This window comes from Bradyrhizobium sp. LA6.8, from assembly GCF_040547935.1.
In the GTDB taxonomy this organism is placed as follows: domain Bacteria; phylum Pseudomonadota; class Alphaproteobacteria; order Rhizobiales; family Xanthobacteraceae; genus Bradyrhizobium; species Bradyrhizobium barranii.
This window is the reverse complement of the sequence record NZ_JBEPQQ010000012.1, coordinates 164,828-216,957: the sequence shown is the minus strand read 5'-3', so window position 1 is coordinate 216,957 and position 52,130 is coordinate 164,828. Positions and strand designations below refer to the sequence as shown.

65 protein-coding genes and 3 pseudogenes (2 of these 68 running past the window's edge) are annotated in these 52,130 nt (G+C 64.0%); 30 read left to right on the top strand and 38 right to left on the bottom strand.

From position 1 onward, the window contains the following. The 3 genes from ABIA90_RS40325 to ABIA90_RS40315 form a co-directional block, all read right to left on the bottom strand. Positions 1-311 carry the 5' portion of a helix-turn-helix domain-containing protein gene (locus ABIA90_RS40325; RefSeq protein WP_354121568.1) on the bottom strand. It extends 73 nt beyond the left edge of the window, so only the first 311 of its 384 coding nucleotides appear in the window; its start codon is at positions 309-311; its stop codon lies beyond the left edge, outside the window. A gap of 253 nt (positions 312-564) precedes the next feature. Continuing rightward, the gene (locus tag ABIA90_RS40320; protein WP_354121569.1) at positions 565-1,005 is read right to left on the bottom strand and encodes a helix-turn-helix domain-containing protein; all 441 of its coding nucleotides are present in this window, start codon (positions 1,003-1,005) and stop codon (positions 565-567) included. 440 nt (positions 1,006-1,445) lie between these two features. Next, positions 1,446-2,852, bottom strand: coding sequence for a tyrosine-type recombinase/integrase (locus tag ABIA90_RS40315; protein WP_354121570.1), 1,407 nt, complete (start codon positions 2,850-2,852; stop codon positions 1,446-1,448). A 306-nt stretch (positions 2,853-3,158) separates the two neighbouring features. Here ABIA90_RS40315 and ABIA90_RS40310 point away from each other — a divergent pair, with 306 nt between their 5' ends. The 3 genes from ABIA90_RS40310 to ABIA90_RS40300 all read left to right on the top strand — a co-directional run bounded on the left by ABIA90_RS40310 (position 3,159) and on the right by ABIA90_RS40300 (position 5,741). Further along, positions 3,159-4,142, top strand: coding sequence for a DUF2778 domain-containing protein (locus ABIA90_RS40310; RefSeq protein WP_354142369.1), 984 nt, complete (start codon positions 3,159-3,161; stop codon positions 4,140-4,142). A 71-nt stretch (positions 4,143-4,213) separates the two neighbouring features. Further along, the gene (locus ABIA90_RS40305) at positions 4,214-4,471 is read left to right on the top strand and encodes a hypothetical protein (protein WP_014495671.1); all 258 of its coding nucleotides are present in this window, start codon (positions 4,214-4,216) and stop codon (positions 4,469-4,471) included. 178 nt (positions 4,472-4,649) lie between these two features. After that, positions 4,650-5,741, top strand: coding sequence for a TRAP transporter substrate-binding protein (locus ABIA90_RS40300; RefSeq protein ID WP_166096343.1), 1,092 nt, complete (start codon positions 4,650-4,652; stop codon positions 5,739-5,741). A 129-nt stretch (positions 5,742-5,870) separates the two neighbouring features. Here the strand turns inward: ABIA90_RS40300 and ABIA90_RS40295 are convergent, their stop codons facing one another. The 6 genes from ABIA90_RS40295 to ABIA90_RS40270 all read right to left on the bottom strand — a co-directional run bounded on the left by ABIA90_RS40295 (position 5,871) and on the right by ABIA90_RS40270 (position 11,067). Next, a complete protein-coding gene (locus tag ABIA90_RS40295; protein WP_354121572.1) occupies positions 5,871-6,653 on the bottom strand; it encodes an ABC transporter ATP-binding protein in 783 nt (260 codons plus the stop codon). Next, positions 6,641-7,696, bottom strand: coding sequence for a dihydrodipicolinate synthase family protein (locus ABIA90_RS40290; protein ID WP_354121573.1), 1,056 nt, complete (start codon positions 7,694-7,696; stop codon positions 6,641-6,643). The genes ABIA90_RS40295 and ABIA90_RS40290 overlap by 13 nt, the downstream gene beginning before the upstream one ends. Before the next feature lie 6 nt (positions 7,697-7,702). Next, positions 7,703-8,524, bottom strand: a complete 822-nt coding sequence (locus tag ABIA90_RS40285) for a GNAT family N-acetyltransferase (RefSeq protein ID WP_354121574.1) — start codon at positions 8,522-8,524, stop codon at positions 7,703-7,705. Continuing rightward, entirely contained in the window at positions 8,511-9,548 is a 1,038-nt protein-coding gene (locus tag ABIA90_RS40280) for an NAD-dependent epimerase/dehydratase family protein (protein WP_354121575.1), read from the bottom strand. Before ABIA90_RS40280 ends, ABIA90_RS40285 begins: the two co-directional genes overlap by 14 nt. Before the next feature lie 16 nt (positions 9,549-9,564). Further along, on the bottom strand, positions 9,565-10,335 hold the full coding sequence (locus tag ABIA90_RS40275; protein WP_283018704.1) for an ABC transporter permease: 771 nt from the start codon (positions 10,333-10,335) through the stop codon (positions 9,565-9,567). 84 nt (positions 10,336-10,419) lie between these two features. Further along, entirely contained in the window at positions 10,420-11,067 is a 648-nt protein-coding gene (locus tag ABIA90_RS40270; protein ID WP_354121688.1) for a TetR family transcriptional regulator, read from the bottom strand. A gap of 99 nt (positions 11,068-11,166) precedes the next feature. Here ABIA90_RS40270 and ABIA90_RS40265 point away from each other — a divergent pair, with 99 nt between their 5' ends. Then, positions 11,167-12,183 (top strand): ABC transporter substrate-binding protein, encoded by a 1,017-nt coding sequence (locus ABIA90_RS40265; protein ID WP_354121576.1) that lies wholly within the window; start codon positions 11,167-11,169, stop codon positions 12,181-12,183. Between the two features lie 30 nt (positions 12,184-12,213). Here ABIA90_RS40265 and ABIA90_RS40260 read toward each other — a convergent pair whose 3' ends face one another. The 5 genes and pseudogenes from ABIA90_RS40260 to panB form a co-directional block, all read right to left on the bottom strand. Continuing rightward, positions 12,214-14,361, bottom strand: coding sequence for an adenylate/guanylate cyclase domain-containing protein (locus ABIA90_RS40260; protein ID WP_071914467.1), 2,148 nt, complete (start codon positions 14,359-14,361; stop codon positions 12,214-12,216). A gap of 20 nt (positions 14,362-14,381) precedes the next feature. Then, entirely contained in the window at positions 14,382-14,768 is a 387-nt protein-coding gene (locus ABIA90_RS40255; RefSeq protein ID WP_166353015.1) for a Crp/Fnr family transcriptional regulator, read from the bottom strand. Between the two features lie 79 nt (positions 14,769-14,847). Continuing rightward, positions 14,848-16,554 (bottom strand): arylsulfatase, encoded by a 1,707-nt coding sequence (locus tag ABIA90_RS40250; RefSeq protein WP_354121577.1) that lies wholly within the window; start codon positions 16,552-16,554, stop codon positions 14,848-14,850. After that, positions 16,554-17,445 (bottom strand): annotated as a pseudogene (locus ABIA90_RS40245) (formylglycine-generating enzyme family protein). The gene ABIA90_RS40250 and the pseudogene ABIA90_RS40245 overlap by 1 nt, the downstream one beginning before the upstream one ends. Before the next feature lie 498 nt (positions 17,446-17,943). After that, positions 17,944-18,765, bottom strand: coding sequence for a 3-methyl-2-oxobutanoate hydroxymethyltransferase (gene panB, locus ABIA90_RS40240; RefSeq protein ID WP_354121689.1), 822 nt, complete (start codon positions 18,763-18,765; stop codon positions 17,944-17,946). A gap of 370 nt (positions 18,766-19,135) precedes the next feature. Here panB and minC point away from each other — a divergent pair, with 370 nt between their 5' ends. The 4 genes from minC to ABIA90_RS40220 all read left to right on the top strand — a co-directional run bounded on the left by minC (position 19,136) and on the right by ABIA90_RS40220 (position 21,347). Next, a complete protein-coding gene (gene minC, locus ABIA90_RS40235; protein WP_063983592.1) occupies positions 19,136-19,834 on the top strand; it encodes a septum site-determining protein MinC in 699 nt (232 codons plus the stop codon). A gap of 21 nt (positions 19,835-19,855) precedes the next feature. Next, positions 19,856-20,671: a septum site-determining protein MinD gene (gene minD, locus ABIA90_RS40230; RefSeq protein WP_063983591.1), complete on the top strand. Its 816-nt coding sequence runs from the start codon at positions 19,856-19,858 to the stop codon at positions 20,669-20,671. After that, positions 20,668-20,949 (top strand): cell division topological specificity factor MinE, encoded by a 282-nt coding sequence (minE, locus tag ABIA90_RS40225; RefSeq protein WP_063983590.1) that lies wholly within the window; start codon positions 20,668-20,670, stop codon positions 20,947-20,949. The genes minD and minE overlap by 4 nt, the downstream gene beginning before the upstream one ends. Positions 20,950-21,161: 212 nt before the next feature. Further along, positions 21,162-21,347, top strand: a complete 186-nt coding sequence (locus ABIA90_RS40220) for a hypothetical protein (protein WP_028161169.1) — start codon at positions 21,162-21,164, stop codon at positions 21,345-21,347. Positions 21,348-21,363: 16 nt separating this feature from the next. On the opposite strand, the gene ABIA90_RS40215 is transcribed toward ABIA90_RS40220, so the two are convergent. Both ABIA90_RS40215 and ABIA90_RS40210 read right to left on the bottom strand, forming a co-directional pair. Continuing rightward, positions 21,364-21,612: a hypothetical protein gene (locus ABIA90_RS40215; RefSeq protein WP_354121578.1), complete on the bottom strand. Its 249-nt coding sequence runs from the start codon at positions 21,610-21,612 to the stop codon at positions 21,364-21,366. Between the two features lie 110 nt (positions 21,613-21,722). Beyond that, positions 21,723-22,112, bottom strand: a complete 390-nt coding sequence (locus ABIA90_RS40210) for a hypothetical protein (RefSeq protein WP_283018709.1) — start codon at positions 22,110-22,112, stop codon at positions 21,723-21,725. 129 nt (positions 22,113-22,241) lie between these two features. Here ABIA90_RS40210 and ABIA90_RS40205 point away from each other — a divergent pair, with 129 nt between their 5' ends. Then, positions 22,242-23,024: an SDR family NAD(P)-dependent oxidoreductase gene (locus ABIA90_RS40205; protein WP_354121579.1), complete on the top strand. Its 783-nt coding sequence runs from the start codon at positions 22,242-22,244 to the stop codon at positions 23,022-23,024. Positions 23,025-23,119: 95 nt separating this feature from the next. Here the strand turns inward: ABIA90_RS40205 and ABIA90_RS40200 are convergent, their stop codons facing one another. After that, positions 23,120-23,350 (bottom strand): DUF6894 family protein, encoded by a 231-nt coding sequence (locus ABIA90_RS40200; RefSeq protein WP_027530842.1) that lies wholly within the window; start codon positions 23,348-23,350, stop codon positions 23,120-23,122. Between the two features lie 377 nt (positions 23,351-23,727). Further along, the gene (locus ABIA90_RS40195; protein ID WP_354121580.1) at positions 23,728-24,759 is read right to left on the bottom strand and encodes a hypothetical protein; all 1,032 of its coding nucleotides are present in this window, start codon (positions 24,757-24,759) and stop codon (positions 23,728-23,730) included. Between the two features lie 335 nt (positions 24,760-25,094). On the opposite strand from ABIA90_RS40195, the gene ABIA90_RS40190 reads away from it, so the two are divergent. Continuing rightward, on the top strand, positions 25,095-25,712 hold the full coding sequence (locus ABIA90_RS40190) for a L,D-transpeptidase (protein ID WP_166105773.1): 618 nt from the start codon (positions 25,095-25,097) through the stop codon (positions 25,710-25,712). A 67-nt stretch (positions 25,713-25,779) separates the two neighbouring features. Here ABIA90_RS40190 and ABIA90_RS40185 read toward each other — a convergent pair whose 3' ends face one another. Together ABIA90_RS40185 and ABIA90_RS40180 are read right to left on the bottom strand one after the other, a co-directional pair. After that, positions 25,780-26,187 carry a COG4315 family predicted lipoprotein gene (locus tag ABIA90_RS40185; RefSeq protein WP_354121581.1) on the bottom strand — a complete coding sequence of 136 codons (408 nt, stop codon included), beginning with the start codon at positions 26,185-26,187 and terminating at the stop codon, positions 25,780-25,782. A gap of 121 nt (positions 26,188-26,308) precedes the next feature. Then, positions 26,309-26,773, bottom strand: a complete 465-nt coding sequence (locus tag ABIA90_RS40180) for a MarR family winged helix-turn-helix transcriptional regulator (protein ID WP_071917490.1) — start codon at positions 26,771-26,773, stop codon at positions 26,309-26,311. 102 nt (positions 26,774-26,875) lie between these two features. Between ABIA90_RS40180 and ABIA90_RS40175 the strand changes: the two genes are divergently transcribed. Beyond that, positions 26,876-28,798, top strand: coding sequence for an FAD-binding monooxygenase (locus ABIA90_RS40175; protein WP_354121582.1), 1,923 nt, complete (start codon positions 26,876-26,878; stop codon positions 28,796-28,798). 239 nt (positions 28,799-29,037) lie between these two features. Beyond that, positions 29,038-29,265: a hypothetical protein gene (locus tag ABIA90_RS40170; protein ID WP_224580733.1), complete on the top strand. Its 228-nt coding sequence runs from the start codon at positions 29,038-29,040 to the stop codon at positions 29,263-29,265. Between the two features lie 15 nt (positions 29,266-29,280). On the opposite strand, the gene ABIA90_RS40165 is transcribed toward ABIA90_RS40170, so the two are convergent. Beyond that, on the bottom strand, positions 29,281-29,559 hold the full coding sequence (locus ABIA90_RS40165; RefSeq protein ID WP_176400468.1) for a DUF3551 domain-containing protein: 279 nt from the start codon (positions 29,557-29,559) through the stop codon (positions 29,281-29,283). Between the two features lie 112 nt (positions 29,560-29,671). On the opposite strand from ABIA90_RS40165, the gene ABIA90_RS40160 reads away from it, so the two are divergent. Together ABIA90_RS40160 and ABIA90_RS40155 are read left to right on the top strand one after the other, a co-directional pair. After that, entirely contained in the window at positions 29,672-29,878 is a 207-nt protein-coding gene (locus tag ABIA90_RS40160; protein ID WP_071914443.1) for a hypothetical protein, read from the top strand. Positions 29,879-29,966: 88 nt separating this feature from the next. Next, positions 29,967-30,329: a hypothetical protein gene (locus ABIA90_RS40155; protein ID WP_354121583.1), complete on the top strand. Its 363-nt coding sequence runs from the start codon at positions 29,967-29,969 to the stop codon at positions 30,327-30,329. A gap of 12 nt (positions 30,330-30,341) precedes the next feature. Here the strand turns inward: ABIA90_RS40155 and ABIA90_RS40150 are convergent, their stop codons facing one another. The 3 genes from ABIA90_RS40150 to ABIA90_RS40140 all read right to left on the bottom strand — a co-directional run bounded on the left by ABIA90_RS40150 (position 30,342) and on the right by ABIA90_RS40140 (position 32,144). Beyond that, the gene (locus ABIA90_RS40150; RefSeq protein WP_071914440.1) at positions 30,342-30,911 is read right to left on the bottom strand and encodes a TetR/AcrR family transcriptional regulator; all 570 of its coding nucleotides are present in this window, start codon (positions 30,909-30,911) and stop codon (positions 30,342-30,344) included. After that, positions 30,911-31,255, bottom strand: coding sequence for a DMT family transporter (locus ABIA90_RS40145; RefSeq protein ID WP_014495640.1), 345 nt, complete (start codon positions 31,253-31,255; stop codon positions 30,911-30,913). Before ABIA90_RS40145 ends, ABIA90_RS40150 begins: the two co-directional genes overlap by 1 nt. A gap of 223 nt (positions 31,256-31,478) precedes the next feature. After that, entirely contained in the window at positions 31,479-32,144 is a 666-nt protein-coding gene (locus ABIA90_RS40140) for an O-methyltransferase (RefSeq protein ID WP_071914437.1), read from the bottom strand. A 97-nt stretch (positions 32,145-32,241) separates the two neighbouring features. Here ABIA90_RS40140 and ABIA90_RS40135 point away from each other — a divergent pair, with 97 nt between their 5' ends. The 3 genes from ABIA90_RS40135 to pdxY all read left to right on the top strand — a co-directional run bounded on the left by ABIA90_RS40135 (position 32,242) and on the right by pdxY (position 34,586). Beyond that, positions 32,242-32,874 (top strand): TetR/AcrR family transcriptional regulator, encoded by a 633-nt coding sequence (locus ABIA90_RS40135; RefSeq protein WP_354121584.1) that lies wholly within the window; start codon positions 32,242-32,244, stop codon positions 32,872-32,874. 107 nt (positions 32,875-32,981) lie between these two features. Continuing rightward, complete coding sequence (locus ABIA90_RS40130) at positions 32,982-33,623, top strand: FMN-binding negative transcriptional regulator (protein ID WP_354121585.1); 642 nt, start codon at positions 32,982-32,984, stop codon at positions 33,621-33,623. A 144-nt stretch (positions 33,624-33,767) separates the two neighbouring features. Continuing rightward, a complete protein-coding gene (gene pdxY, locus ABIA90_RS40125) occupies positions 33,768-34,586 on the top strand; it encodes a pyridoxal kinase (RefSeq protein ID WP_063983580.1) in 819 nt (272 codons plus the stop codon). Positions 34,587-34,591: 5 nt separating this feature from the next. On the opposite strand, the gene ABIA90_RS40120 is transcribed toward pdxY, so the two are convergent. After that, complete coding sequence (locus tag ABIA90_RS40120) at positions 34,592-35,914, bottom strand: hypothetical protein (protein ID WP_071914431.1); 1,323 nt, start codon at positions 35,912-35,914, stop codon at positions 34,592-34,594. A 306-nt stretch (positions 35,915-36,220) separates the two neighbouring features. Between ABIA90_RS40120 and ABIA90_RS40115 the strand changes: the two genes are divergently transcribed. The 3 genes from ABIA90_RS40115 to ABIA90_RS40105 all read left to right on the top strand — a co-directional run bounded on the left by ABIA90_RS40115 (position 36,221) and on the right by ABIA90_RS40105 (position 37,277). Beyond that, a complete protein-coding gene (locus ABIA90_RS40115) occupies positions 36,221-36,385 on the top strand; it encodes a Flp family type IVb pilin (protein WP_028169565.1) in 165 nt (54 codons plus the stop codon). Positions 36,386-36,593: 208 nt separating this feature from the next. Then, complete coding sequence (locus tag ABIA90_RS40110; protein WP_028161188.1) at positions 36,594-36,848, top strand: hypothetical protein; 255 nt, start codon at positions 36,594-36,596, stop codon at positions 36,846-36,848. Between the two features lie 282 nt (positions 36,849-37,130). Next, positions 37,131-37,277, top strand: coding sequence for a hypothetical protein (locus tag ABIA90_RS40105; RefSeq protein ID WP_223153578.1), 147 nt, complete (start codon positions 37,131-37,133; stop codon positions 37,275-37,277). Between the two features lie 25 nt (positions 37,278-37,302). Here ABIA90_RS40105 and ABIA90_RS40100 read toward each other — a convergent pair whose 3' ends face one another. Then, positions 37,303-37,884: a bifunctional transcriptional activator/DNA repair enzyme AdaA gene (locus ABIA90_RS40100; protein WP_354121586.1), complete on the bottom strand. Its 582-nt coding sequence runs from the start codon at positions 37,882-37,884 to the stop codon at positions 37,303-37,305. A gap of 122 nt (positions 37,885-38,006) precedes the next feature. Between ABIA90_RS40100 and ABIA90_RS40095 the strand changes: the two genes are divergently transcribed. From ABIA90_RS40095 to ABIA90_RS40085, 3 genes are all read left to right on the top strand, one after another. Next, the gene (locus ABIA90_RS40095; RefSeq protein WP_038931758.1) at positions 38,007-38,423 is read left to right on the top strand and encodes a nuclear transport factor 2 family protein; all 417 of its coding nucleotides are present in this window, start codon (positions 38,007-38,009) and stop codon (positions 38,421-38,423) included. Between the two features lie 76 nt (positions 38,424-38,499). Beyond that, positions 38,500-39,420, top strand: coding sequence for a DMT family transporter (locus ABIA90_RS40090; RefSeq protein WP_354121587.1), 921 nt, complete (start codon positions 38,500-38,502; stop codon positions 39,418-39,420). A 73-nt stretch (positions 39,421-39,493) separates the two neighbouring features. Then, positions 39,494-39,895: a VOC family protein gene (locus ABIA90_RS40085; protein ID WP_081369454.1), complete on the top strand. Its 402-nt coding sequence runs from the start codon at positions 39,494-39,496 to the stop codon at positions 39,893-39,895. A 20-nt stretch (positions 39,896-39,915) separates the two neighbouring features. On the opposite strand, the gene ABIA90_RS40080 is transcribed toward ABIA90_RS40085, so the two are convergent. Further along, complete coding sequence (locus tag ABIA90_RS40080; RefSeq protein ID WP_354121588.1) at positions 39,916-40,266, bottom strand: zinc ribbon domain-containing protein YjdM; 351 nt, start codon at positions 40,264-40,266, stop codon at positions 39,916-39,918. 287 nt (positions 40,267-40,553) lie between these two features. Here ABIA90_RS40080 and ABIA90_RS40075 point away from each other — a divergent pair, with 287 nt between their 5' ends. The 4 genes from ABIA90_RS40075 (at position 40,554) to ABIA90_RS40060 (ending at position 42,822) form a co-directional block, all read left to right on the top strand. After that, positions 40,554-41,087, top strand: coding sequence for a helix-turn-helix domain-containing protein (locus ABIA90_RS40075; protein WP_354121589.1), 534 nt, complete (start codon positions 40,554-40,556; stop codon positions 41,085-41,087). 254 nt (positions 41,088-41,341) lie between these two features. Then, on the top strand, positions 41,342-42,031 hold the full coding sequence (locus ABIA90_RS40070) for a cell envelope biogenesis protein TolA (RefSeq protein ID WP_354121590.1): 690 nt from the start codon (positions 41,342-41,344) through the stop codon (positions 42,029-42,031). Between the two features lie 66 nt (positions 42,032-42,097). After that, positions 42,098-42,379: a hypothetical protein gene (locus ABIA90_RS40065; protein WP_071914421.1), complete on the top strand. Its 282-nt coding sequence runs from the start codon at positions 42,098-42,100 to the stop codon at positions 42,377-42,379. 230 nt (positions 42,380-42,609) lie between these two features. Further along, positions 42,610-42,822: a hypothetical protein gene (locus tag ABIA90_RS40060; protein ID WP_354121591.1), complete on the top strand. Its 213-nt coding sequence runs from the start codon at positions 42,610-42,612 to the stop codon at positions 42,820-42,822. 260 nt (positions 42,823-43,082) lie between these two features. Here the strand turns inward: ABIA90_RS40060 and ABIA90_RS40055 are convergent, their stop codons facing one another. Then, on the bottom strand, positions 43,083-43,877 hold the full coding sequence (locus ABIA90_RS40055; protein WP_354121592.1) for a transglycosylase SLT domain-containing protein: 795 nt from the start codon (positions 43,875-43,877) through the stop codon (positions 43,083-43,085). A 346-nt stretch (positions 43,878-44,223) separates the two neighbouring features. Between ABIA90_RS40055 and ABIA90_RS40050 the strand changes: the two genes are divergently transcribed. Next, positions 44,224-44,730, top strand: coding sequence for a hypothetical protein (locus ABIA90_RS40050; RefSeq protein WP_063983570.1), 507 nt, complete (start codon positions 44,224-44,226; stop codon positions 44,728-44,730). Between the two features lie 68 nt (positions 44,731-44,798). Here the strand turns inward: ABIA90_RS40050 and ABIA90_RS45650 are convergent, their stop codons facing one another. The 3 genes and pseudogenes from ABIA90_RS45650 to ABIA90_RS40040 form a co-directional block, all read right to left on the bottom strand. After that, a complete protein-coding gene (locus tag ABIA90_RS45650) occupies positions 44,799-45,023 on the bottom strand; it encodes a GCG_CRPN prefix-to-repeats domain-containing protein (protein WP_371498184.1) in 225 nt (74 codons plus the stop codon). A 160-nt stretch (positions 45,024-45,183) separates the two neighbouring features. Continuing rightward, positions 45,184-45,276 (bottom strand): annotated as a pseudogene (locus ABIA90_RS40045) (hypothetical protein); the annotation flags it as partial. Next, the gene (locus ABIA90_RS40040) at positions 45,269-46,315 is read right to left on the bottom strand and encodes a hypothetical protein (RefSeq protein WP_354121690.1); all 1,047 of its coding nucleotides are present in this window, start codon (positions 46,313-46,315) and stop codon (positions 45,269-45,271) included. The gene ABIA90_RS40040 and the pseudogene ABIA90_RS40045, both read right to left, overlap by 8 nt. A gap of 488 nt (positions 46,316-46,803) precedes the next feature. Here ABIA90_RS40040 and ABIA90_RS40035 point away from each other — a divergent pair, with 488 nt between their 5' ends. Both ABIA90_RS40035 and ABIA90_RS40030 read left to right on the top strand, forming a co-directional pair. Then, positions 46,804-47,100 carry a hypothetical protein gene (locus ABIA90_RS40035; protein WP_063983569.1) on the top strand — a complete coding sequence of 99 codons (297 nt, stop codon included), beginning with the start codon at positions 46,804-46,806 and terminating at the stop codon, positions 47,098-47,100. Positions 47,101-47,200: 100 nt separating this feature from the next. Then, complete coding sequence (locus tag ABIA90_RS40030) at positions 47,201-47,398, top strand: hypothetical protein (RefSeq protein ID WP_014495617.1); 198 nt, start codon at positions 47,201-47,203, stop codon at positions 47,396-47,398. Positions 47,399-47,584: 186 nt separating this feature from the next. Here ABIA90_RS40030 and ABIA90_RS40025 read toward each other — a convergent pair whose 3' ends face one another. From ABIA90_RS40025 to ABIA90_RS39995, 7 genes and pseudogenes are all read right to left on the bottom strand, one after another. After that, entirely contained in the window at positions 47,585-48,289 is a 705-nt protein-coding gene (locus tag ABIA90_RS40025; RefSeq protein ID WP_354121593.1) for a phasin family protein, read from the bottom strand. 143 nt (positions 48,290-48,432) lie between these two features. After that, a complete protein-coding gene (locus ABIA90_RS40020; RefSeq protein WP_166096372.1) occupies positions 48,433-48,606 on the bottom strand; it encodes a hypothetical protein in 174 nt (57 codons plus the stop codon). A gap of 38 nt (positions 48,607-48,644) precedes the next feature. Continuing rightward, positions 48,645-48,833, bottom strand: coding sequence for a hypothetical protein (locus ABIA90_RS40015; protein WP_354121594.1), 189 nt, complete (start codon positions 48,831-48,833; stop codon positions 48,645-48,647). Positions 48,834-49,296: 463 nt separating this feature from the next. Then, positions 49,297-50,099, bottom strand: a pseudogene (locus tag ABIA90_RS40010) (lytic transglycosylase domain-containing protein). Positions 50,100-50,176: 77 nt separating this feature from the next. Continuing rightward, positions 50,177-50,692: a ParB N-terminal domain-containing protein gene (locus ABIA90_RS40005; protein WP_354121595.1), complete on the bottom strand. Its 516-nt coding sequence runs from the start codon at positions 50,690-50,692 to the stop codon at positions 50,177-50,179. Between the two features lie 195 nt (positions 50,693-50,887). After that, entirely contained in the window at positions 50,888-51,106 is a 219-nt protein-coding gene (locus ABIA90_RS40000) for a hypothetical protein (RefSeq protein WP_354121596.1), read from the bottom strand. Between the two features lie 391 nt (positions 51,107-51,497). Next, positions 51,498-52,130: the final stretch of a vitamin B12-dependent ribonucleotide reductase gene (locus ABIA90_RS39995; protein ID WP_354121597.1), read on the bottom strand. 3,135 nt of this gene lie beyond the right edge of the window; the window shows 633 of its 3,768 coding nt (coding positions 3,136-3,768); its start codon lies beyond the right edge, outside the window — the gene reads right to left on this strand; the stop codon is at positions 51,498-51,500.

Sequence of the window (52,130 nt, the reverse complement as noted above, 5' to 3'; positions counted from 1 at the left end):
AACACCTGCGCCATCCTGTACACCTCGGCGTCGATGATCGCCGCACTCTCGGTCTTGTCCCAGCCCAGCAGCTGGTGCGGCGTGGTGTCGAGCGCCTTGCTGAACTGGATCAGGCGGGAGCCGGACATGCGGTTGGTGCCCTTCTCGTACTTCTGGATCTGCTGGAAGGAGAGGCCGAACTGAGTAGCCAGTTGCTCCTGGCTCATGTTCTTCGCGAGCCGCGCCAGTCGCAGACGCGTGCCGAACTCGCGTTCGGTGTCGGCGTTCACTTTTGTCGGGCCCAGCTTTGCCACCCGCTTCTTCTTCGCCACCGTCCCCGTCCTCCTGTAGGTGTCGTACATTACGCGACACAATCGCCTTCTCAGTTTTCAACCGGGGCGCGATTGTTAATCAATCGTCGAATCCCCCCGGAGTCAACAGGGCGTACATAGTACGACAGAAATGAGGCAGGCGTTACAGGTCGCATCATCTACGAATTATCGCATAAGGTGCGAAGAAAGAATTGCGGAGAACGTTCCCCGCAGAAATGCGAAGGCGCGGAAAGACTTTTCTGCATCGCAAAAATCAACTGTCCATTTCGGACAGGAGCGGCGCGATCTCCTTGAAGCCCTTTGCCAGGATCAGCGTGAATTTGTCCCGGTGTGGCACCTGCGCCGCGCGATGTGGCTCAAGATAATATCTGCCCTTGATCCGCTGCAGCAGACCTTGCTCCCGCAACACGTCGAGCCGTCGCATGACAGACGTGCGCGGCATGTTGAGGCGGATGGCGATCTCGCTGGCGTTCATCGCGCGCCCTTCGGCGTGACCCAGCATCGCGGCGACAGCGACCAAGGCGCGGTTGGCATCGGTCTCGCCCGGCTCCTGATCCAGCGGCACCGTGGTGGCGTGAAACGCCAAGCAGAGATCGATGAACATTTCCGCCAGCGCGCGACGGGCGTTCGACAGTTTCAGCGGGATGGGTGTCTCTGCTTGCACAGCGGGGAGGTAGCTGTTCTGCGCGCGCAATCCAGTGACAAATGTTGGGAGTGGCACAAACTGCATAGTGGATGCTGGGGCACAGTTATGCACAGTGTTGTGCGTACACCGGACGCAGGCGGCGGGTGTTCCCGGCCTCCGCGCCGGGCTTTTTCAAAAGGACCCCAGCCCACGTTAGGGCATGAGCCGGGGCTTGAGTTTGCCCTCACGAGCTTGAGGGCGTCGGGAAAACTTGACCAAGGCCGCGATGTTCCTCGATTCGAAATTTGCCGCGTCGAGATGCGATTCGCATTAAAAGAAGTCAGCAAACGCCGCGCGATTGCTGCTCAAGCAGGCGCCATCGAGCTGGATGGCGAGATCGCGACTTCATCGTGTCGTTCCGCGATTGTATGGATTGTGAGCATACAATTCTCAAAAGAAAAACCCCGCCGTGGCGGGGTCTGGCTGGTGAGCGATTGTTGCCGAACGCTTCAGGCGGCCTCGACCAATTGCGGCGTTGACGACAGGCCGAGTATTTCGCGCAGCGCGGCATCGAGGTCGTCGAGTGCCTTGACGCGCGGGTCAACGATCTGACGCTCGATGATCTTGACCGGCACGAGATAGTGCCTGCGGGTGACCGGGGCGGCGTTCTTGTCGGGGGCCTTGTGCGTCATCACCTTGCCGATCTCGGCGTCGCTGTACCCCAACTGCTCAAGGATGCAGGCCCCGGTGCGGCGCAGATCGTGCGGCGACAAGCCTTCGGGCAGGCCGAGATACTGGTTGATGCCGATCTGGCTGCGCTCCTTGTCGCGGCATCCGCGACGGCGTGTCATGATTTGGAGTGAACACTGCGCCATGTAGCGCTTGTTGGCGGTGGCGGCCTTGCTGGACTTGCGGCCGCCGCGCGCTTTCGGGAATGCATACTCCCGCATCGGGTCGCCAATCGAAAAGACCTGACCGAGTATCTCGCGCGCCAGACTGTTGAGCGGCTGCACGAGGTCGCGCGCCTTGGGCGAGCGACGCCCCTTGGTGACGGCGAGCGGGATCGTCACCGTGTCGGGCCCGATCCCTGCGCGCGGGATCGCGCAGCATTCCCCGGTGCGCAGCAGTGTCACCAGCGACAGCTTCAGCGCCAGCTTGGTGAGCGGCGAGCCGGGGCAGTGCGGGTCGTCGAGACCGAACCAGAATTTGCGCAGCTGGTCGGCGGTGAGGACGAGACCATCCTCGATGTCGCCGACCTCGGTCGCGCGGTCGTCCCCCCTCAGCGTCGGGACCGGGTTGATGGTCACGAAGGCGCGGTCGGGATGCTTGCCCCATGTGAACATGGTGCCAAGCTGTTGCAGGACGTTGTTGGCTTGGGCCGGGTGCTTCTCCGTGACGTAGCTGCGGTACAGCTCCATGATCTCTTGGCTGGTGATCTCGCTGGCGACCCGGTCGCCCCACCATGCCAGCGGGCGGCTCAGCGCCGAACGGATGCCGTCGTGGCTCTCCTTGCGGGGCACGGTGCCCCAGCGGCGCAGCACCGGTTCCTCGCAATAGGCCATGTAGGCGTCTTGCATCTGCCGGAAGGTGCGGCCGGTGGCGCGGGACAGGACGAGGTCACGGGCGCGCTCAGCGGTGATGCTCTTGCCGCTGGCGACCAGCCCGGCGAGGGCGGTGGCTTCGGCGCGGGCGCGGGCAATCGTCCACACCGGGTGTTCGCCGATCAGGTGCCACTCGCGCACCGGCTTGCCGGTCTCGGGATGCAGCCGTTTCTTGTTCAGGTACTGGTAGTAGAAGCTGAACACCCCGTTGGGGGTGGTGCGCAGCACGAACCCCTTCTGGCCCTTCACGGGGCAGTCGCTGATGCTCTGGCGGGTGTCGGAGGCCTTGAGATGGAGGTCGGTGATGTACGGCATTTGCCCCTCAAACTTGATAGGTTGGAGCGTAGCCCCGGCTAACCGACTCACCGGAAACGTGGGGCCAACGCGTGAAAACGTGGCCCGGAGTGTTTGCCAAAAACCCTTATTTTGTAAGGGCTTCCAACTTTTCTTTACCGAGCCACAATTCCATCATAGAGCTGGCTCCCAATGCGATGGCTGGTATAGAGTCTCCGGACGGGGGTTGGGCCCTCCGGGGGTCGATTTGGGGATCTAATGGTTTCCGACCGCGCAAGCGCCGAAAGGCTGTTGTCGCGCCGCCGTATTGGGCGAGCGGAGACGATACTGCTGTCTTTGGCAGCGGTCGCGCTGGCACTGGGAGCCGCCGCCTGGGTCGCGGACATGGGCGATTCGACGCCGCTGGTCACCGCCTCACTGCCTCCGGCCACCGCACTGCCTCCGGCCAATGGCCCTTCGTTTGACGACCGTTTCGCTTCGGCAGCCAGCAGCCCGCCCGCCCGTGACCTCGGCCTGCGGTCGCTGGAGCGCTCCGCGGTGAGCGCGGTCCAGCTCAAGCTGCGCGACGCCAAAGCGATGCTGGCCCAAAAACTCCAGGGCGACGACTGGCGCTCGACCCTGACCGGCTCGACCCTGACCGATGACGACCGGCACGTGGTTGACGAGACCAGGCCGTCGCAGCGCGCCGACGCCATCCCGATGCCGCGCTCGCGCCCGACCCAGGCAGACCTCGCGTCCCAGATCGCCTCGAGCCAAGCCTATGCCGAGACCAATCCCCGGGTCGACAACCGCAACTTCTTCGAGAAGTTCACCGACAAGATCAAGCTGGCCTCGCTGACGCCCGGCGACGGCCTGCTCGTTAGGGCGCCTGATCTCGCCGCGCTCGGCTACGATTCACGCACGGCGGTCTATGACATCAAGGCCAAGGCGCTTTACCTGCCGAGCGGCGTCGCGCTGGAAGCCCATTCGGGCATGGGCGCGTTGATGGACGACCCCAATCATGTCGACCAGCGCATGGTCGGCGCGACCCCGCCCGCGACCTACGATCTGAAGCCGCGTGAAAAGCTGTTCCACGGCATCCGCGCGCTGCGCCTGACGCCGACCGAGGGTACCAGCGCGCTTGGCCGCGTCGGGCTGCTCACCCACAGCTACATGCTCGGACCGCGCGGCGACTCCAACGGCTGCGTCTCGATCAAGGACTATGATCGCTTCCTCAAGGCCTGGGACAATGGCGAGTTCAACCGCCTGGTCGTGGTGCCGAGCCTGAGTGGATCGGCGATAGCCGCGCAGCGCGCGAGCACCGACTCCTGATATTTGATATTTGCTGGACGGCGGGGGTGCCGTTTCCCCTTCGTTAAGCCCACCTCGTCCAGAAGCAGCCCATGAGTGATCCCCAGAGTTCCGAGACCCCGCTGCGTACGACGTTCAAGATCAAGCTGAACGGCGACACGCTGGCGATTGCGACCGTCGGCCAAGCCTATCAATTCCTCACCAACTTCAAATCGGTCGAGTGGATGGAATTCCGCTCGCTCCATGAAGAGGCGGTCGCGGCGCTCGAAGGCGCCGCCGACAACGCCATGCTCGCGGTGCAGGCGACCAACGCCGTGCGCGCGCTGTTCGTGAGCGCGAAGCTGCTCTGAGCGGGCCTTTCAACGCGCTCTCGTCGCCCGGATTGCGCTGCGCTCCATCCGGGCTACGGACGCCGGCAGGCCTTCCGCTCCCAGCTTGAACTCCGCTATAGGAACGGGCAAACGGTCCGCGAAGACCGTGGCCAGACGCCGATATGTTTGAAACTTACTTCCAGGGAGAGACCCCAACATGAAACGCCGTACATTCCTCAAGGGCGGCGCGGTCGCCGGCGCGACGACGCTGGTTGCTGCACCTGCGATTGCGCAAGGCGCGCCCGAGATCAAATGGCGCCTGACCTCGAGCTTCCCCAAGTCGCTCGACACCATCTACGGCACGGCGCAGACCTTTGCGAAATACGTCGCGGAAGCCACCGACAACAAATTCCAGATCCAGACCTTTGCGGCCGGCGAGCTCGTCCCCGGCCTCCAGGCGCTCGATGCCGTCAGCGTCGCGTCCGTCGAGATGGCGCAGACGCCGCTGTATTTCTACATCGGCAAGGAGCCGGCGCTGGCCTACGCCACCGGCGCGCCGTTCGGCATGAACCATCGCCACCAGGAATCCTGGTGGTATTTCGGCGGCGGCGCCGAACTCACCAACGAGGCGCTGAAGCCGTTCAAGACGCACGCCATCCTCTGCGGCAATTCCGGCACCCAGATGGGCGGCTGGTTCCGCAAGGAGATCAAGACCGTCGACGATCTCAAGGGCCTCAAATTCCGCATCGCCGGCATGGGCGGCCATGTGCTGGCCAGACTCGGCATCGTGCCGCAGCAGCTCGCCGGCGGCGACGTCTATGCGGCGCTGGAGAAGGGCTCAATCGACGCCGCTGAATTCGTCGGTCCCTATGACGACGAGAAGCTCGGTTTCCAGAAGGTCGCCAAGTACTATTACTTCCCCGGCTGGTGGGAAGGCGGCGCGATGCTGCACATGATCGTCAATGACGAGAAGTGGGCGAGCTTGCCGAAGCAGTACCAGGCGATCGTCAATCAGGCCGCCTCGGCGGCCGGCGCCTGGATGCTGGAGAAATACGACAGCGTGAATCCGGCGGCGCTGAAGCGCCTGATAGCCAACGGCGCGGAGCTGAAGGCGTTCCCGCAGCCGGTGCTGGAAGCCTGCTACAACGCGACCCAGGAGCACCTGAACGAGCTCGCCGGCAAGAGCGACCTGTTCAAGCGCACCAAGGAGAGCCACGACGCCTATATGAAGGAGCTGCTGTTCTACACGCAGATCGCGGAAAACTTCTACGACAACTATTTGCTCAGCAAGATGCGCAACAAGACCTGATGACGAGCGGGGCGCGGTGACTACGCCGCGCCCCGCTTCCGTAGCCCGGATGGAGCGCCGCGAAATCCGGGATCTCGCACGTCAACGGCACCGCCCCGGATTACGCTTCGCTCCATCCGGGTGACTGACTCAAGCCGCGCCCAGCCCCAGCTTCGCATAGATGCGCCGCGCATAGGCGCCGAACGCGTCGGTCGTCTTGAGCGGAAGGTCGCGCGGGAAGGGCAGGTCAATCGGAAAGTAGTCGGCCATCTTCGCCGGGCCCGCCGTCAGCACGGCGCAATGCGAGGACAGGAACACGGCTTCCTGGATCGAGTGCGTCACGAAGATGATGGTCTTGCCGCTCTCGCGCCAGATCCGCAGCATCTCCAGATTCATCTGCTCGCGTGTCAAGGCGTCCAGCGCCCCGAACGGCTCGTCCATCAGGATCAGTTTTGGATCGTGAATGAAGGCCCGCGCGATCGCGGTGCGCTGCTGCATGCCGCCCGAGAGCTCTCGCGGATATTTCTGCTCGTAGCCGGCAAGCCCGACCAGGTTGAGCAGATCGCGCGCCTGCTCGCGCGCGGCCTTGATCGGCAGGCCAACGATCTCGGCCGGCAACAGCACGTTGTCCAGGATGGTACGCCACTTCAGCAGCAGCGCCTGCTGGAACACCATGCCGATGTCGCGGGTCGGATCGAACGGGCTTTTGGCATTGCCAATTCTGACGGTGCCGCCGTCGGCGCCGTGCAGGCCGGCCAAGATCTTCATCACCGTGGTCTTGCCGCAGCCGGAGGGGCCGACCAGCGAGACGAGCTCACCTTCCTGCACGTCCATCGTGACGTCGGACACCGCCAGGAAGTCGGCGCCGCCGCTGCGATAGACCTTTCGGACGCCGCTCAGGCTGATGAAGGGCTCGGCGCTCATGCCAGCCATTTGCTCAGATTGGAGGCGACGAAAGCATCGTCGCCGAGGTCGGCGTGCTCGCGATAGACGCGGTCGATCTCCTCCTTCTGGCCGGGGCTGAGGCCCTCGTTCGGGTCGAGGCACCACAGGCCCTGCATCAGGCCCTGACGCCGCAGCACCTCGTGGCAACCGGCAATACAGCCGTGAAAATTGTTGGCGACGTCGAAGAAGGCGCTGTTGCAGTCGGTGACGCGGGCATCGAGCGCGAGCAGATCGGCCGGCACGGCCTCCTTGTGCCGCGCCGCCTTGCAGCGCTCGAACTGTTTGATGGCGCTCGCGGTCCATACCGACCAATGGCCGAGCAGACCGCCTTTGAAATAGGTGCGTGTGGTGATGCCGTTGTCGCGCAGGTCGAACGGCAGCATCAGGTCGAGCAGGATGTGGTCGTCATTGCCGGTGTAGAGCGCGACGCGGTCGAGCGCACCGGCCGCCGCGACGCCGCGCAGCACGTCGAGCGTGCGATAGCGGTTGAACGGCGCGATCTTGATCGCGATCACATTGTCGATCGCGGCGAAGCGCTGCCAGAACCGGCTCGACAGGATGACGCCGCCGACGGCCGGCTGGAGATAGAAGCCGACCAGCGGGATCTCGGCGGCGACCGCCGTGCAATGCGCAATGATCTCATCCTCGGAGGCGCTCTTCATCGCGGCGAGGCTGAGGAGCCCCGCGTGATAGCCGATATCGCGCGCGGTGCGGGCCTCAGCCGCTGCCTGCCGGGTCGGGCCGGCGAGGCCCGCGACCATCGCCAGCGGACGCTTGGTCCAGTTCGCAGCGGTCTCGGCGGCGAGCTCGAGCACGGGACGGTAGAGGCCGACGTCCCGGATCGCAAATTGCGTGGTGTGGACGCCGACCGCAAGGCCGCCCGAGCCGGCGTCGATGTAGTAGCGCGTCAGCGCGCGCTGATGCTTCTTGTCGAGCTGGCGCTCCGCCGTGAGCGCGAGGGGGTGAGCCGGCAGCACGGTGCCGTCGGCGATCAGCTTGCGGACGTCGCTGTTGATCTGGCTGTGGTGCATGATGTCCTATCCGAATTCAGGGCCGGCGACGGCGAATGGCGTATCCTTGGCAGCGGTGGTGGCGGGGCCGAACCGCATGCGCTGGAACGGCCGCTCGATGGTCCAGCCCGAGGCGGTCAATCCGTCCAGGAATGCGGCTTGCGACGCAACGGCATCGATCAGAATCGGGCCGGTCTCGGAGCGCGTGATCGCATGAACCAGGGCCAGCGCCGGCGCGGCATTGTTGGCAAACAACGGCCCGATATGGCGCGCGGTTCGGCCGTCGCGAACCAGCGCTATGGCGCCATGCGCTGCGACGATACGCGAGCCGGAGCGCAGGGCGATGGCGGAGAGGAGCGCGGTGCGGTCGAAACCGGTGGCGCGCCGGTCCCGCGCCCGCAGCGCATCGATGGTCGCCGATGAAGGCGGTGGGGCTTCGGCTCGCCCGGATCTCACCAGCTTCAGCCGGCGCAATTGCAGAGTCGGCGTGAATCCGAGCGGGCCGTAGACGGCGGCGCCGTCGGGCGTCGCGTCGAGCCAGCTCGTCAGGCCGTTCTTGCGCGCGGTTTCCAGGCAGGCATCGACGAGACGGGTGGCAAGGCCGCGGCGGCGATGCGTGCCTGATACCAGCACCATGCTGATCCAGGCGTTGTTGCCGGAATAGGGCAGCAGCGCCGCGGTAGCGACCAGCCGTAGGCCGTCGCGAATACCGAACACCACGCCCTCGTGCAGGAAGATTCGCCAGTCCTCCTCGGTCTGGTTCCAGTGCGCTTCCGTCGACAGCACCAGCCCGGCGATCGCGTCGTCGACGCCGAGCTTGAGGATGGGCGAACCGTCAGTAGCGTCCATCGCGCACCTCGTATTTGGTGGGCTTGCCGAGGCTTGGCATGGAACGCGAGACCCAGTCCGCGGTCCAGGCGATCAACTGCTCGGTGTCGACCACAGGCAGGCCGAACAGCTCGACCGCCCTGGACGTGTCGGTGAGCCATGCCGTCGGCTCTTCCTTGCCTGTCAGCACCGGCGCGCGGCCGAAGCGCGCGCCGAATTTTGCCGCGAGATCTCGCACCGCCAAAATCTCGTGGCCGCTGACGTTGATCGGCGAGGTCGGCGCGGTGCAATGCGCAAGGCAGCGCAGCGCCTGCGCGGACGCATCGCCCTGCCAGATGAAATTGACGTGGCCGAGACTGACGTCGATCGGGGTGCCCGTGAGCACCTTTGTCGCGATGTCGTGCAGCACGCCATAGCGCATGTCGATCGCGTAATTGAGCCGGAACAGTCGGCCCGGCGTCGAAAACTTGCGCGAAAAATACTCGAACATGCGCTCGCGGCCGACGCAGGACTGGGCGTATTCGCCGGGCGGGTTCGGTGCCATGTCCTCGGTCGCGCCTTTGCCGTCGACGGGGACGAAGGGATAGATGCAGCCAGTCGAGAACGCCACGATGCGCGACGTCGGGAAGGCCTGCGCGACGAGGGCCGGCACATGCGCGTTCATCGCCCAGGTCAGCGACAGGTCACCCTCGGCGCCGAACTTGCGGCCGGCCATGAAGACGATGTTGGGTGCCTTCGGCAGGGCCTGAATCGCGCTCTCGTCCATCAGGTCGCAACTGGTCGTCTCGACGCCGCGCGCGTGCAGCCAGTCCTTGACGCTCGCATCGCTGAAGCGGGCGACGCCGATGACGCGGCGATCGGGTGCGGCGGCTTTCGCGAGCCCCGCCAGCGTCGGTCCCATCTTGCCGGCGACGCCTAGGATCATGATGTCGCCCTCGACCTTCTTGAGGTCGTCGATCAGCGCCTGGGTCGGCCGGCACAGGAGATCGTCGAGGGCTGCGATATCCGGGATCGTCTTCGGCAGCGTCTGGCGGGTGAGCAGCATGGATCGGTCCTTGTCGTTAGTTCTGCCTGGCATCGCCGACCACGAACATGCGTTCGAGGGCGAGGACCAGGCCGTAGAGAGCGACGCCGAGCAGGGTTAGCAGCACGACGGCCATCACCATCGCGGGCGTGTCGAGCGACGACTGAACCTGGATCATGAGATAGCCGAGCCCGCGCTCGGAGGCGATGAACTCGCCGACGATGGCGCCGGCCACCGCGAGGATGGCGCCGACCTTCATGCCGGAGAACACGTAAGGCAGCGATCCCGGCAACTGGATCTTGCGGAACAGCGTCCAGCGCGAGCCGCGCAGCGATTTGACGAGGTCGAGCAGGTCCGGCTCGACCTCGCGCAGGCCGCGCGCGGTGGTCAGCAGGATCGGGAAGAAGCAGATGCTGAAGGCGATCAAAATGTTCGGCACGATGCCGTAGGAGAACCAGACGATGAAGAGCGGGCCGAGCGCGACCTTCGGGATCATGTTCATCGTCACGAACAGCGGCAGCAGCACGAGGCTCAGCAGCGGTGCCCAGCTGAAGATCACGGCCAGCGCGACGCCGACGAACGCGCCGAGGGCGAAGCCGCCGAGGATCTCGATCGCCGTGACCAGCGTGTTGGCGCCCCAGGCATAGTTCGCGGTGCCCAGCGTCTGCACCGTCGCGAGCGGGGAGGGCAGGATGAATTTCGGCACGTGGAAGGCATCGACCGCGACCTGCCAGAGCACGAGCACGGCGAGATGCACGATCAGGATGATCGCAAAGCTGCGCGAGGTGCGTGCGCCGTCTCCGGTCACCGGTTGCTCCCTGTTGCCAGCGGCCACCTTGCCGCTGTCCGTCAGCCTAACCGGCCTTGCAGAAAGTTTCAACCAGTTGGTTGATTAGGGCCGGAGCGAATGCAGCAAGAGGTCGACGACATGCCGGCGGCGGGCGCGCCTTGCCGCCCGGCTCGACAGGTCCTTGCCGAAGATCGCCGACAGCGTCGGCGTGTTGGAGAGATAGAAATAGCTGAGGCCCGCGATCGAGATATAGAGCTGGATCGGGTCGACCCCCTTGCGGAAGACGCCGGTGCGGACGCCCTCGTGGAGGATGTGGGAGACGCTCTTCACCAGCGGCGAATGCATCGCCTCCAGCCGGGTCGAGCCGCGGACGTGGCGGGCGCCACCGCGGTTTTCGTCGTTCAGAAGCACGATGAAATCGGGGTTTGTTGCGAGGTAATCGAACGAGGCCTCGATCAGCTTCCGGATCGCCTTTTCCGGCGGCAGGCCTTCGAGGTTGAGCTGGCGCTCCTGCTCGCGGATGTCGGCATAGACCCATTCGAGTACGGCGAGATAGAGCGCGTCCTTGTCGCCGAAGTAGTGGTAGACGAGCTGCTTGTTGACGCCGGCGCGCTCGGCGATCTCGTCGACGCGGGCGCCGGCAAAGCCGTGCCGGGCGAACTCCAGGCGCGCCGCGGTGAGCAGCTTCTTGCGGGTGGCGACGGGATCGCGCCGCTGCGGCACGGTGTCGCCTGAACGTTTTGCGGGCATTTCCAACCAGACAGTTGACAAGTCGAGGGCGGCTTGTTGCATTGGTATCCTCACACGGGGAGAGCGACAAGCCGGGTCGCGGCAATGAGGAGGGATGCGATGAAGCGTTTGCAGGCTGCGGGCTCGGCTTTGGCTTTGGCCCTGATGCTCGGTGTGCCGGCGGTGCCGGCGAGCGCGGGCGAGGCGGTCAACCTGATCCTGAACTGGACGCCGACGGCCGACCATTCGCCGTTCTATTACGCCAAGGCGCAGGGCTGGTACGAGAAGGCCGGCATCGACCTGACCATCGAGGTCGGCAAGGGCTCCGGCGTCTCCGCCGCCAAGGTCGGCTCCGGCGGCTCGCCGTTCGGCATCGCCGATCTCGCCACCATGCTGGTCGCCAAGAGCAAGGGCGCCGATGATGTCGCGCTGATGAGCATCTACGCCAACACCGGCCAGACGTTTTATTGGCTGAAGAGCTACGGCGTGAATGGCGTGAAGGATTTTCCGAGCCACAAGATCGGCAACCCGCCCGGCGACGCCTCGCGCGTGATGTGGCCGGCTTTTGCCAAGGCCGCAGGCATCGCGCCTGATGCCGTCAGCTTCGTCAATATCGGCCCGACCGCGAAGATCGCCGCGCTGAAGAGCCATACCGTCGACATCATCAGTGACTTCTACAACGAGCATGATCTCAAGGTGATCGAGTTCGGGCCCGATCTCGGCTTCATCAACTGGAAGGACATCGGGCTCAACCCCTACGGTAATTCGCTGATCGTCAACGGCGCCTATCTCCAGAAGAATCCCAAGCTGGTCGAGGAGTTCGTGCGCATCTCGCAGAAGGCCTTTGCGGCCTGCGTCGCCGACGTCACGCCGTGCCTGAAGGCGCTGCTCGACCAGGTCTCGGGTCTCGACAAGGAGAACCAGGAACGCCAGTGGGAGCGCATCAAGTATTTGATGACCGACGAGTTCACGACCACCAAGGGTCTCGGCTGGATCGACGGCGAGCGGATGAAAAAGGACTATGAGCTGGTCCAGACCTATCTCGGCATGGAGAAGCCGTTCGACGTCTCTACGGCCTTCACGACCAAGATGCTGGATCCGGCCGTCAAGATGGATGCGAGCAAGGTGAAGAAGTAGGGGGGCGGTAGCGCGGCTGGAGCGAACCCTTCATTTCGCGTCGAAACGAATGATTCCGCTCCAATCTTCGGGGGGAGGCTCCAGCACGAATCCGATCACCCGTGAAAGATAGATACCGGCCACAACATCGTCGGGGTGGTTCACGGCAAATTCCTGCAGGGCATCCAGCATGCCGAGCCAGTCCCTGTTGGCGTACACCTCATAGACGCGGTTCCAGTCTTCGACGAGCCGCACCATCTCGGTCGTAACCCGGTACGATTCGGGGCCTTCGAACATGCCAAGGAGCTCGAAGACATCAAGCGGCTTGCTCGCGCCCTTCGGCTGGCTGCGATCGATCCGGCGGAACAGGAACGCATCTGAGCAAACGTTGACAATCTCACCACTGGCGAGAATGCCGCTACCATAATACTTGTTGAGTGCCTCCAGGCGGGAGGCGATGTTCACGGTGTCACCGATCGCGGTGTAGTCGATGCGGTCGGATGATCCGACATTGCCGAGCACCGCATCGCCGACGTGAATTCCGAAACGCGTATGCCACGGCGCCAGACCTTGCTCGACCCGGCGGCCGTTCAGGCGCTGGAGGGCGAAACGGCACTTGAGCGCCGTAGCGCAAGCCAGGTGCTGATGACGCTCCAGGGGAAGGGGAGCGTTCCAGAACGCGAAAATCGCGTCGCCGATATATTTGTCGACCGTTCCGCCCTCCTTGATGATCAGGGATGCGAGCTCCTCAAAATATTCGGAAAGATCCCTCAGCAGCGATTCAGGCGCCATGCTCGCGGCGATCTGCGTGAAGTCCCTGATATCGCTGAACAGGATGCTGACGCGGCGCATCGTGCCGCCGACCTCAACGGAGCCTTCGCTCTGCAATAGCTCCCTGACCAGCGCCTTGGGCACGTATTTCGAGACTTCCCGGATCGCTCCTTTCATGCCGGACATCGATCTGATCAGCGTGTGGACCTCCCGAATGTGCGACTTCATCTTGATCGGAGCCGCAAGCTGGAATTCCTGGATCAATTCCGCTTCTTCGGAGAGCCTGCTGAGCGGCCGGGAGATCGAGTGAGCGAAGTAGATGATGGCGGGCAGGGCCAGCAGGAATACCACCAGCGCGGCCAGGATGTTTCGCGCGGCGGCATCGGCCAGAGGTCCCATGAAGTCGGATACCGGGGCAGCGTAGAGCACGAAGAAGATGCCTCCTTCCCGGCCGACCTGGCGCACGACCGTCGCGAGATACTCGGCGTCGGCGACTTCGAACAATGCAGAGGCGTACGGACCGTCTCGTGCAAAGACCTCCAGCGCCTGGCGGACCACGGGGTCGGTGAGATCAGCGGTCGATGCGAGCTCGGCCGATTTGATGCCGCCGACCGTCGTCGGCTTGAACATCTGGTCGGGATCGAAATGGGCGAGCAGGCGGCTGTGGTCGTCGAACGCGACGAAGCGCTGGTTTTCGTTCGATCTGACCGAGCGGACGTAGGTCATCAGCCGATCGAGCGTGATGTCAACGCCGACTGCACCGCCCTCGAAGGCTCGCGCCAGTGTCATTCCGACCTGAGAGGTGGTTGCGAAGACATACGCGTCGTTGCGGACGACCTTTTGCGGCTGCGTGCGCGCGTCGCGATACCAATCGCGGCTGCGGGGGTCATAGCTGGCGACTTGATCGTCCAGCGCCCCGATCTGAGCGCCGCCGGCATCGAGGAACTTCCAGGCTTCCCTGCGAGCGCCATTGTCGGACCGGATGTCCTGAACAGCGAAACGGGTGGCCTGCGGCGCACCGAGCCGGTCGATGAAGAACTTCTCGGCATCGGAGATCGACAGGACCTGGAAGTAGTTTCCGTTTTCGTAACCGGCGTAGACGGCTGAAATATGCGGGTTCATCCGCAGGCCGGACAGGATCGATTTCAGGATAGCGTCCTTGGATCCGGCCGATTGGAGCAGCACGGGGTCATCGTGGAGCTGCTCCACGATCAGGAACGGCGAGGCAAAGAACGCCAGGCGCCGCTCGTTGATTCGGCCGATCTTTTCCTTGAACGTGTCGGCGGCCACGCGGATTGCGGTCCTCCTGTTCTGGACGTAGTCGGAAACCGTGACGCCCGCGCCGACCAGAAGCGCGGCGGACAGGAACAGGGTCAGGATCGTCACGAAGAGGCTGAAGCGCGCTTTGCGGTCTGGATGTGGGTCCATCGCCGGGCTCCACGAGCACGTTACGGCGCAGAGAGGTCGATAATGCGCTTCGACAGATAATCGACCCAGTAGCGAATGAACGGGTCGGCCTCTTCCAATTTCTCCTTGAGCTTGTCTTCGCTGACCGACATCACCTCGCATCCTCGTTCGGTGAAGGCGGTTGCGCCGCGCCGGGCCCCGGCCATGAGCGCGTGCACGCCGAACATCTGGCCTGGTTTCAGCCTGGTCAATGCACGCTGTCGGCCGGCTTCCAGTCCAGCGAGAAGCGTGACGTCGCCGCGAAGCAGGATGAAGGCGACCGTTCCAATCTCGCCCTCGGAGAAGATGGTCGCTCCGGGCGAAAACGCCTTGCGATCGAAGCCCTGCCATACGGCTTTAATTGATCGAGCGTCCTCCTTGGGTATCATATGATGGCCTCAGCTCTCATGTATCTTGGCAACAGAAAGCGGAACGGCCCGGAATCGGGGGCCGTTCCTTCTGCAACATTCAGTTGCCGGTAGGCATGCCGATCTGGAATCCGCTCTTGGCAAGTTGATCCCTGAACATCTGGAACCGCTCGTACTGTTGAATCGTGATCGGTCCCGCGTAGGTCTCGCTCTGGATCTTCCGTGGCGGAAATTTCACGTAGGTCTTCATCAGATCCTTGATCGAGTCGTTGATCGTGACCATGATCCAGGTGCGTTCCGTGTAATTGTTCATGAAGATGTCGTAGCGCTCCTGCGGATCCTGCCAGAGGTCAAAGACCTGGGGCACGGTCGCCACATAGGACTCCGGTCCCTTCCAGCCGAGGTTGCTGTCAACCGAGAGGCCGCCGGTCTTGACGCCGTCATCGCCGCGCAGGTTGAACACCGCCTTGTAATTGCCGACGCGCGCTGCGCCCGGCGTGAGCTCGGACTCGGTGAAAAAGAACCAGCTCTTGCGATCGGACTTACCGGTCCCGAACAGGACCGGGGACATGTCGATGCTGTCGAAAATGATCGGCTTACCCTCGCGATCGTTCTCCGGCAGCTTCACGCTGGCGAGCTTCGCGAACGTCGCCATGTAGTCGAGGCCGCCGACGATGTCGGAATTCTTCGTACCAGCCTTGATCCCCGGCCCCCATGCGATGGAGGGGACGCGGTTGCCGCCTTCGCGGACCGTGCCCTTGGTGCCGCGGAACGGCGTATAGCCGGCATCCGGATAGACGTCCTGCCAGGCGCCGTTGTCGGTGGTCCAGAACACATAGGTGTTCTTGTCGAGCCCGAGCGACCGCACCTTGTCCATGATACGGCCGATGCGCGTGTCGTTCTCCACCACCGAGTCGGCAAACTTGCTCTTCGACATCGACTTGCCCTGGAATTCGGGGGCCGGCATGTTGGGCTGGTGCACCTTCATGAAGTTGATGCTCATGAAGAAGGGGCCCGAGGACTTGTTGCGATCGAGATATTCGAGCGAGGCCTTCTCGACATAATCGTCGAAGAAGGGAATGCCGACGACGCCCTTGTCCGGCGTGTTGACATATTGTCCGTTGATCTTGAAATCCTCCTTCGCCGGCTGCCCGGCATTTCCAGACAGCGCGCCCTTGGTGACCTTCGTGAACATCGCCCTGAGTTCGGGGTCCATGTCGGGAAACCACGTCGGGTCGGCATAGGTGTAGGCGTTGAGATGATAGAGTCCGCAATACTTCATCTCGTCGTAGCCCTGGGCGTTCGGTATCGCGTAGTCGTCCTCGCCGAGATGCCATTTGCCGGTGAAGAACGTCTTGTAGCCCCCGGTCTTCAGAGCGGAAGCTAGCGTCCATTCTGCAGCGGGAAGTCCGCCGCCCTGGCCCTGGAATGCCACGGTGGTCATGCCGCTGCGGTTTGGAATTCGGCCGGTCTGCACCGCCGCACGTCCGGGCGTACAGCTCGGCTGCGCGTAGAAGGACATGAATTGCAGTCCTTCATTCGCGAGACGATCGATGTTCGGCGTCGGCATGCCACGATTTTCGCCACCGCCGTAGACCCCGGAGTCGCCATAGCCAAAGTCATCCGACAGGATCAGGATGATGTTCGGCTTCGCGCCGCCGGCGGAAGACGAGGGCTGTGTGGTCCCCTGTGCTTGCGCGATTTGGACCGGTACCATAGCCGAGAAAGCGGCAATGGTGGCGAGCGAGCTGGAGGCCGCGAGCAATTTGCGGCGGCTGAAGTCTTCCGTCGTCTTCTTGTCGGTCATCACTCTCTCCCTGGACGTGTCACGCAGCGAAACCCGAGATGGCTGGTCGACGTGTCGATCGGCTCGGCATGGCGTGCGGCCGGTCGATAGCGGCGGCAATAATTTGGCGCACAGAGATGCGAGCCGCCCTTGATCACCTTGCGCGGAATCCGGCTGAGCGGCAGGCTGGGGTCGTGGCTGTCTTGTTCGGGGCCGCCCCGCGGGTTTTGCGGGATGCAACAGGCCTTTTTGGCGTCGGCCTGGTGCTTCGGAGCCCACCAATCGCTGGTCCACTCCCAGACATTCCCGATCATGTCGAAGACGCCGTAACCGTTCGGCGGATAGGTCATCACCGGCGAGGTCCGCTCGTAGCCGTCCTCGCGCCGGTTCTCGAACGGGAAGTGTCCCTGCCAAATGTTGGCCTGATGGACGCCGCGCCGGAACGAGCTCGTCACCCCAGGCATACTCGGCCCCCTCGAGTCCGCCGCGCGCGGCAAACTCCCACTCGGCTTCCGTGGGCAAATCCTTGCCGGCCCATCGGGCATAGGCGAGCGCGTCGGAATAGGCGACGTGGACCACGGGATGATCGTCGAGCGACTTGATGTTGCTCTTCCGGCCATAGGGACGCCGCCAGTTTGCGCCCTTGAGCAGCGTCCACCATTGGCTGTAGTCACGAAGATCGACAGGATGATCCGGCGGCGCGAAGACCAGCGATCCCGCGAAGATCATGTGGGGCAGGGCATCCGGATAGTTCTTTGGATCCGGAGCGACTTCGGCAAACGTGACGTGCCCGGTGGCTCGCACGAATTCCTTGAATTGGCGGTTCGTCACCGGCGTGCGGTCGATCCAGAATCCGTCGACGCTCGCCATGTGGGACGGGGCCTCTTCCGGATAGTGCCGATCCGATCCCATGCGGAAGGTACCGCCCGGAATAAAGATCGCACTCGTTGCGCTGCCTTCGCAAACGTCTGCGGCCGGTGCTTGGTACGTCGCGATACCCACGTGCGGACTCTCGTGCTGGTGAAAGCGCTCAACTGCGGTTCGTTCAACTGCCTCGCATCTTCAAGGCGTCGAGAATCTCTCGCATCGCAGGGCGCGGGTCCGTCGTTGCTCTGGCAAAAGACGGTGAGGAGGCGAGATTGCACGAGCTGCGCGCATCTTCGGCATTGTTTCTCTCCGCATAGCCGGCCTATTTGCGCGTTGTGCGACGGTGCCGACAGCGCGCAGCGAGAAGAGCTTGATGGCGGTAGAGAGTAGACACGCGCAGATACGTTTGGCTATGCAGTTTGTGCCACAAGCGAGCTAAGCCATTGCGTCGCAATCTTTCGATGAGTTCCGGCGACGGCACAAAGTGCACAGCGATGGCGAATTGACATGAGGGAATGTGCCCGTCGGGCAGGACAGCTGACGTCAGCTTTTCTTCATCTCGTAGACGTGTTCGGGCCCGGGAAAGGCGCGTGACCGCACGTCGGCGGCATAGCCTTCGATCGCCGCTTCGATGGCCGGACCAAGATTGCCGTAGCGCCGGACGAATTTCGGGGTGCGTGGCGACAGCCCGAGCATATCCTCGAGCACGAGCACCTGACCGTCGCAGGCAGCGCTCGCACCGATGCCGATGGTAGGGATCGCAATCGTCTCCGTAATCCTGCGCGCCAACTGTTCGGCCACGGCTTCGACGACGACCGAGAATGCACCGGCATCGGCGACGGCCTTCGCATCGTCCTCGATCGGGCCCCAGTCCACCTCGTTGCGCCCCTGGGCACGAAACGAACCGAGCGTGTTGATGGATTGCGGTGTCAGACCAATGTGGCCCATCACCGGGATGCCGCGCCCGGACAGGAATGCAATCGTCTCCGCCATGCGAACGCCGCCTTCAAGCTTCACCGCGCCGCATTGCGTTTCCTTCATGATCCGCACTGCGGAGTTGAACGCCTGCTCCCTGGAAGCTTCATACGAGCCGAACGGCATGTCGACGACGACCAGCGCCTGCTTCGAGCCGCGCATTACCGCGGCGCCCTGAAGGATCATCATGTCGAGCGTAACAGGCACCGTCGTCTCGAAGCCATGCATGACGTTGCCAAGGGAATCGCCGACCAGGATGACGTCGCAATGCCGATCCACCAGTGCGGCCGTATGCGCGTGATAGGACGTCAACATCACGATCGGCTCGCCCCGCTTGCGTGCATGGATGTCCGGCGCGGTCTTGCGCCTGATGGAAGACTGAATTGACATGATCGGCTCCGTCCACGGGGGAGGCGGATCGAAACCAGATGCCACCATCGTGTCAATCCGGATGATCGGGCCTGCGATCACAATGGACGGCGTGAGGGCCCACTGTCTCGACATTCTCAGTGTCATCGCCCGCGTGGGCGGGCGATCCAGTATTCCAGAGGCCGTGCCATGATGCGGATAAGCCGCGGCGTACTGGATGCCCCGGTCAAGCCGGGGCATGACAGCGGTGTGTTGCGCGGAAGCGCTCGCCCAAGCCCTTCCGCAGGCCCAGCCCGTCCACACCCCCACGTGCCCTAGGATAAATTAACCAGCCATTAACCAAATTCGCCGCATCGTTAACCATTCAATAACAGGGATCGAGTCGGCCGCTATGGAGGCTGCAGCAAAAGTCCAACGCCAAATGGTTCGCCTGCGCGGGCGCTCCTACGTGGCCTTCGTGTTCGTGCCGACGGTTCCGATCCAGGACTGGCTGCAGGAGATCGACGCCACGATTGCGCGCTCGCCGGGTTTCTTCGCCGGCCGGCCCGTGGTGATCGATCTGTCCTCGGTCGATCTCAGCCAGTCCGGCATCGCCCATCTGCTCACGAGCCTCCAGGATCGCAACATCCGGGTGCTCGGGATCGAGGGGGTGGAGGAGGGCCGGCTGACGCCGACCATGCCGCCGCTGCTCTCGGGAGGGCGCAGCTGCGTGGTTGAGCCGAGCGCGCCGAAGAAGGCCGAGGCGAAGGCCGTAACCAAGCCGACCTCGCTCCTGCTCGATAGCCCGGTGCGCTCGGGCCAGACCGTGATCTTCCCGGAGGGCGACGTCACCATTCTGGGCTCGGTCGGCTCCGGCGCCGAAGTCGTCGCCGGCGGTTCCATCCACATCTACGGCGCGCTCCGCGGCCGTGCCATGGCGGGGGTCAATGGGCACACGAGCGCCCGCATCTATTGTCAGAAGATCGAGGCTGAACTGCTTGCAATTGATGGATTTTACCAGACTGCGGACGACATCGACGCCGCTTTGCGCGGCAAGCCGGCGCAGGCCTGGCTGCAGGGGAATACCATGCGAATTACAGCACTGAACTGACCAGCAAAGGAGACATTTCAGATGAGTAAGGTACTGGTCGTGACATCAGGCAAGGGCGGGGTCGGCAAGACCACGACGACCGCCGCGTTGGGGGCTGCGCTGGCGCAACGCGGCGACAAGGTCGTCGTCGTCGATTTCGACGTCGGCCTGCGCAACCTCGATCTCGTCATGGGCGCCGAACGCCGCGTCGTGTTCGACCTCATCAACGTGGTGCAGGGCGTCGCAAAGCTCCCGCAGGCGCTGATCCGCGACAAGCGGCTGGAGAATCTCTGGCTGCTGCCGGCCTCGCAAACCCGCGACAAGGACGCGCTGACGGAAGAGGGCGTCGGCAAGGTCATCGACGATTTGCGCGACCGCTTCGACTGGGTGATCTGCGACAGCCCGGCCGGCATCGAGCGCGGCGCCTCCATGGCGATGCGCTTTGCGGACGAGGCCGTGATCGTCACCAATCCGGAAGTCTCCTCGGTGCGCGATTCCGACCGCATCATCGGCATGCTCGATTCCAAGACGGTGCGGGCCGAGAAGGGCGAGCACGTCCAGAAGCACATTCTCATCACCCGCTACGATGCCTCGCGCGCCGCGCGCGGCGAGATGCTGACCATCGACGACATCCTCGAAATCCTCGCAACGCCCTTGCTCGGCATCATCCCCGAGAGCCAGGACGTGTTGAAGGCCTCCAATGTCGGCACGCCGGTGACGCTGTCGAACGTGGACGGTGCACCCGCGCGGGCCTATATCGACGCGGCGCGGCGGCTGTGCGGCGACACCGTGGCGATGCAGGTTCCGGCCGAGCGCAGGCGCTTCATGGATCGTCTGCTGCGACGGAGGGCTGCATGAGCATGGGTCTGCTTCGGCTTCTCCGCGGCAAGAAGGCCTCGGCACCCGTCGCACGCGAACGGCTGCAGATCCTGCTTGCCCATGAACGCGGATTGCGCGGCCAGCCCGATCTGCTCGGCGTGCTGCGCGAGGAAATTCTTGCTGTCGTGTCCAGGCACGTCACGCTGGACCCGACCAAGGTCATCGTCCGGCTCGAGCGCGGCGACGAGGTATCGACCCTGGAGGTCGATATCGAGGTGCCGAACGATTTGGAGCGCAAGCGCGCGGCGGTCGGGTAGGGGATCCGGCCGGTACACTGCAAATTTGGGGTGGGTGAGAAGGCGGTCCGCTGGGCATAGCGGACCGCCTTTGTCTTGCTTGCTCGTCACGTCAAATTCCAGGCCTGCCGATGTGATCGGTCGTGGGCGGAACGGGACCTGCGGCGAAATCGTTGTCAGAGGCCGCGGAGCGCCAAGCCAGGCGCTGCGGTTTCCTGAACAGGAGAGCGCCCATGATATCCGAGATCCAGGTCCACACCATCGCGCGCCAGATGCTGGAAAAACATGGTTTCGCTGCGATTGCGAAGGCCGCCGAGCAGGCCCAGGCCTGTGAGGGCCGCGGCGAGGCCGATGAGGCCAAGGAGTGGCGTCACATCGAGGACGCCATGAAGATCATCCGCGGCCCGCACCAGAGCTGATCCGCGGCCAGCGCGCTCAGCGCTCCCCGCGGTCGGCGCCCGGCTGCGTAGTGCGATTTTGTGTCTGCGGCTGGGGACGCTCGCCTGTCTCTTTGCAAGGGAGCGGTTCCCACGAGCCGTCGGGTGCCTGCTGGTAGGCACTACAGGATGACGAGGTGGATCTTTCCTCGCCTTTCTGGGCATCGGAATTCTTCGCCAGGGCGGGCGCGGTCAGCACAGCGGCGGCCGCAAATGCGCCGGCGAAAACGAAATGGATACTCCGCATGTGGGCTCTCCTGTTCGAATTCGAAGAGGCCGCATGGTGTCGAGGATTATGACGATAGTTAGCCGCCGCGACGGTTCCGCCGCGGCGTGCTTAACGCCGCGCGAGCGCGCCTAGCCGCCCTTGCTGCGGATCAGGCCGGCGAGGTTGGTTTTCTGGGCCTCGCACCAGCCGGGCATGCCGAGGCGGCGCTGGTCCATGTCGGTCGCCTGGGTCGCGACCGCGACCTCGGCCATCAAATCGTCGTCCTGCTTCTCGCCCATCTTGCCGCCGGTGTGCATCCAGGCGATCGCCTTGCGCACCTTCTCGGTGGTGCCGTCCGGCAGCTGCATCTGCTGCGCCTTCTGCACGAGGTCCTGATAGACGAGATCGGTGTTCGGACATTCCACCTTGGCGGCGAAGGCCTGCAAGACCATCGTCACATAGGTCGAGCGTGCACGGTCCGCCGCTTGGGCCGGCGCGGTGAGCAGTAACAGACCTGCGATCAGGAAACCGGTGCGCATCCTTGGTATCTCCTCCGTTTTTTTGGGAGGCTAGCGTCCGGCAAGCCACTCCGCAATGGTGCCGGGACGTATTTGTCGCTCCCCGGTGCGGTGCGCTATCGTCACCCCGTCCTGGCCACGGAGAGCGACATGAGCCTGTTGAGCACGCCGTTCGACCCCGCACGCGACACCGCGCTCGTCACCGGTGCAGGCAACGGCATCGGCCGCGCGATTGCGCAGGCGCTGGTCGGCGAGGGCGTTCGGACCGTGTTCGCCGATATGAGCCTGGAACGGGTGAATGCGGCGATCAGCGCGAGCGGCAGGCCTGAACTGGCGGTGCCGTGGGTCGGCGATCTCGCCAGGTCAGACGCTTGCGATGCCCTGCTGGCCGCCGCAGAGGCGCTCGGTGAGGTCTCGCATTTCGTGCACAGCGCATCGCCGCCGCGGCGGGAGGCCGATCATGCGCTCGCGGTCGACCGCAAGACCTGGCAGGAGATGCATGCCGTCAATCTCGATGCAGGATTCCATCTGGCGCGCGGGCTGGCAAAACGGCTGATCGCTGCGAAACGGCCGGGCTCGTTCCTGTTTCTCACCTCGCTGCACGCGGGCACGCCGCGCAACCTGCCGCATTATTCGACGGCGAAGGCGGGGATGGCGATGCTGGTGAAGGAGCTCGCGAAGACGCTCGGGCGTCACGACATCCGCGTCAACGCGCTGGTGCCCGGCGCGATCGCGGCGGGCGGGTTCGTTGCCGATGCCTCGCTGGCGAAGCACATTCCGCTCGGGCGTCTCGGCGAGGCCAAGGACCTCGCGCCGATGGCGCTTGCAGTGCTGTCGAACAAGCTCTCGGGTTACGTCACCGGCGCAGCCTTCGTCGTCGACGGCGGATTGTCGCTGACGAACTGGTTCGAGCCGCCGGTGCTGGACGACTAAAGTCCCGTTCCGATGACCCGGAACGGTACTTTTGATTCCCGGATCGACGCGCCTTTACGCGAACCGGTTTCCAAATCGCTCGAAGACGCTGTGGCCTAGCGCCGCCAGGCCGGCACGGGATCGAGCGGCGTGCGATAGACCTCGTTGTGATCGCGATCGGTGACGCGCACCGCGCAACCCTTCCGTTGCAGCTCCGGCTTCACCTGCGACAGCTCGGTAGCCAATTGAACGGCGCGATCGGAAGCGACCTCGATGTCTTCGAGGATGATTCCACCCTGGTTCTTGAACTCTTCACCAACCACGAGATCGAAGGAATAGTAGGGCATTCGATTTCCCCGGTGTGACGACGTGAGCTTCAGTGGAAGTCTCAACACATCCCGGATGATACCACTGAGTCGATATTTTCGAATGAACGGGTCGCGCAATCTCTGTGCTTATGGCGCAGAAATCATGTGCAGCATTCGGGCGCGTTAAGATTTTATTAAATATGTCGACGTGATCATAAGGCATGGAATTGCAGCAGAACCGGGCTCCGGGAACCGGCAGCTGCAAGAGAAGGCCGGCGGCATAAATCCCGACGGCCTTTTCTCTTGACGGAAGACGATCGAAATATCGGTCTCCGTAATTGCCCGGACTCAACGCACCGCATCGACTCGGACAGCTTGATAATGTCGCGACAGCGACGCTGTCGCCCGCGCCTGGTCTAGCGCAGCGGCATCGGCGGACGCACGACAGGTCCGTCGTCATCGGCAACGGCTTGCGTCGTGGCGACCGGTGCTGCCGTCGGCGCGACCGCGGCAGCCTGCGAAGGTGCAGGCGGCGCAGGCGAATAAGCCGGCATGTAGGTTTGCGACACGACCGGCTTCGGCTTGCGAACCGGAGGCGCCGGAGATCGCGGCGGGAGCGTGGACACGCGCGCGCGCGGATCGACCGGCTTGGCCTCAGCCACCGGCTTTGGCGCGGGTGGTTTTGCCATCTCGCGCGCCATCTGCTCCTGCCCGGCCTTCAGCTCGGCGATGTTGGCCTTGAGCGCTTCGATCTGCTGCGCCATCGCTGCGAGATCGCGCGTCATCGATTGGACCGACTGCGCGGGATCGGGCTGTGTTGCGACAGGTGCGGCTGCTGCAACCTGAACCGGAGGCGGCGTCGCAGGTTGAGCAGCTTGATCCGCCGCCTGATCCGTTGCGACTGGCTCCGCGGGCGGCGCGGCCTGCGCAGCGGTGACCGGCGCGGCGGTCACCGGTGCCGCCGTTCGCGATGTCGAAGGCAACAGCGAAGTCAACGCAGTCAATGCAGGTGTCCATTCGGCGAGCATCTGCCTGGCCGTGTCGCCATGTTTCTCCCAGGCGACAGTGGCGGCCGCGCTTCCGCCCGCAAACAAGATCATGACGAACGCGCCGCGCAGCCATTTGCCGGCGGAGGATCGCTTCTGCCGGCGACCATCGCTGGCGGCGACGCGCACGGCGGTGTCGACCGAAGGCGCTGCCGTCTGCGGCTCCAGGACGGGACTGAATTTCGGCTCCGGATTGATGGTGCGCTCCGGCGCGAACTTCGGATCTATTTTCGGCTCTGGACCGGTTGCGATCTCAGGGGCCAACGCGGGCGCACCATTGATGGGGCGCGAAGCCAGCACCATGTCGGGTGAAATCTGAATGGCGTCGTGCGGATCGTTGTCCTTGACCGTGTCTTTCACGATCTCATCGACGATTTGCCTAGAGTTCAGCGTCGCGAGCATCGCAGCTCCTTTGAAGTCCGAGTGTTTAAAGTATGGGCGTCCGCATTGGCGCGAGCCGATCTGTCGAGGTGAACCCATCCCAAATCCGATGAGTCCGCACGATGACCCACGAGTCCAGCCGGGTTTGACCAAAGCAAGGCGAGGGGATGGAGACTGTGCGACGCTTCTCCGCCGTTTGTGGTGATGGAACCAGGCCAGTGGAACACGCGCACGTGTTCCGCACTGCCTTTTTTTCAGCACGATTTGGGCAGCATCTAGTGGGGCTGGGGGCGCTGCTATCCGCTATCGGGGGGCCGGTGGTGCCAAAATCTCTAATCGTATTGTTCGTCATGGCCATGCTTCCGCTCGCCGGCTGCATGCAGACGACGCTTTCTCCATCGACGGATGCGAGCATGACGCCGCGCGACCGGCAGTTGCTTGCGCACACGCCCTACGCGCAGGCGAACGTGCCTGAGCAATATCTCCGTCATATCGTCGACTACCCGCGCAAGGAGCAGCCGGGCACGATCCTGGTCGATACCGATGCGCGCTACCTCTATTTCGTGCTGCCCGAAGGCAAGGCGATCCGCTACGGCGTCGCGGTCGGCGAGGAAGCCATGGCCTTCTCCGGCGTCGCGCGCGTTGGCCGTCTGGCGGAATGGCCCGACTGGGTTCCGACAGCGGAGATCCAGGCGCGGCTCGGACCGTATCCGGCGCGCGTCGCCGGTGGCCCCGCCAATCCGCTGGGCGCGCGGGGCATCTACCTCTACCTCGGCAACAAGGACACGCTCTACCGTATCCACGGCACCAACCAGCCGGAATATATCGGGCAGGCGATCTCGTCCGGCTGCATCCGGATGCGCAACGAGGACGTGATCGATCTGTTCGACCGGGTGAAGCTGAATGCCACGGTGGTGGTGTTGCCGCCCGGGCAGAATGCACGGGTCGACGCGGGGTCTAGCTGGCGCGGCTAAGCGCAGTGCGATCGGTCATTCCACTGCTCACGAGGCTTTCGTCGTGGGCAGGGGTGCCGGGTGAGACCTAATTCTCAGGCCGGGCAACGCCGTTGGCATCGCCTGGCGCCTTGTCGGCCGGCGAGGTGTAGAGCGGACGATAGCGGTACGCCCACATCTTGCTGCCGTCGTTGCGGCTGATCACGGTGAAGTCGCCGATGGCCTTGGCGTCGACCGTAGCGGATAACGGTACCCAGCTCTCGGTGCACTTGCCGTTGCAGTTCGACGTCTTGCCGGTGGTGTCGCGCTCGTAAGTGTAGAGCGTCATGCCCTTGAGGTCGACGAGCGTGGGACCCTGCTTGGTCAGGATCACCTTCGCCGGTGCGGTCGTGGCCTCGGGCTTCGGCGGAGCAGGGTCGCCACCGCCATGGCCGTTGGCAAGCGCAGGACCGGCCGAGAGCGCGATGGCCGTCGCCGCAATGAGGAACCTGAACATCCGAAACTCCCGAGCGGCAAAGTAAATCGCGCGTTAAACGCCGAATGTTGCCGACCCTAGCAGCCGAAGGTTAGTTCCAGGTTTCGCGGCACTGCGACAATTACGGATGGAAATACGGGGTTCATGCCTCCAGCTCGCGCAGCGGGGCGCGGCTGAGCTCGTTGCCGGCGGCAATGGCCTTGCGCAGCAGCCGCATCAGCTCTTCACTTTCCTTCGCGCTGAGACCGCGCAGCATGACGCGCTGGGCGGACTCTACCGCCGGCGTGATCTTGCGCAGCGTGCGTCGGCCCTCGTCGGTGATTTCGAGCTCGCGGGCGCGGCGGTCGCGGCTGGAGGCGCGGCGCTCGGCAAGGCCTTTCTGGACGAGGCGGTCGATGACCCCGGTGATGGTGGTGCGGTCGTAGGCGATCAATCCTGCGAGCGTCACCTGGTCGAGCCCCGGATTGGCCTTGATGGTCGCAAGGGCCGCGTATTGCACCGGCGTGAGGTCGAAGCCGGCTTCGCCGACTTCGGCCAGAAACACCGCCACCGCGATCTGCTGGAACCGGCGCGCCAGGTGCCCGGGCATGTCGTTGTTGTCTTTCACCGAATTCTCCGTTGCGGCAGGGAATGCGCGGATCGTTGACAAGTATACTGATAGTCAGCATACTGAGCAATATCGAAGAAGACGTTGACGGGAGAGGTGCTCATGCAATTCCATCTCAATGGATTTCAGCCGGGCGATCCTGAAATCGCCGATCCCGCCGAACGTATTCAGGCTTCGGGCGCAGCCGGGGCCGTGCCTGAAGAGGTCGATGTCCTCATCGTCGGCTGCGGCCCTGCGGGCCTGACGCTCGCGGCCCAGCTTGCGCAATTCGGCGACATCAAGACCTGCATCGTCGAGCAGAAGCCGGGCCGGCTGCTGGTCGGGCAGGCCGACGGCATCGCCTGCCGCACCATGGAGATGTTCCACGCCTATGGCTTCAGCGCGCGCGTGCTGAAGGAAGCCTATTGGGTTAACGAGACCACGTTCTGGAAGCCGGACGAACGGAAGCCCGAGACGATCGTCCGCAGCGGGCGTGTGCAGGATGTCGAGGACGGGCTGTCTGAATTCCCGCATGTCATCCTCAACCAGGCGCGCATCCATGACGGCTTTCTCGACATCATGCGCAAATCGCCGGCCAAGCTCGAGCCCTATTACAGCCGCCGCCTGCTCGATCTCGTCGTTGATCCGGCGGCGGGTCCCGCCAACCATGCTGTGACGGTGCGCCTCGAACGTGTCGATGCCGGCAATGAGGGGAAGGTGGAGACGATCAGGGCGCGCTACGTCGTCGGCTGCGACGGCGCGCGCAGCACGGTGCGCAAATCGATCGGCCGCGAACTGCATGGCGATTCCGCCAACCACGCCTGGGGCGTGATGGACGTGCTGGCGGTGACCGATTTTCCCGACATCCGCTTCAAGGCCCTGATCCAGTCGGCGAAGGATGGCAGCCTGCTGATCATTCCGCGCGAAGGCGGCTACATGGTCCGCCTCTATGTCGAGTTGGCAAAACTCGACGTCGGCGAGCGCGTCGCCAACCGCAACATCACGGCTGAGGACGTGATTGCGAAAGCGCAGCGGATCCTGAAGCCGCATACGCTTGACGTGAAGGAGATCGCCTGGTGGTCGGTCTACGAGATCGGCCAGCGCCTGACCGACAAGTTCGACGACGTGCCGGAGGCCGAGATCGCGAGCCGCCTGCCGCGCATCTTCATCGCCGGCGATGCCTGCCATACCCACAGCCCGAAGGCGGGGCAGGGCATGAACGTCTCGATGCAGGACGCTTTCAATCTCGGCTGGAAGCTCGCCGCCGTCCTCCGGGGGCAGTGTGCACCGAGCCTCCTGCATTCCTATTCGGCCGAGCGCCAGGCGGTGGCGAAGGAGCTGATCGATTTCGACCGCGAATGGGCGGGCATTCTCGCCTCCGCGGCCAAGGCCGGTGGCGCCGATGCGGCGAAGACGCAGGATTATTTTGTGAGGCACGGGCGCTACACCGCCGGCACGGCGACGCGTTACCGGCCGTCGCTCCTCACCGGCGCGACATCACACCAGCATCTTGCCGAAGGCCTCGTCATCGGCACGCGCTTCCATTCCGCGCCGGTCATTCGGCTCGGGGATGCCAAGCCGGTCCATCTCGGCCACGCATCGCAGGCCGATGGCCGCTTCCGCATCTACGCGTTCTCGCCCGCGGAGGATCCCGCCGCCGCGGGATCGGCGATCCGCGCGCTGTGTGATTTTCTCGTTGTGGCCCGTGAATCGCCGGTCCGTCGCCATACGCCCGCTGGAGCCGACATCGACAGCGTGATCGACCTGCGTGCCGTCTTCCAGCAGGATCATCGCGCGCTCGCCGTGGAGGCGATGCCGGCGCTGCTGCTGCCGCGCAAGGGGCGACACGGCTTGATCGACTACGAGAAGATGTTCTGTCCGGACCTCAAGAGCGGCCAGGACGTTTTCACCATGCGCGGTATCGATCGGAGGGCTGGCTGCATCGTCGTGGTGCGCCCCGACCAATATGTCGCGCAGGTCCTTCCGATCGACGCTTTTTCTGCGCTCGCGGCGTACTTCGACGGGTTCATGCTGCAAGCGAGCTGACGCTCAAACAGCCCTGGCGTTGCCAACGAAAGCCCGGTCCTCGCGCCGGGCTTTCCGTTTGGTTCGAGTCAGGTTCCCGGCTTGTCCAATTTAAGAAAGTTCTTCGCGGGCAGATTTCATCGATCGTAATATGTGTACTCAAAGCTGTAAGCATCCACTCGGGGCAGCGGGGCAACGGGAGGATGACGATGAGACAGAGCCAGGCGGAGACGCGCCGCCAAAATGTCGCGAAGCGGTCGATGACCAAGGAGGCCAAACAGCTGTCCAGCCTGATCGCCGGGCTGCGCAAATCCCTCGACGGGATTCACAAGGAGCGGACGAGCACGAAGCTCACCGGTGCCGAGATGGGCATGCTCGACGAGCGCCGCAACAACCTGTTGCTGACCATCGCAGCGCTGGACGACCGTCTCTCGGCGGTGCAGGGGCTGATCGATCTCGGCCGTCCCCATATCATTCGCGTCCACTAAGCGGATCGCGATACCTTAACGGTTCCGTCGCGGCGGCGATGGACCCGGGCCCGGTGGCCGGCTCCGCAGGGCATAAGGGTTGGCGTAGCACTGGGCGGACTGCCCGGAAGCAGTCGCGGCGCACTGCGCGATCGACGTGAAGCTGCAATCGATGCTGCTGCCGTCGATGGTGTAGATCTCGATGCAGACGGGATAGCGCGGATCGTAGGTCTGCGCCCGCGCAGGTGCGGTGGCAAGCAGCGCCACGCCAGGCAAGCCCGCGACAAGCAGAATCGCATTTCTGATGCTGCGCACGATCAATCTCCGTCGCTCAGTTGGAACCAGGGCACAATGCTGCCGTCGATGGCACCAAATTGCCACGCTCCCGGCGAATTGCCGCCAAAGCCCGCTGCCACGAGGGGAGCTGGTGCAGGGTGACGCAAGGGGATGCGCATTGGCCTATAAAATGGTCGCAGAACGCGACAATGAGAAGTGCAGTTTTGCCCGCGAGAGCCGGTTGCTCATCGTGGCGAAGGCAAAAGTATGGGCGAGCGAGGGATGGAAGGTCGTCATCACCGACCCGGACGGCAAGGCCTACACTCCGCCCGAATTCGATCAGCTGTTGGCGGCGTGACCGCGCGACGGGGCCGATTCTTCTTTTGACGCGTTTTCTTTACGCGAACCGGAATCCACTTCGCTCGAAAACGCTCTAGGGGACGACATTGATTTCGCTGTTTCGACCGGGGCGCGACGTGATCGCGCCCCTGGTGACTCTCGCAGCCGCGGCGCTGACGGTGACGGTCGCGTCCGCGCAAAATCTCGATGCCGGCAAGTCGGCCGCAAAGCTCTTCGCGGACGGCTGCGCGACCTGCCATCGCAGCCCGCGGGGATTGGCGAAAGGGCGCTTTAGCCTGACGCTCGCCTGGTTCCTGAAGGACCATTACGTAACCAGCCCCGACTCCGCCAAGGCGCTCGCCGCCTATCTGGTGTCCGTCGACGAACCGCCGCCGCGCGCGGCGGCCAAGTCCGGTGCAAAGCCGACCAAATCCGCGCCGCGTCCGCCCAAGGCGGTGCAGAGCCAATAGCCGTCGTTCCGGCTATCCGCGCCGATAGGTCTGTGCGATCAGGCGGTCGTGCACGGCACGCAAGTCCGCGCCCATGCGCGTCTGTCCCGTCGTGATGTATGACAGCCAGGCGCCGTCGGCGGCGAGGCGCACGACGTGGAGTTCGGGCGCCGCGTCGGTCGTACGGTGACGCTTCAGGCGCGCCTTCATCCAGTCGTTCCAGAGCCGGCGCAGGGACGGATCGGTGACCACGACCATGCTCAGCGCCGCCCAGGGCGTCGCAAAGCCGAAGGCCTTGCCGGTAAAGACCGCATTGACATAGGCCCGCGTAAAGCTGCCGCGCGGCTTCGGGTCCGCTTCGATAGCGGCGTCGATCTCGGCATCGACGCGGGCGAGAAGATCGGCGAACAGGCCCTCGATCAGCGCCTGCTTGCTGCCGAAATGATGGAACAGCCCGCCCTTGGTGACGCCGGCCGCCGCCGCCACCGCCTGCACCGTAATCCCTGATACGCCGTGATCCATGGCGATCGCCGCGGCATGGTCGAGCAGGGCGCGCCGGACCTGCTCGGGCTGCTTGGCGCGGGTGTAGGCGCTGGCCGGCATCAATGCGCCGTCGTCTGCGAGAACAGGTTGATGACCACGACCCCTGACACGATCAGCCCGATGCCGACGAAGGCCGCGGCGTCCAGCATCTGGCGGAACAGCACGAAGGAGACGGTCGCGGTCAGAATAATGCCGACGCCGCCCCAGATCGCGTAGGCGATGCTGAGCGGAATGACCCGGATCGCCACCGACAGCGCGTAGAACGAGGCGACGTAGAACAGCACCATGGCCAGCGTCGGCCATGGCCGCGTGAACTGCGCGGACTGCTGCAGGAAGGCGGACGCGGTCACCTCGAAGACGATGGCGAGGGCAAGCGCTGCGTAGGCATTGAAGGCGGAGGTCATGGCCGGCTCGGGATGGGGGGCGCGAAAGATACCGCGCGGTAGGTATGTTTAGCACGCGAAACATGGCTTTTGGCGGGTGGAGGTATCACGTGTGAGTGACGAGCCTGCGACAGGGCGGAGCCTGTTGGCGGCGGTTTGCCGGAGTTTTGGCTGTTTCGCCGAGAAGACGAAGTCGCCGCGCGACAGATCGCACGACGGCTCAGAGTATCGATTTTATGCAACGTCAGCTGATCCGCACGGAGAGCTCGACGTCTTCGGCGAAGGGCGTGGACATGTAGCCGCTTGCGGGCCCGCGTACGCGCGCGAGGTAGTCAGGGCTGTCGTCGGCATTGTCGGCGACGATGATCGCGCCCGGCTTGAGATGGCCTTCGACCAGATCCAGGATCTCCGGGTAGAGCGCCTTGGCGCCGTCGAGCAGCACGAGGTCGATCATGTCGGGCAGATCGGCGCTGAGCGTCTTCAGCGCATCGCCCTCGCGGATTTCGACGAGATCGATCAGCCCACCAGCCGAGAGGTTGTCCCGCGCCCGCGCCGCCTTGGACGGCTCGAACTCGCTGGTGATGAGATGGCCGCCGCCATTGTCGCGCAAGCCTGCGGCAAGATGCAGGGTCGAGATGCCGAACGAGGTACCGAACTCGACGATCGCCTTGGCGCGCGAACTGCGCGCCAGCATGTAGAGCAGGTGACCCGTCTCGCGCGAGACCGCGAGCGGTGCGTCCTTCAAGCGTCCGTAGAGGTCGCGGTAATCGGTTTTGCTCCGCATCATCCGCGCCCGGTCCGCGTTGGACAAATCGGCGACGGCGGCGTGTGTTGCGCCCCTGGCCGCTTCAGCCTCGTCAAACAGGCGATCCAGCAGCGGCGCAAGCGTTGTGATGGTCGGGGTGGTCATTTGATGTCTCCGGAGTTCGCGAAGAAGCGCGTGCTTGCGCGGGAACTGAAATACGACTAATTCGTCGCGTTTCCTATTCGCATTGCCCGAGCACGCCATGGCCGCCCGTCGAAGCCGTTCAATTTCCTCACGAAAACAGCCGCAACAGGCCCGATCGAGCGGGCTGGTGGCCGCGATTCTGGATGCCGCTGTTCAGGTCCTGGCAAAGGAAGGCGCGCAGCGTTTCACCACGGCGCGGGTCGCGGATCGGGCCGGTGTGAGCGTCGGATCGCTCTACCAATATTTTCCGAACAAGGCGGCGATCCTGTTCCGCCTCCAGAGCGACGAGTGGCGGCGCACGAGCGAGCTGTTGCGCGGGATCCTTGCGGATGCGGCGAAGCCGCCACCAGCGCGGCTGCGCGCGCTGGTCCACGCCTTCATTCGTTCCGAGTGCGAGGAGGCCGCGATCCGCGTCGCACTCAGTGACGCTGCACCGCTGTATCGCGACGCGCCCGAGGCGCAGGACGCCCGGGCAGCCGGCGAGGGGATCGTCGCCGCGTTCATGCGGGAGGCGCTGCCGAAAGCCTCGGATGCGACGCGTATCCTTGCCGGCGAGCTGATCACGGCGACGCTGAGCGAGGTCGGCAAGAGTTTTTCGGAAGAGACGCGGAGCGAGACGGAGATCGCAGCCTATGCCGATGCCATGGCCGACATGTTCTGCGCCTATCTTGCGACGCTGGCGCGGCGCTGAGGCATTGCTGACATCGGCGTTTGCGGGCCGATTGTTCTTCAGATCTTGCCGGGTCGTGGGTTAGCCTTCGCTCGCCGTCCCCTATTCGAGCCATTGAGACCCGTGCCATGCATGTGCTTCGCCCCCAGTTTCGCATCGAGGAGCAGCGTGCACTGGAATTTGCCGCGCAACGCGGCTTCGGCATGATCGTCGCGGCGGACGAGCACGGTCCGCGGGCCTCGCATGTGCCCTTCGTGCTGGGCGAGCGCGACGGGCAGGTGATCGTGCAGATCCATTTCACCGTCAAGAATCCGCTCGTGTCGCTCGCAGACGGCACGCGGCGCTTCCTGCTGATCGTTGCCGGCGACGACGCCTACGTCTCCAACGACTGGTACTCTTCGCGCGACAATGTCTCGACCTGGCTCTACGAGGCCGTGCACCTGTCGGGCGTGGCGCATCTGCGCGAACTGGACGAGAACCGCGGGCATGGCGATGCGCTGCTTGCGGTGTCCGAGGCGCGGTTGCCGAAGCAGCCCTGGGACCTCGCGCAAATGGAGCCGGGCAAGCGCGAGAGCATGCTGGCTGCGATCCGGGTCGTCGATCTCGTGGTCGACACCATCGAGGGGCAGGCCAAGCTCAATCAGCACAAGAGCGATGCGGACCATGTCGCGGTAGCCGACCGGCTGGCGCGGTCGGAGGAGACGGGGCACCGGCGGCTGGCGCGGCAGATGCAGGCGCTGCGGCCGGGGCTGGGGTATGAGATGCTCTAAACTTGTAGCCCGGATGGAGCGCAGCGTAATCCGGGATTCATGCCGCGATCTGAGAACCCCGGATTACGCTTCGCTCCAGCCGGGCTACGCCAGCCGTTCCTGCTACGCTTGCTTCGCTCAGCATTTGATCTTACGGACCTCTCAATGCTCGTCATCTCCATTCAAAGCCAGGTGGTCCACGGCCATGTCGGCAACAGCGCGGCCGCCTATGCCATGCAGGCGGAGGGCGTCAACGTTGCGGCGGTGCCGACGACGCTGCTGTCGAACCATCCACGCTATCCGACGTTGCGCGGGCGGGTGCTGGAGACCGAGCTCGTCGCCGATCTCCTCAAAGGCGTCGAGGAGCGCGACCTCGTCGACGAGGCCGCGGTGCTGGTCACCGGCTATCTCGGCTCGCCTGGCAACGCGGCTGTGATCGCCGACTTCGTCGAGCGGGCGCTGACGCGGAATTCGAAACTGGTCTATCTCTGCGATCCCGTGATCGGCGATGACGGCCGCGTCTATGTTGCCGACGGCATTCTGGACGTGGTGCAGCACCGGCTGCTGCCGGCCGCCAACCTGACCACGCCGAACCAGTTCGAGCTCGAGCTGCTGTCGGGCGTCACGATCGCGGACACTCAGAGCCTGCGCACGGCCTGCGCGGCGCTGGCGGGGCAACGTCGCATCGATGTCGTCGCTACCGGCTGCACGCTCGCTGACACGGCAGAAGGGCAGGTGGAGACGATCCTGTGCGCCGACGGCCAATTGTCGCGCTTTGCGACGCCGCGGTTGCCGATCCGCCCCTCAGGCACCGGCGATCTCCTTGCCGGCCTGATTGCGGCGCATCTGGCCAAGGGCAAGGCGATGCAGGCGGCCGTACGGCTCGCGGTCGAAACCATCTTTGCGGTGCTGGTGCGCACACAAGACGCAGGCACCGCCGAGATGCGCCTCGTACCGCTGCCGATCCCCGGGCGGAAGCCGTAACAGGGTCAGGTCGCGCGCTTGCCGGCCGATTGCGCCGACTTCTGCGGCTTGGCCAAACTCTTCTGCTCGCGCGCGGCGTGTGTCTTTCGCAGCTTTGCGTGGGCCGCGGCCCGCATCACCTTCTTGGACCTCACGTTGGTCGCTTCCTTGCGGTCTCCCGTGCCACGCTTCGAGATGTATTCCTGGCCGTCGACCGGGCCGACATGCGGCGGATCGCGGCCGAGATAGGGCCGGCCGATGCCGAATGCCTTGCCGTTGGCGTCGACCCACTTCCACAGGATTTCGGTCGAGACCCAGCGCTGCGCGCGGTTGTTGCCCTGGGTGCTGACGATGTCGGCCGCCATGCCGTGGCCGTAGCCACCGCGCGTGCTGCCGCCATGATAGGAGCGGTCGGAAGCGGCCTTCAGGCCGCTCGCGATCGACTGGCGGTAGTCGTCGCGGAACGCGCTGGTGATGCCCGGCGACAGGCCGGCGGACTCGGCTGCGAGCAGCATGCGAAACAGCTTTCGCTTGAAGCTCTTGTCCATGCCGCCGATGACGTAGTCCATCATCGGCATGCTGGCGCGCTCGGCCGCTTTCGGATCCTTCCAGCCAAAATCCTGATCGACCAGCTTTGTGAAGCTGCGCATCACCGTGACCATCTTGCCCCTACGCTTGACGGTGACGGCGCGGCGGTCCTCGACCTTGATCGAGTCCTCCTTGGCCGTGCGCTGGTAGAGCGCCCAGAGGTAGCGGTCGATGCAGGCGTCCATGACAAAGCACTCGTCGAGCACGGCGACGGTGTCGGCCGGCGGCGACGGCTTGCTCGCGGCAGGCGCTGGGCCGGTCGCGATCGCCGCGGGCGACAGCTCATCTGTCGTCACGATCTCGGTGGGATCGGCGGAGGCGAGCTTGACCACGGGCTCCGGCGCCGGTGCGGCTTCTGCTGGTGCAGCCTCGCTGACGACGGGCGCCGGTCCAGGCGAAATCTGTAGCGCCGGCGGCGCTTCCGCCGGCAAGATCAGGGCCGAATCGGCCGAGGCGAGCTTGATGACGGCGGCGGGCATCTCGGCTGTTGCGGCCTCGGGGGCCGGATCCGGATTCGGCGTTGCAGCGACAGCGGCCGCGATATCGGCGGTCAGGGCGATGCCATCCTCGATGGCCGCAGCATGCGGGACGTCGGCGAGCTCGAGCCGACCAAGATCCTTCGCGCGCGACACGGCGGAAGCATTGGCGCTGCTTTTCTCGATGAGGGCCGGAGCGTAGGCGGACAGGGAGAGCGCCAGCCAGCCGGCGAGAACGGCCGACGGGCACGAGACCGCCACCAGAAGAGACCGCCGATCATTCATGATCCCTGCCTCCAAACGGTTCTGTTCGAACCAATCTTGCACAGCCAGGCACGCGACGCGTCAATTGTTCGGAGGATGGTGTGGCGGCGCAATGGCGCAAATGGGCGAAATGGGTCTTTTCGGGCGGGTGTTGCCGAGGTGCAACGCGAATTCCCTGCGGTTTCAGGGGGGCAAGTGGCTGAAAAGCGGCAGCCATTCATTGTCATCAAATTGAAGGGGTTGAATTTACTCAATCTTGGATTGCGGCTTGGTATCTCTCCCGTGCCGGCAACGTGCGGTAGAATTGGAAGGATGCGAGTTGTGAAATTGAAATGCCTGTTGACCGAATTTGCCGCCGATGAATCCGGCGCCACCGCGATCGAATACGGTCTGATTGCAGCCGGTATCGCGCTGGCGATCATCGAGATCATCTATGCGCTTGGCACCAATCTCGTCGCAAAGCTGCAATCGCTGGCGACGGCGTTGAAATAAGCCGCGTGGACGCGGGGGCATGTGCTCGGTGGCTGACCGCCGCCCATAAAAGTGTCATGTCGCGTCTGGCGGGGATTCGACCAAGCGCTTGTGCGCATTAAACATATTGCCATGCAGCGGGCGCGTTGTTGCAATGCAACAGAGCATGTCGCAATGCAGCAAAACGCGCTTAAATGTGCTCCGAACCTTCCACTCAGGAGCATCACCAATGAACAAGAAGACTCTGTCGATCGCCGCCGCCATCCTGACGATCGCGGGCAGCACCGCGGCCTTCGCCGCCGAGCTGCCGACCTATGAGGCCAACGGTTTTCCGGTCTCCCCCCTGCAGGTGCGCGTGCTTGGTGCCGCGCATGTCGAGCAGCAGGCAACCGTGCCGACCACGGTCGCTTCGGTCCACCAGGCCCGCGTGCTGACGCCGCGCAAGGTCAAGACCGCGGACGTCACGACGGGCACGGCCCGCTGATCTCAATCGCTTGAAGACATGAAACAGGCTCGTCTCCTCCCCAGCCTGCATGGACCGCGTTCCCTTTCGGGGGCGCGGTCTTTTTTTGAGAAGCGAGCCACGTTCTGGCGCGACCGTGCGCGGATTGAGAAAGCTGCGGCAAGAAAAATCGCCGTCGCGCGCCGGATGTGTACGGCCGTTCAAGACGAGTGTGATCTCTTTAATAGTTGCTTTGCAGATCGCGGCGCCTGATGCGGGCGCCGCTTAGTGGCGGCCAAAAACCGTTTTCATAATGGAGCCGTCATGCCCGTTGCGCAAAAAGCAGTTATTGCCACCACCTCGCCGCGCGCGTTTATTCTCAGACATGTTGCATTGTTCGCAGCCGCCGCGCTGTTCGTGTTCGTGCTGAGCCTGACCTATGGACTCGATCTCAGCCCCGGATTTTTCTGAGCGAACTTGCGCAGCTTGATGCGGGCTACGCATGCTTCGATGAGCGCAGGCTGGACGGCGATCTTCCATAGAGCTCGGCGAACGCGGCGTTGAATCTCCGCAGGCTGCCGAAGCCGGCCTGGAACGCGATGTCGGTCATGGTGCGTTCGCCGCCATCGAGCAGGCGTTTTGCGCGCTGGACGCGCAGCGTCTTGGCAAGCTGCTGCGGCGTCGCGCCGACATGCCGCTCGAACAAGCGCGCCAGGTGACGCGAGGAGATGCCGAGCCGCGTCGCGAGCGTCACCACCGAATCTTCATCGAGCGCGCCCTCGTTGATCAGCTTCACCGCGCGCGCGACCGTCGAACGCGTGCCGTTCCAGGCCGGGCAGAACGGCGCGGTTTCGGGGCGGCAGCGCAGGCAGGGCCGGAAGCCAGAGGCTTCGGCCGCGGCCGCCGTCGGGTAATAGACGACGTTGCGCGTCAGCGGCTGCTTGGCCGGACAGACCGGGCGGCAATAGATGCCCGTGGTCTTCACCGCCGTGAAGAAGCGGCCGTCATAGCGGGGATCCCTGCGCAGGCGCGCGGCGTTGCAATCGTCAAAACTCAGCATGACCGGATGATAGCGCATGCCTGCGCGGGCGGAAGGGCCGCGGGATGACCGAGTCCGATTGTGGCGAGCCGCAACGCGCATGGCGGCCTAGAAGGCGGCCCTCGATGCAAGCCCCCTCAATGCCAGTTCTGGAGCGCGCCGTGACCAGCCCGAAAGACATCGTCCTCAACGCCTGGAAGACCTTTTCGTCGCGCGATGCCGGCCGCATCGCCGCACTGTTCACCGACGATGCCGAATGGATCGCGCCGAAGGGCAACGCCACCGCCGTCGCGCTCGATCACACCGATCACATGGTGGGCGCGCAAGCGATCGCGCGCTTCATCGCGCAGGAGATGCACAGGATGTTTTCCGAGGTCGATATCGCCTTCCGCGGCGTCTACGCCGACGGCGATGTCGTGATCGTGGAGGAGCGGATGCGTGCCACGCTTGCGGGCGGCAAGCCCTACGAGAACGACTATTGCTTCGTGTTCACGGTGGCCGGGGACCGCATTCGCGAGGTGCGGGAATACATGGACACGCGCAAGGGATGGCGGATGGTGTTCGGCGAGGAGGCATGATGGTTGGGATAGGCCGCGTGCCAGACCTGCAACGGCGTGGGTTGAGGCGGCTCACGCACTGACATAAGGCTTGCCCATGGATCAGCGAACGAGCGGCGCTGACGCTCTCATTCAGAAGAACGATGCGGCGCCGGCGTTACTCGGCGTCGTCTGCGGCCTGTCGGCTGCGCTGTTCTGGGCGCTGGGCTTTGCCGGCACGCGGCACGGCCTCAAGGTCGGTTTCACCCCGGTCGATCTGCTCGCGCATCGCTATGTCTGGTCGGGCATCGCGTTCCTGCCGCTGGTCGCGCGCGCCGGCATCGGTGATCTCTGCGGCATCGGCTGGGGCAGGGGCCTTGTGCTGATGGTGCTCGGCGGTCCCGTGATGTCGCTGATCTCCTACACCGGATTCCTGTTCGTGCCGCTCGGCCACGGCAGCGTGATCCAGCCCTCCTGCGCGACGCTCGGCGGCCTCCTGCTCGCGGCGGTCGTGCTGAAGGAGCACATCTCCGCGTCGCGCCTTGCCGGCGCCCTGGTTATCGTCGGCGGCCTCTGCGTGATCGGCGCGGAATCGATCGGCCATATCGGGTCCGACGGCGTGCTCGGCGATCTGACCTTCGTGCTCACCGGATTCATGTTCGCCGGTTTTGGCGCGCTGCTGCGGCACTGGCGCGTCTCCGCCGTGTCGGCCGCGCTCGTCATCAACGTGCTGTCGCTGCTGCTGTTGCCGATCTATCTCGCCACCGTCGGTCTCGCCCATGTCGCGGCGATCGGTGTGACCGAGAATGCCATTCAGGCGCTGGCGCAGGGCGTGCTCGCCGGCCCCGCCGCGCTTTATCTGTTCGCCGTCTCGGTCCAGCGCCTCGGCGTCGCCCGCGCCGCCGTGATCCCGGCCTGCGTGCCGGCGCTGACGCTCCTGGTCGGCTGGCTGCTGCTCGGCGAGCCGCCGACGATGTTGCAGGTGGCGGGTCTGGTCACGGTGCTGTGCGGGTTCTATCTGGCGCAGCGGCAGCGGTGATCGCATAGCGCGACCGGAGGTGCGGCAACATTCCGGATTATGCGTCAGCTCCGTCCGGGTTACGCTGCCCGTCATGACCATCCTGCTCAACATCGACGTTCCCGACGCAGCGCAAGCGACCACCTTCTACACCGCCGCCTTCGGCCTCACGGTCGGCCGCCGCTTCGGCACCGACTTCGTCGAGCTGCTGGGCTGGCCCGCGCCGCTGTATCTTCTGACCAAGCAGGCCGGCACACCGGGCGCGGGCAGCGACCGCCGCCGCTACGAACGGCACTGGACGCCGCTGCATATCGACGTCGTCGTCGATGACGTCGATGCCGCCGTCGCGCGCGCACTTGCCGCCGGTGCGATCCTCGAGGCGCCCGCGCGCGATGCGTCCTATGGCCGGATCGCGATGCTGGCCGATCCGTTCGGGCACGGGTTTTGTCTGCTGGCATTCAGCGCGAAGGGGTATGACGCACTGCTGGAGGAATAGCGCGAGCGGACGCGGGCGGCTTAAGCCTTCTTCACGAACTCCGATTTCAAATTCATCGCGCCGATGCCGTCGATCTTGCAGGCGATGTTGTGGCCGTCGGTGGCGTCCTGGAGGCGGATGTTCCTGACCTTGGTGCCGCCCTTGACGACCGACGACGACCCCTTGACCTTGAGGTCCTTCATCACGATGACGCTGTCGCCATCGGCGAGCGCATTACCATGCGCATCGCGCACCCCGGCCTCCTGCGGGGCAGGCGCGGCCGCATCGCCCCCAGCGCGCCATTCATGGGCGCATTCCGGACAGACCCAGAGATCGCGGTCCTGATAGACGTGGTCCGACTGGCAGTTCGGGCATTTCATCGGTTCGGTCATTGCTTGCCTCGTCACCCCCTAGAGCCTTTGCTCCAGGTTTTTGTTTTGGCGCGTTTTCTTTACGAAAACCGGTATCCACTTCGCTCGAAAACGCTCTCACGGGCGCGCCGCACGCATTCCGCCGGAAAAGATGGATTGGGAGCAAATCCTTTACCATGGCGTCCGGTCCCGGTTGAAGTGCCGGAGCCTTAGGAGTTCGGGAAAAATTCCGCGGTATCCATGTCCTGATCATACGGATGCGTCGGCTACGCCGTTCGACGCTGCCGCAAGCTTTGGGAGTCCAGGTCATGAGCGAGCATCGTGCCGCTGCCAGACATCAGACGTTGCGAACGGGGATTGTCGAGTTCGACAACGGCACCGGGAGCCTCATCAGCGTGCCCTGCACGATCCGCGATGTCTCCGGCACCGGCGCCCGCCTGCAGCTCAACTCGTCGCTATGGGTCGCCGAGCAGTTCACGCTGGTCTTCAGCAGCGGACTGCGCAAGGACTGCCGCGTCGCCTGGCGCAAGGGCAGACTGATCGGCAGCGCGTTCGCCGACGGTTATGCGAGCCCGGACGAACAGGCTGTCATGATGACCGCGGACGAGCAGTCCCGGCACCGGCTCGGGATCGGCGCGCGTGTTAAAGCGGCACGCGAGACCCGCGGCTACACCGCAGTCCAGCTCGCCGAGCGCATCGGCGTCACGCCCGCCTTCCTGGCGCTGGCCGAGAACGGCGAGGCCGACATTCCGCTCTACCAGCTGATGCACATCGCCGATTTGCTGATGGTCGGCCTCGACGGGCTCGTGGCAGGTCCGGCGCCTGAGGACGTCGACGCGTAGGGGGCACACCTCGCGGAACTGCGCGGCCAACAAAAATGTCGAAAACAACCCCATGCACAGTAGAAAACACGCATGATTTCAGGGGGCTGCGAGACCGAATTTTGTGTCGATCCGTCGGCAATCCCGGTCGTCGCTTGCTTCGGATCGATTTCGGCGATCCCGAATAAAATTTGACTCGTCGGGCAAAACAGGGGCACTATGGCATGGTGGCGCCGGTGCGAGGGACAGGTGCGTCGCCGAGGCCGCGGGGCGACATGCCGAAAAAACCGAAAAGCGAAGCGACAAGAAAACCGCAAAGAAAACTGAAGACCTACCAGACCTCGCTCGGTTTCTACGACCAGGCGGTCGCCGCACCCTCGATGAAGGCGGCGCTGGAAGCCTGGGGCGCCAGCTCCAACCTCTTCCATCAGGGCGCCGCGAAGGAGACCAACGACCCCGACATCGTCGCGGCGACCATGGCAAGCCCGGGCGTCGTGCTCCGGCGCCCGGTCGGCTCCGGCGGCCCGTTCACCGAGAGCGCCGCGCTGCCGACCGATCTCGCCGACGATGAGGCCAAGCGAAAACCCAAACCCAACTCCAAGTCCAAGCCCGAGTCCAAATCCAAGTCGAAGCAGCGTCCGGCCGAGGGCGTAACAAAACAGTCACGCAAGATTGACGATCAAGACGCGCGCAAAGCCGCCGCGGCGTTCGAGAAGGAAGAGCGGCGGCGAGACGCCGAGCGACGCAAGGAAGAGGTCGCCCTCGCCAAGGAGCGCGCGCGCCGCGACAAGGCGGTCGCCACGGCCCAGGCGGCGCTGGACGCGGCGAGGCGGGAGCACGCCGCGAAGGCGGAGGCGATCGAAGCCGAGCGGGCTGTGCTCGACGAACGCGCCGAGGCCGAGCAGGGCCGGTGGGACAAGCAAAGGAAAAAGCTGGAGGAGGCTCTGCGCCGCGCGCGCACGTAGCGCGAGCGAATTTAGCTTGCCTTGCCTTGCGTCCTTTTGCACTCTTCCAGGGAAGGAGACCAACGCATGAAGATCATCACCGCCGCGTGTGCGCTCGGAACGGCCCTGGTGCTGTGCAACCTCGGGATATCGGGCGCTGAGGCCCGGACGCGGAAGGCCCAAGTGGTTCGCGAACCACAGCAGAGGCTTATCGTCACGGCGCCCGTGCTCAGGCCGACGCCGTGGGATTACTACATTGTTCCACGATATCGTTATCGCCCTGAAGACGACCGGGTCGATCCGAACGGCCCGCCCTATGTGTCGTCATGGGTCCGCTATGAGGGATGGCGGTGGCCGTACTGGTGGTAAAGGCCGCCGACGGACGCGGAGCGGAATAGACGAGAAGCGAAGCCCATCGATAGCTGTCGCGGCACGATGGGTTTCGCAGGCGCTCCACCCATCCTGCGCGCTGCTCCTCGAGGCATCCCCGAGACGTGCTATGCTCCTGGGCGGGAGGAATCAGCATGAGAGTCCCTACCGCGATACTCGCCCTGCTTCTTTCAAGCCCGGCCGCCGCCCAGGAGTGCCAGACATGCTCAATGGCCGACGCCTGCATGAAGGAGTACCTCAAGGCGACGTCGGAGGCCCAAAGGGCCACGAAGCAAGCAATCCGGGACTGGAAGCAGAATCTGGACCGAAAGGCCTCCGCCGAATTGTCCAGCAGAGGCATACTCGCATTGCAGGACGCGATGGAAGCGCAGGTTCGTTCGGAGCTGGAGCGGCTGAAGGAGTGCCTGGCGAAGATCAGGTAGGGCGCAAGCGCGCGGCGGAAAGCACCCGCATATAGGGACGGGTTGAGCCTTTGCCAAAACGCATGATCTTCGTGGCTGGCAAGGCGCTGGTTGCGCCTTCTTCGCGGCAAGCCTCGCATAAGCGCGCGTTGGGAAAGCGATGAGTGTTGGAAGGATATCAACGCGCCTCAAAGCGCCGGCCAGCCCGCTGAAGCGCGCGCCCTCGCGACAATGAATGTCTAGGCTGATGCACTGCGCTTCGCGCTGCAGGCAAACCCACCCTACGGGTCATTCGCCGATAGCCGCAGGAACTGCCGCTTCATCGCGTTGACCCTGGCGATATAGCTTGCAACCGAGTGATCGCCGCAGCGTTCGTCGGCGATCATCTGAAACTTGCGGCGCGCGTAGGCTGTGGCGGGACCGGCGCCGCAGAGATGGATGAAGGCGGCCAGATCCTGCTTCTGCTCGCGGCTTGCCTTCACATCGCCCGCGCGGGCGAGAACGTCAGCCACGTTGCGGTCCAGATACACCGATGCCAGCTCGATGGCGTGGCTCGGGATCGCGCGGCTATAGAGGCCCGTGAACCCGCAACCGGTCTCCGTAACCGCGTTGCCGCGGACACAGAACCGTGCGGCGTCGGCGAAAGCCGGATCGGTCATCTGGTAGAGGCCGACGGCGCTGGAGGCGGGCCGGTAGATCGCGAGCGGATTGAGGCTCAATCGCCAGCGCCAGTAGGTGCGCGCCACCGGATTGCCCGAACTCTCGACCTGCGCCAGCGCCGCCAGCAATTCCGGCGTGATCGTCGCGGTGGAAAAGCTTCGGAACAGCGGCCCGTATTGCCGCCAGTTCTCGGCCGGCTCCTTGTCGAGCGCGTTGCCGACAAGGACGAACAGCTCGGTCGGCTTGCGGATGACGTGATAGACGATGTTCACAAGCGCTGCGACCGCAAGCAGGATCGCCACGCTACCTGCGATCCGAACCATCCGCGGTGCGCGCGCGAACCTCTTTCGCATCCACCGGGCGCCTCGCCGGACGCTGCGAAGGCGGGGGAGGAGGCGTTTGCTTTTTCGTGGCATGGGTCTGGTGGGAGCGCGTGGATGAGTTGAGGCTTTGCGAAATCCATCACCTGACGGGGGCGATGGGGATCGACTCGCTCCACCCATCCTATGGATCGTGTGGGGGTATCACTGCAACGATTCGTCCCTGGCCTCTGAGCGTTGGGTGCACCGTCACCGCAATTCGAACCGCAACTATGAGAGGTTGAGCGTTGATGACATCCATCATCGCTGCGTGCCGCGGCGGAAACTGCATAAAAATGGCAAAGCTGCGACTGTCAACGACATATCTGATTAGAAGGTCGCTTATCCACGTAATACACTCAGTGCCGTTTGGGGTACGGGGAGCGTATTGGGAGGGTCAATCATGGCAAGTGTCGAACAATTGCGCAGACGTGAAGGAGTAAACCTGGTCCAGCTCGAGGCGGACATTGCATCGGTGCGCACGGGAAGCTCGATTGCTTCAATTGCGCTGCCCGATTACGTCGAGCACACCGAGGGGGTCACGCGGGTGGGCGCGCTCAGTGCTGAGGCGGTCATTCGTGACTATGAGTCCGCTGCAAAGGAGATCGAGGCCATGGGCGCCGAGCTGATCGATGCCGCGCGAAAATGCGAGGCGCTGACAGCCCAGGTCCATGATGCGATCGCCTTCATGCGCGAGACGGCAGCGGGGTATCGCGACGAGGGGCGGAAGATCTTCAAGCGCATCGAGGAATGCGCGCTCTTCACGGAAGACGTCCGCAAGACGTGCGAGCAGGTCAAGCGCAGGATGAAGGACGTCTCGGTCGGCGAGTACTGCAGCGAGGAGCTTGCGACGGAAGAGCTCGAGCCGACCGGGATCGCAGCCACGGTGTCGGTGTGCGAGGTACGGTGAGGCGGGCGTAGAGCGTCGTTCGCAGGATGGGGTGAGCGCTCGCGCGCCCTCATCCTGCGGGCTGGGCTTCAAAGCCAATCGCGCGTCGACGGGAAACAAGCCCGTTTGCGAGAGTCCCAGACGTAATCCGAACCGCCGCAAGGCGGACGCGCACGCGACGTTGCCGGACATTGATTCCAGACCCGCGCACCCGTTGCCCAGCCATCGACCACGCACGCGCCGGAAACGGTGGCGTGGCAACCGGTGCCGCAGCCGTCTGCGGCGCTGGCCGCGCAGACTGCAAACAGAAGCATCATTGGGGTCAACAGGACGCGTGAAAGGTGCCTGGTCATGGGCTCGCTCCTTCATGCCGAGGCCCGTCGTGACGTCGCACAGATCTGGCCGAGGGCCTGCCGGCCGATCACCGCGCAGCATAGCACCAAGGTTCTTGGCACCAAGGTTCTTGGCACCAAGGTTCTTGGCACCAAGGTTCTTGGCACCAAGGTTCTTGGCACCAAGGCTCTTGGCACCAAGCCTCTTGGCCGAGAACGCTGACGGCTTACCAATCCGGATCGTAGGGGTCGGCCATATAGGGCGGGGGCATCCAGCGTCCTCGCGGCGGCGGTGGCCTGGGCCGCCGGGGGGCGGTCGCTTGCACGTGCGGCCGTGCAGGCGCAGCCGTCTCGTTGCTCGTCGCGCTCCGCACGACCGGTTTCGCGGGTGCAGGCGCGGCTGACGTCGTCAGTTGCGTTTGCAGCGCCTGGACCTGTGCGGCGAGGCGCGCATTGTCCGCGGCATCCTTCTCCTGCGCCGCCTTGAGCTGTTGAATGGTGTCGGCCTGCTCGCGCAGCGTCTGCTCGTTGCGGCTTTTCAGTTGCTCGAGCTTTCCGTTGATGCTCGCAAGCTCGCTGGTGATGGTCTTGAGCGATTGCGCGAGATCGGACGATGACGGATCAGGCGCCGTGGCGCCGGTTCTTGGCGCGTCAGGTCTTGCAGCGTCAGGTTTTGGAGCCTCAGCTCTTGGAGCGTCAGTTCTTGGAGCGCTTTCCGTTTCCTTGCCGAGCGGCGGCGCGGGCACCGGACTGGGCCCATCCGCAGCAGCCAGTTGCACGGCCGGCGGTTGCGCCGGACTTTCGACCACGGACGCTCGCGCGGGTTCGCTCGCGGCCGGCGGAGCCCATCGCGCCATGATGGACCTGGTCATCGACTTGGCCTCATCGCGATATTGCGAAGCGAAGGCGGCGCCGAGAAGGCCGATCGCCAGCACGAGGCCAACCAGGGCACGCAGCATGGTCCGATCTCCCTTCAGGCCTTGATTGCCCACCTTGCTAACCGGTGCCGGCGCCTTGTCCCTGGGAGCCTCGGCTGCCTTCGCTCCGGCGCTGGCCTGCGAGGTCCGCGGGGCTTCGTTGCCGCGTTCCATTCCGGAAACCAGCCGGTCCAGCCGCGCAAGGTCTTGCTCTGCGCTCTTGATCTGGTCATAGGCCCGCGCCAGCCCGCCATCGGCGCGCACCTCGTCCGGCTTGGCGGCCTCAGGCTTTTGGGCCTCAGGCTTGTCGGTATCAGGCTTGGGGTCGTTCGCTTCAGGCACCGATGCGCGCTCCATCCAGTCGGGCGTCAATGGGAGTGCGGCAGTCCGATCGTCGGAAGGATAGGCCTCACCGTTGTCCAACACAACGCGCGAGCGAAGGAGAAATTATGGCGGGCTACGGTTGCTGAAGCAGCCGGGCGCTGCTCCCCGGGGCATCCCTGCGACGTGCTGTGCTATCGCGGGAGGAAGCGCCATGAGGGTCTCTACCGCGACACTCGCCCTGCTTCTTTCAGGTCCGGCCGCGGCCCGGGAGTGCCAGACATGCTCAATGGCCGACGCCCGCATGAAGGAGTACGTTAAGACGACGTCGGAGGCCCAAAAGGCCACCAAGCAAGCCATCCGGGATTGGAAGCAGAATCTGGACAGAAAGGCCTCCGCAGAATTGTCCAGCAGGGGCATACTCGCATTGCAAGACGCCATGGAGGCGCAGGTTTGTACGGAGCTGGAGCGCCTGAAGGAGTCCTGGCGAAGATCAGGTAGGGAGGGGCGCAAAGGAGGATCCAATGAAATCGCTTCTGCTGCTCACGGCGAGCGGTCCGCTGCTCATTCTCACCTCGCACCAGTCCCTGGACGACCAGAAGCTCCTTGGGGTGCTCAGGCAAAAAGGTATCGGCAAGTTCGTCGCGTTCGAGGTTCCCTTGTCGCTCGCCAGAGAGCGCTACGGCGGGCACTTTCACGCGGTCGAAAGCAATCTGCACGAGACCGATGATTTGAGAGTGCTCGACTTCAACGGCCAGCGGGTCTTTCAGCTCTTTCATTTCGAAGAGCTCGGTTCACCGATCCTGGTAGAGCGGTCGTGATCCGGTTTTGCTCGGCGGCGAAAGGGGACGTGTTGAGCAGGGCTGTTCCGAAGAGACGCCGATTGAGATACGGTGGAAGCCTGGACCCGTGGAGTCTGCCATGACGTCATATACTGTCGGGTTGAAGCTCGGGGTGCGTGCCAAGGTGCTCACGATCGAAGCCGAGGACGCATTGGTCGCGGCGCTGAAGATCAAGCTCGAGAACCCCGAGGCACTCGTCACCTACGTTCGCAAGTCAAATCGGCGTGGCGATCGTCGCCACCCGCACGAAGTGCAGCGGGCCAAGACAACCGGCTAGCCGATGCCGAGACCGCGGCAAGTAGCAAGTAGCCCGGATGGAGCCAACGGGTCGGCGCAAAGCGCCGCCCGATGACAGGCTCCGCGCAATCCGGGATGATGCCACAAGGCACACTGGTCCCGGATTTCGCTTCGCTGCATCCGGGCTACGCTCGCTCCCCCCCGGCGTCGGAATACGCAGTTGTCGTTAGTGACGTGTCGCGCGGATTTCGAGCGTCGTCTGGGTGAGCTTGGCCACGAACCCCTCAAAATGCATGACCCTTTGTCTGGTCAATTGTCCATGCAACTCGGCGATCTTCTGGGATTCGGCGATCAACGATCCGCACACCTGTTTCGCGTACTCCATCTGAAGCTCAAAGGCCTCGACGGGTGAGCGCGCCGCCGCGAGCTTTCCCAGGAAGTTCCAGGCGTGCTCAAGCGACGTCCTCGTGTAGTCGCTATAGGCATCGGCAATCGCCTGCGGGCTGGCCTGGGAGGGTTCCACCGGTGCGACGGGCGCGCTTGCAGCGATCTCCATCCCGGAAGCCTCGCCTGGCAAGGCTGCAGCCGAGGGTACCTGAGCACTGATCTCTCGGCTCGTCTCTTGCCTTATCTCTTGCTCGGCCTCTTGCCTGTTCTCTTGCTTGTTCTCTTGCTTGTTCTCTTGCTCAGTCTCTTGGCTGATCTCCGCCGAGGCATCCGGCAATTGATGGGCCGCAGTTGCGTGTTGCTCGCCGGCCCTGGTCCGTTGCCCGGCCTTCTTCTTCGCGCCGCGCCGGCCGGATTTTCCCGTTGTCTTATTTTCGCCCGCACTCAACATTGCAAATAACTCCTGAATATCGCTGAAGCCGCAAGCCTCCGTCGTGTTTGCGCTGAAATCGCGATTGTGGGTTGTCGCTTGCGTGGCGGCCATGTGGTGAGATTTTGCCGGGCATCGGCAAGGCGCAATTCGCGGGTGACGGCCTGGACTGCTTCGCAGAGCCTGTCATCGGGCCGCGCTCCGCGCGGACCCGGCGGCTCGCAATGACGGGCGTCCTGGTCCTCGCGCGTTCGTCGTCACCCGAACAGGGCGACATAGACCACGTAGAGCCAGCCCAAGATGCCGTGGATGATCGCCCACAGGATCGAATGATTGTTGGTGTAGGAGATTGCGATGGCGAGTGCGGAGCCAAAACCCACGCCGTATTTGGCGCCCTCGACCCGAACCCCGTAGTAGCGATTGCCGTTCATGGCGGTCCTTCCTGCGGGCCACGCTTGCTCATCACGCCTTATAAAAGTCTTCCGCCAATTGTGAAATGGCGCACAGACGGCAGCCCTCGGGTCTGCTTCTTTAGCACCGACACTATACCCTCGTGCGCTTGCTCGGCGATGCGCACCGGCGGGTCGGCATTTGGCAATTTCGGGATGATCGCTATGGGCGTTTTCAATCGCACGGCCATGCTTTGCAGCTCTTTCATCGTGTCCACCATGAGCGGGTGAACCGAGAGATTTTCGCGTGCGCGCAACGGCGCGTGCAGGGATTTTTCTTGAGGCCCCGCCGGTGACGGACGGGGCCTTTCCATTTTTCATGTCAGCCCACGACTGCCCGGCGGTGCCTTCGCGAAGAAGGATGCAGGGCCATGTGGGAGTATTTTGGACCCGATTTCGCTTTTGACGTGGTGAAGGGATTCGTCGCCGGAGTTGCATCCATGGCGTTCCAGGTCGTCGCCCCGCGGACGTTTCAAGCCGCAAAACGGTTTCGCGCGCGCTGGGTTGCAAGACAAGCCGCAAGGCAAGCACGCCGCAACGCGCCGGCGAATGATGAGCCGTGAGGTCTCGTAGGATGGGTGGAGCGAAGCGATACCCATCCTACACCCTTCTCGGATATCGCGGAGCTTGTCATCGGGCGGCGCTTCGCGCCGACCCGTTGGCTCATCCGAGCTACGAATTGCCGATATCCGCCGCTAGCCGCAAAAACTGCCGTTTCATCGCGTTGACCCTGGAAATGTAGCTTGCGACGAAGTGATCGCCGCATCGCTCGCCGGCCATCATCTGAAAGTGGCGGCGTGCGTAGGCCGTGGCGGGACCTGCGCCGCAGAGATGGATGTAGGCGGCCAGATCCTGCTTCTGCTGCGCGCTTGCCTTCACATCGCCCGCGCGGGCGAGAACCTCAGCCACATTGCGGTCCAGATACACCGATGCCAGCTCGATGGCGTGGCTCGGGATCGCGCGGGTATAGAGGAAGGTCGACCCGCAACCGGTCTCCGTGACCGCATTGCCGCGGACGCAGAACCGCGCGGCCTCGGCGAAGGCCGGATCGGTCATCTGGAAGAAGCCGACGGCGCTGGAGGCGGGCTCGTGTAGATCGCCAGCGGATTGAAACTCCATCGTCAGCGCCAATAGGTGCGCGCCACCGGATTGCCCGAACTCTCGACCTGCGTCAGCGCGGCGAGCAATTCAGGCGTGATTGTTGCGGTGGAGTAGGTGTGGAAGAGGGGGCCGTATTGGCGCCAGATCTCGGCGGGGTCCTCGTCGAGGGAGTGGCCGACGAAGGCGAAGAGTTCGGTTGGCTTGCGGATGATTTGATAGGCGATGTCGAGGAGGGTGAGGGCCGCAAGCAAGACTGCTACGCTGACCGCGATCCGGACGATCCGCGGTGCGTGGGCGAACGCCTTTCGTATCCGCCGAGCGCCTCTTCGGAGGTTGCGAAAGCGAGGGAGGAGGTGGGTGCGTTTTCCCTGCATTGCGCTTGCGCAGCACTGTCACTGCAATTCAAGCTGTGATCTCAAGACGCTGTGATCTCAAGATCTGGAGCCCGCCATCAATAGCGGCCGCCGGTGCCCTTTTGCTGCGTGATCCAGTCCGACAATGTTTTCGGTGTCGATTTCGCAGTCCGGCCCGGTGATGCCTTCGGATTGTCGCGGACGCCTTTCGTCGGACGGGTGCGCGACGCTTCCGTTGCGTTGACGCTCTTCAAGGTAGCCGTCGATGCCTCTGCGGCTTCCTTCTCGAGGCGCAACTGTTTCAATCGCGCCATCTTGATGCGCTCTGCCTCGACTTCGGGTCCGTCGGACAGCAGCGGCTTGTGTTGAGCCAACTCCGCCGGGACCATGACACCGATAATGGTTGTCTCGCCGAGCGCCTTGCAGGCTTCGAGCCGATGCAGTCCCTCGACCAGAACGAGGCGGTCTCCGTCGGGCCGAACGAAAATGGGGGCCTGTTGTCCGATGTCCAGAATACTTTCGGCGATCTCCCCGACGATCTCGGGCTTGATGGCCTTCTTCATTTTCGTGGGAACGAAAATCTTCTCGATCGGGAAGCTTTCCGATGTGGGCATAACTCGACTCCGCTTCTACCGGGCCCGTCGGAACCCTTGCCGGTGGGGTCGGAGTTTAGGAGGGATGGGCTCGACCGCAAAGGCAATTTCGGCGGCAGGGTGTTGATGCCGGAACCAATCTACGATTACGGCGGCAGTGCACTTAATTGCGCCGTCTACCAAACACGAGCCGAAGGCGCGGCTACGGACTGCTCATTAGAATGGAATATCGTCGTCGAGATCATCGCCGAGTAAGTTAAGCGGAGGCCAAGTCGGTGGTCGTCCCGCGGTCTCAGGATGGATTGATCGCTGGTTTGCTTTGAGTCCCTTGAGGTCGTCGGGATAGAACTCAGCAACGTCCTCCAAGTTGATGTCGAGAATCTCGGTCTCCGGATTTGCCATCACGCGTAGATTGGAGTCTGCGGAGAGCTTCATGCTTCTAAGCTCCGCGCGGAGCAAAATTGCGCCCGCCAAACTCAATGTAATGGTGGAGGGGTGATTCCTATCATACCGGCTAGGTAACCTAAAGCCATAGAGAATGCTCCCATCTGCGTTGAGCTTGGATGGCGAGTCTTAGCAGATCTGCCAGCAACCAGCCGATCGCTAGAAAACCAACGACAACGAGTAAAACGAAAAGAACAATAGCGATAACGCTAATAGGCGTCGCAATTTTGGACGATGGCTGTTCGAAAGCACCGATAAGTTTTAATGGCCATCCACGGGTATTCGTGTGTGTCTCCATTTGAAGCTCGCAGAGGTTGCGTGTCCGATCGCAATAAAGGCCGCTCTGTCGAGCGGCCTTTATAAGTTCAGTCCAGGTAAACCCTCACGAACACCCCGTCGTGGACCCGCAAGTATCGCACTTCATGCAGGTGCCATTCCGGACCAGCGTGAAGTTGCCGCACTCGCTGCACATCTCGCCCTCGTAGCCCTTGGCCTTGGCTTCCGCGCGGCGCTCTGCCTTGGAGGGGACGAGCGTCTGCGCGGTGCTGCCGGCCTTGCTCCACTGGAGCGCCTCCAACTTCTCCGTGGGAGAGAGGTCGTGGCTGGCCTCCTGCTTCAGGGCGACGGCGCCTTCGATGGCATCGCCGGCGCGGGCCGAGGTGCCGTGCGAGGCGAGGGCCGTGACCTTGGAGCCGCCGGTCGGGGCGCTGTCGTTGCCCTGGGCGACCGCGGCGGAGCCGCCGCGCATCACGACGAGGTTGTCGGTGCGGGAGCGGGTGAGGCCGCGCGAGACCAGCTTGGTTGCGTGCTGGGCCTCGTCCGGCTCCTTGCCTTCCTCGACGCCCTTGCCGAGCGCGTCGAAGTTCGACTCGGTCGGGTCGACATGGGCGAGATCGAAGCGCGACATGTAGCTCACCGCGAGCTCGCGGAAGACATAGTCGAGGATCGAGGTCGCGTACTTGATGCTGTCGTTGCCCTGCACGGGGCCCGCCGGCTCGAAGCGGGTGAAGGTGAA

Coding starts and splice junctions, on each gene's coding strand:
- panB (WP_354121689.1), bottom strand. CDS start 18,765: ATGTCAATTCAGTCTTCCATCAGGCGCAAGACCGCGCCGGACATCCAT.
- ABIA90_RS40105 (WP_223153578.1), top strand. CDS start 37,131: ATGCCCGTTGCGCAAAAAGCAGTTATTGCCACCACCTCGCCGCGCGCG.
- ABIA90_RS40025 (WP_354121593.1), bottom strand. CDS start 48,289: ATGGCCGCCACGCAAGCGACAACCCACAATCGCGATTTCAGCGCAAAC.
- ABIA90_RS40040 (WP_354121690.1), bottom strand. CDS start 46,315: ATGGAGCGCGCATCGGTGCCTGAAGCGAACGACCCCAAGCCTGATACC.
- ABIA90_RS40305 (WP_014495671.1), top strand. CDS start 4,214: ATGAGTGATCCCCAGAGTTCCGAGACCCCGCTGCGTACGACGTTCAAG.
- minC (WP_063983592.1), top strand. CDS start 19,136: ATGGAGGCTGCAGCAAAAGTCCAACGCCAAATGGTTCGCCTGCGCGGG.
- ABIA90_RS40205 (WP_354121579.1), top strand. CDS start 22,242: ATGAGCCTGTTGAGCACGCCGTTCGACCCCGCACGCGACACCGCGCTC.
- ABIA90_RS40150 (WP_071914440.1), bottom strand. CDS start 30,911: ATGCCGGCCAGCGCCTACACCCGCGCCAAGCAGCCCGAGCAGGTCCGG.
- ABIA90_RS40080 (WP_354121588.1), bottom strand. CDS start 40,266: ATGACCGAACCGATGAAATGCCCGAACTGCCAGTCGGACCACGTCTAT.
- ABIA90_RS40145 (WP_014495640.1), bottom strand. CDS start 31,255: ATGACCTCCGCCTTCAATGCCTACGCAGCGCTTGCCCTCGCCATCGTC.
- ABIA90_RS40065 (WP_071914421.1), top strand. CDS start 42,098: ATGAAGATCATCACCGCCGCGTGTGCGCTCGGAACGGCCCTGGTGCTG.
- ABIA90_RS40090 (WP_354121587.1), top strand. CDS start 38,500: ATGGATCAGCGAACGAGCGGCGCTGACGCTCTCATTCAGAAGAACGAT.
- ABIA90_RS40060 (WP_354121591.1), top strand. CDS start 42,610: ATGGCCGACGCCTGCATGAAGGAGTACCTCAAGGCGACGTCGGAGGCC.
- ABIA90_RS40015 (WP_354121594.1), bottom strand. CDS start 48,833: ATGAAAGAGCTGCAAAGCATGGCCGTGCGATTGAAAACGCCCATAGCG.
- ABIA90_RS40050 (WP_063983570.1), top strand. CDS start 44,224: ATGGCAAGTGTCGAACAATTGCGCAGACGTGAAGGAGTAAACCTGGTC.
- ABIA90_RS40075 (WP_354121589.1), top strand. CDS start 40,554: ATGAGCGAGCATCGTGCCGCTGCCAGACATCAGACGTTGCGAACGGGG.
- minE (WP_063983590.1), top strand. CDS start 20,668: ATGAGCATGGGTCTGCTTCGGCTTCTCCGCGGCAAGAAGGCCTCGGCA.
- ABIA90_RS40290 (WP_354121573.1), bottom strand. CDS start 7,696: ATGCACCACAGCCAGATCAACAGCGACGTCCGCAAGCTGATCGCCGAC.
- ABIA90_RS40130 (WP_354121585.1), top strand. CDS start 32,982: ATGCATGTGCTTCGCCCCCAGTTTCGCATCGAGGAGCAGCGTGCACTG.
- ABIA90_RS40000 (WP_354121596.1), bottom strand. CDS start 51,106: ATGAAGCTCTCCGCAGACTCCAATCTACGCGTGATGGCAAATCCGGAG.
- ABIA90_RS40055 (WP_354121592.1), bottom strand. CDS start 43,877: ATGCCACGAAAAAGCAAACGCCTCCTCCCCCGCCTTCGCAGCGTCCGG.
- ABIA90_RS45650 (WP_371498184.1), bottom strand. CDS start 45,023: ATGCTTCTGTTTGCAGTCTGCGCGGCCAGCGCCGCAGACGGCTGCGGC.
- ABIA90_RS40185 (WP_354121581.1), bottom strand. CDS start 26,187: ATGTTCAGGTTCCTCATTGCGGCGACGGCCATCGCGCTCTCGGCCGGT.
- ABIA90_RS40260 (WP_071914467.1), bottom strand. CDS start 14,361: ATGGACCCACATCCAGACCGCAAAGCGCGCTTCAGCCTCTTCGTGACG.
- ABIA90_RS40020 (WP_166096372.1), bottom strand. CDS start 48,606: ATGAACGGCAATCGCTACTACGGGGTTCGGGTCGAGGGCGCCAAATAC.
- ABIA90_RS40215 (WP_354121578.1), bottom strand. CDS start 21,612: ATGCGGAGTATCCATTTCGTTTTCGCCGGCGCATTTGCGGCCGCCGCT.
- ABIA90_RS40220 (WP_028161169.1), top strand. CDS start 21,162: ATGATATCCGAGATCCAGGTCCACACCATCGCGCGCCAGATGCTGGAA.
- ABIA90_RS40035 (WP_063983569.1), top strand. CDS start 46,804: ATGAAATCGCTTCTGCTGCTCACGGCGAGCGGTCCGCTGCTCATTCTC.
- ABIA90_RS40210 (WP_283018709.1), bottom strand. CDS start 22,112: ATGCGCACCGGTTTCCTGATCGCAGGTCTGTTACTGCTCACCGCGCCG.
- ABIA90_RS40120 (WP_071914431.1), bottom strand. CDS start 35,914: ATGAATGATCGGCGGTCTCTTCTGGTGGCGGTCTCGTGCCCGTCGGCC.
- ABIA90_RS40270 (WP_354121688.1), bottom strand. CDS start 11,067: ATGCCCGCAAAACGTTCAGGCGACACCGTGCCGCAGCGGCGCGATCCC.
- ABIA90_RS40175 (WP_354121582.1), top strand. CDS start 26,876: ATGCAATTCCATCTCAATGGATTTCAGCCGGGCGATCCTGAAATCGCC.
- ABIA90_RS40100 (WP_354121586.1), bottom strand. CDS start 37,884: ATGCGCTATCATCCGGTCATGCTGAGTTTTGACGATTGCAACGCCGCG.
- ABIA90_RS40135 (WP_354121584.1), top strand. CDS start 32,242: ATGGCCGCCCGTCGAAGCCGTTCAATTTCCTCACGAAAACAGCCGCAA.
- ABIA90_RS40255 (WP_166353015.1), bottom strand. CDS start 14,768: ATGATACCCAAGGAGGACGCTCGATCAATTAAAGCCGTATGGCAGGGC.
- minD (WP_063983591.1), top strand. CDS start 19,856: ATGAGTAAGGTACTGGTCGTGACATCAGGCAAGGGCGGGGTCGGCAAG.
- ABIA90_RS40300 (WP_166096343.1), top strand. CDS start 4,650: ATGAAACGCCGTACATTCCTCAAGGGCGGCGCGGTCGCCGGCGCGACG.
- ABIA90_RS40030 (WP_014495617.1), top strand. CDS start 47,201: ATGACGTCATATACTGTCGGGTTGAAGCTCGGGGTGCGTGCCAAGGTG.
- ABIA90_RS40170 (WP_224580733.1), top strand. CDS start 29,038: ATGACCAAGGAGGCCAAACAGCTGTCCAGCCTGATCGCCGGGCTGCGC.
- ABIA90_RS40285 (WP_354121574.1), bottom strand. CDS start 8,524: ATGGACGCTACTGACGGTTCGCCCATCCTCAAGCTCGGCGTCGACGAC.
- pdxY (WP_063983580.1), top strand. CDS start 33,768: ATGCTCGTCATCTCCATTCAAAGCCAGGTGGTCCACGGCCATGTCGGC.
- ABIA90_RS40140 (WP_071914437.1), bottom strand. CDS start 32,144: ATGACCACCCCGACCATCACAACGCTTGCGCCGCTGCTGGATCGCCTG.
- ABIA90_RS40085 (WP_081369454.1), top strand. CDS start 39,494: ATGACCATCCTGCTCAACATCGACGTTCCCGACGCAGCGCAAGCGACC.
- ABIA90_RS40005 (WP_354121595.1), bottom strand. CDS start 50,692: ATGCCCACATCGGAAAGCTTCCCGATCGAGAAGATTTTCGTTCCCACG.
- ABIA90_RS40280 (WP_354121575.1), bottom strand. CDS start 9,548: ATGCTGCTCACCCGCCAGACGCTGCCGAAGACGATCCCGGATATCGCA.
- ABIA90_RS40110 (WP_028161188.1), top strand. CDS start 36,594: ATGAACAAGAAGACTCTGTCGATCGCCGCCGCCATCCTGACGATCGCG.
- ABIA90_RS40190 (WP_166105773.1), top strand. CDS start 25,095: ATGCTTCCGCTCGCCGGCTGCATGCAGACGACGCTTTCTCCATCGACG.
- ABIA90_RS40295 (WP_354121572.1), bottom strand. CDS start 6,653: ATGGCTGGCATGAGCGCCGAGCCCTTCATCAGCCTGAGCGGCGTCCGA.
- ABIA90_RS40265 (WP_354121576.1), top strand. CDS start 11,167: ATGAAGCGTTTGCAGGCTGCGGGCTCGGCTTTGGCTTTGGCCCTGATG.
- ABIA90_RS40195 (WP_354121580.1), bottom strand. CDS start 24,759: ATGCTCGCGACGCTGAACTCTAGGCAAATCGTCGATGAGATCGTGAAA.
- ABIA90_RS40200 (WP_027530842.1), bottom strand. CDS start 23,350: ATGCCCTACTATTCCTTCGATCTCGTGGTTGGTGAAGAGTTCAAGAAC.
- ABIA90_RS40070 (WP_354121590.1), top strand. CDS start 41,342: ATGCCGAAAAAACCGAAAAGCGAAGCGACAAGAAAACCGCAAAGAAAA.
- ABIA90_RS40315 (WP_354121570.1), bottom strand. CDS start 2,852: ATGCCGTACATCACCGACCTCCATCTCAAGGCCTCCGACACCCGCCAG.
- ABIA90_RS40250 (WP_354121577.1), bottom strand. CDS start 16,554: ATGACCGACAAGAAGACGACGGAAGACTTCAGCCGCCGCAAATTGCTC.